The organism is Streptomyces sp. Edi4 (assembly GCF_040253615.1).
In the GTDB taxonomy this organism is placed as follows: Bacteria; Actinomycetota; Actinomycetes; order Streptomycetales; family Streptomycetaceae; genus Streptomyces.
The window spans coordinates 4344778-4402448 of sequence record NZ_JBEJGY010000004.1 but is presented as its reverse complement, the minus strand read 5'-3'; the positions used below and the strand labels follow the sequence as shown (position 1 = coordinate 4402448).

General features: G+C 71.7%; 46 protein-coding genes, 10 tRNA genes, 1 other RNA gene and 2 pseudogenes (2 of these 59 only partly in view). 29 read left to right on the top strand and 30 right to left on the bottom strand.

Translation table 11 applies throughout. The features are described from left to right. The 4 genes from ABR738_RS21980 to ABR738_RS21965 all read left to right on the top strand — a co-directional run. On the top strand, positions 1-93 hold the 3' end of the coding sequence (locus ABR738_RS21980) for an NsdA family TPR-like regulatory protein (protein ID WP_350231689.1). 1323 nt of this gene lie to the left of the window's left edge; 93 of the gene's 1416 nt are visible here — the last part of the coding sequence; the start codon falls outside the window, past its left edge; its stop codon occupies positions 91-93. A gap of 110 nt (positions 94-203) precedes the next feature. After that, positions 204-1409: an L-2-hydroxyglutarate dehydrogenase gene (gene lhgD, locus ABR738_RS21975; RefSeq protein ID WP_350231688.1), complete on the top strand. Its 1206-nt coding sequence runs from the start codon at positions 204-206 to the stop codon at positions 1407-1409. 505 nt (positions 1410-1914) lie between these two features. Then, positions 1915-2688, top strand: a complete 774-nt coding sequence (gene trmB / locus ABR738_RS21970; protein WP_350234680.1) for a tRNA (guanosine(46)-N7)-methyltransferase TrmB — start codon at positions 1915-1917, stop codon at positions 2686-2688. A 137-nt stretch (positions 2689-2825) separates the two neighbouring features. Beyond that, positions 2826-4268, top strand: coding sequence for a PrsW family intramembrane metalloprotease (locus ABR738_RS21965; protein ID WP_350234678.1), 1443 nt, complete (start codon positions 2826-2828; stop codon positions 4266-4268). A 25-nt stretch (positions 4269-4293) separates the two neighbouring features. Here the strand turns inward: ABR738_RS21965 and ABR738_RS21960 are convergent, their stop codons facing one another. The 5 genes and pseudogenes from ABR738_RS21960 to ABR738_RS21940 all read right to left on the bottom strand — a co-directional run bounded on the left by ABR738_RS21960 (position 4294) and on the right by ABR738_RS21940 (position 8420). Beyond that, positions 4294-5238 carry an aldo/keto reductase gene (locus ABR738_RS21960; RefSeq protein ID WP_350231687.1) on the bottom strand — a complete coding sequence of 315 codons (945 nt, stop codon included), beginning with the start codon at positions 5236-5238 and terminating at the stop codon, positions 4294-4296. Between the two features lie 181 nt (positions 5239-5419). After that, positions 5420-6493: a M23 family metallopeptidase gene (locus tag ABR738_RS21955; protein WP_350231686.1), complete on the bottom strand. Its 1074-nt coding sequence runs from the start codon at positions 6491-6493 to the stop codon at positions 5420-5422. 423 nt (positions 6494-6916) lie between these two features. After that, positions 6917-8040, bottom strand: a pseudogene (locus ABR738_RS21950) (PP2C family protein-serine/threonine phosphatase). A gap of 93 nt (positions 8041-8133) precedes the next feature. After that, positions 8134-8265: a hypothetical protein gene (locus tag ABR738_RS21945; RefSeq protein ID WP_502964123.1), complete on the bottom strand. Its 132-nt coding sequence runs from the start codon at positions 8263-8265 to the stop codon at positions 8134-8136. 81 nt (positions 8266-8346) lie between these two features. Beyond that, a tRNA-Met gene (locus ABR738_RS21940) sits at positions 8347-8420 on the bottom strand. Positions 8421-8587: 167 nt separating this feature from the next. On the opposite strand from ABR738_RS21940, the gene ABR738_RS21935 reads away from it, so the two are divergent. From ABR738_RS21935 to ABR738_RS21920, 4 genes are all read left to right on the top strand, one after another. Further along, on the top strand, positions 8588-9094 hold the full coding sequence (locus ABR738_RS21935) for a SigE family RNA polymerase sigma factor (RefSeq protein WP_350231685.1): 507 nt from the start codon (positions 8588-8590) through the stop codon (positions 9092-9094). Between the two features lie 98 nt (positions 9095-9192). Next, the gene (locus ABR738_RS21930; protein ID WP_350231684.1) at positions 9193-10008 is read left to right on the top strand and encodes a hypothetical protein; all 816 of its coding nucleotides are present in this window, start codon (positions 9193-9195) and stop codon (positions 10006-10008) included. A gap of 28 nt (positions 10009-10036) precedes the next feature. Then, positions 10037-10612 (top strand): CYTH domain-containing protein, encoded by a 576-nt coding sequence (locus ABR738_RS21925; RefSeq protein WP_350231683.1) that lies wholly within the window; start codon positions 10037-10039, stop codon positions 10610-10612. Between the two features lie 198 nt (positions 10613-10810). Further along, the gene (locus ABR738_RS21920; protein ID WP_350231682.1) at positions 10811-11101 is read left to right on the top strand and encodes a DUF1330 domain-containing protein; all 291 of its coding nucleotides are present in this window, start codon (positions 10811-10813) and stop codon (positions 11099-11101) included. A gap of 225 nt (positions 11102-11326) precedes the next feature. Here ABR738_RS21920 and ABR738_RS21915 read toward each other — a convergent pair whose 3' ends face one another. From ABR738_RS21915 to ABR738_RS21905, 3 genes are all read right to left on the bottom strand, one after another. Further along, positions 11327-11680, bottom strand: coding sequence for a hypothetical protein (locus ABR738_RS21915; protein ID WP_350231681.1), 354 nt, complete (start codon positions 11678-11680; stop codon positions 11327-11329). Between the two features lie 130 nt (positions 11681-11810). After that, entirely contained in the window at positions 11811-11945 is a 135-nt protein-coding gene (locus ABR738_RS21910) for a hypothetical protein (protein WP_350231680.1), read from the bottom strand. Between the two features lie 31 nt (positions 11946-11976). Further along, positions 11977-12366, bottom strand: coding sequence for an ArsR/SmtB family transcription factor (locus ABR738_RS21905; RefSeq protein ID WP_350231679.1), 390 nt, complete (start codon positions 12364-12366; stop codon positions 11977-11979). A gap of 125 nt (positions 12367-12491) precedes the next feature. Between ABR738_RS21905 and ABR738_RS21900 the strand changes: the two genes are divergently transcribed. Beyond that, positions 12492-13856: an FAD-dependent oxidoreductase gene (locus tag ABR738_RS21900; RefSeq protein WP_350231678.1), complete on the top strand. Its 1365-nt coding sequence runs from the start codon at positions 12492-12494 to the stop codon at positions 13854-13856. A gap of 566 nt (positions 13857-14422) precedes the next feature. On the opposite strand, the gene ABR738_RS21895 is transcribed toward ABR738_RS21900, so the two are convergent. From ABR738_RS21895 to ABR738_RS21880, 4 genes are all read right to left on the bottom strand, one after another. Further along, positions 14423-14495: transfer RNA gene (locus tag ABR738_RS21895), tRNA-Lys, on the bottom strand. Between the two features lie 424 nt (positions 14496-14919). Continuing rightward, positions 14920-16407 (bottom strand): amino acid permease, encoded by a 1488-nt coding sequence (locus ABR738_RS21890; RefSeq protein WP_350231677.1) that lies wholly within the window; start codon positions 16405-16407, stop codon positions 14920-14922. Positions 16408-16621: 214 nt separating this feature from the next. Then, positions 16622-18925, bottom strand: a complete 2304-nt coding sequence (locus ABR738_RS21885; protein WP_350231676.1) for a DEAD/DEAH box helicase — start codon at positions 18923-18925, stop codon at positions 16622-16624. A gap of 198 nt (positions 18926-19123) precedes the next feature. Then, positions 19124-19669, bottom strand: a complete 546-nt coding sequence (locus ABR738_RS21880) for a hypothetical protein (protein ID WP_350231675.1) — start codon at positions 19667-19669, stop codon at positions 19124-19126. A 194-nt stretch (positions 19670-19863) separates the two neighbouring features. On the opposite strand from ABR738_RS21880, the gene ABR738_RS21875 reads away from it, so the two are divergent. The 4 genes from ABR738_RS21875 (at position 19864) to ABR738_RS21860 (ending at position 20851) form a co-directional block, all read left to right on the top strand. Continuing rightward, a complete protein-coding gene (locus tag ABR738_RS21875; protein ID WP_350231674.1) occupies positions 19864-20214 on the top strand; it encodes a metallopeptidase family protein in 351 nt (116 codons plus the stop codon). A gap of 348 nt (positions 20215-20562) precedes the next feature. Further along, positions 20563-20635: transfer RNA gene (locus ABR738_RS21870), tRNA-Glu, on the top strand. 38 nt (positions 20636-20673) lie between these two features. Further along, a tRNA-Asp gene (locus tag ABR738_RS21865) sits at positions 20674-20748 on the top strand. 26 nt (positions 20749-20774) lie between these two features. Beyond that, positions 20775-20851: transfer RNA gene (locus ABR738_RS21860), tRNA-Phe, on the top strand. A gap of 356 nt (positions 20852-21207) precedes the next feature. Here the strand turns inward: ABR738_RS21860 and ABR738_RS21855 are convergent. The 3 genes from ABR738_RS21855 to ABR738_RS21845 form a co-directional block, all read right to left on the bottom strand. Beyond that, positions 21208-22041, bottom strand: a complete 834-nt coding sequence (locus tag ABR738_RS21855) for a cytochrome c biogenesis CcdA family protein (RefSeq protein ID WP_350231673.1) — start codon at positions 22039-22041, stop codon at positions 21208-21210. Further along, complete coding sequence (locus ABR738_RS21850) at positions 22038-22784, bottom strand: DsbA family protein (RefSeq protein ID WP_350231672.1); 747 nt, start codon at positions 22782-22784, stop codon at positions 22038-22040. Before ABR738_RS21850 ends, ABR738_RS21855 begins: the two co-directional genes overlap by 4 nt. 86 nt (positions 22785-22870) lie before the next feature. Next, positions 22871-23272, bottom strand: a complete 402-nt coding sequence (locus ABR738_RS21845; protein WP_350231671.1) for a hypothetical protein — start codon at positions 23270-23272, stop codon at positions 22871-22873. An 84-nt stretch (positions 23273-23356) separates the two neighbouring features. Between ABR738_RS21845 and hrpA the strand changes: the two genes are divergently transcribed. From hrpA to ABR738_RS21830, 3 genes are all read left to right on the top strand, one after another. Then, positions 23357-27277, top strand: coding sequence for an ATP-dependent RNA helicase HrpA (gene hrpA, locus ABR738_RS21840; RefSeq protein ID WP_350231670.1), 3921 nt, complete (start codon positions 23357-23359; stop codon positions 27275-27277). An 89-nt stretch (positions 27278-27366) separates the two neighbouring features. After that, positions 27367-27441, top strand: a tRNA-Asp gene (locus ABR738_RS21835). Positions 27442-27997: 556 nt separating this feature from the next. Beyond that, positions 27998-28192, top strand: a complete 195-nt coding sequence (locus ABR738_RS21830) for a DUF6274 family protein (RefSeq protein ID WP_350231669.1) — start codon at positions 27998-28000, stop codon at positions 28190-28192. 390 nt (positions 28193-28582) lie between these two features. Here the strand turns inward: ABR738_RS21830 and bldC are convergent, their stop codons facing one another. Then, the gene (bldC, locus tag ABR738_RS21825) at positions 28583-28789 is read right to left on the bottom strand and encodes a developmental transcriptional regulator BldC (RefSeq protein ID WP_003949541.1); all 207 of its coding nucleotides are present in this window, start codon (positions 28787-28789) and stop codon (positions 28583-28585) included. A gap of 494 nt (positions 28790-29283) precedes the next feature. Continuing rightward, positions 29284-30126, bottom strand: a complete 843-nt coding sequence (locus ABR738_RS21820; RefSeq protein WP_350231668.1) for a DUF8083 family protein — start codon at positions 30124-30126, stop codon at positions 29284-29286. 165 nt (positions 30127-30291) lie between these two features. Between ABR738_RS21820 and ABR738_RS21815 the strand changes: the two genes are divergently transcribed. Both ABR738_RS21815 and ABR738_RS21810 read left to right on the top strand, forming a co-directional pair. Next, positions 30292-31386, top strand: a complete 1095-nt coding sequence (locus ABR738_RS21815) for a Leu/Phe/Val dehydrogenase (protein ID WP_350231667.1) — start codon at positions 30292-30294, stop codon at positions 31384-31386. Between the two features lie 280 nt (positions 31387-31666). Further along, on the top strand, positions 31667-31930 hold the full coding sequence (locus tag ABR738_RS21810; RefSeq protein WP_350231666.1) for a DUF3073 domain-containing protein: 264 nt from the start codon (positions 31667-31669) through the stop codon (positions 31928-31930). 182 nt (positions 31931-32112) lie between these two features. Here ABR738_RS21810 and purM read toward each other — a convergent pair whose 3' ends face one another. The 4 genes from purM to ABR738_RS21790 all read right to left on the bottom strand — a co-directional run bounded on the left by purM (position 32113) and on the right by ABR738_RS21790 (position 37056). Then, positions 32113-33207 carry a phosphoribosylformylglycinamidine cyclo-ligase gene (gene purM, locus ABR738_RS21805; RefSeq protein ID WP_350231665.1) on the bottom strand — a complete coding sequence of 365 codons (1095 nt, stop codon included), beginning with the start codon at positions 33205-33207 and terminating at the stop codon, positions 32113-32115. 34 nt (positions 33208-33241) lie between these two features. After that, positions 33242-34768: an amidophosphoribosyltransferase gene (gene purF, locus ABR738_RS21800; protein WP_350231664.1), complete on the bottom strand. Its 1527-nt coding sequence runs from the start codon at positions 34766-34768 to the stop codon at positions 33242-33244. A gap of 847 nt (positions 34769-35615) precedes the next feature. Beyond that, a complete protein-coding gene (locus tag ABR738_RS21795; RefSeq protein WP_350231663.1) occupies positions 35616-36407 on the bottom strand; it encodes a maleylpyruvate isomerase family mycothiol-dependent enzyme in 792 nt (263 codons plus the stop codon). Between the two features lie 10 nt (positions 36408-36417). Continuing rightward, on the bottom strand, positions 36418-37056 hold the full coding sequence (locus ABR738_RS21790) for a TetR/AcrR family transcriptional regulator (protein ID WP_350231662.1): 639 nt from the start codon (positions 37054-37056) through the stop codon (positions 36418-36420). A 79-nt stretch (positions 37057-37135) separates the two neighbouring features. Here ABR738_RS21790 and ABR738_RS21785 point away from each other — a divergent pair, with 79 nt between their 5' ends. Continuing rightward, complete coding sequence (locus ABR738_RS21785; protein WP_502964122.1) at positions 37136-38677, top strand: MFS transporter; 1542 nt, start codon at positions 37136-37138, stop codon at positions 38675-38677. Between the two features lie 56 nt (positions 38678-38733). Here the strand turns inward: ABR738_RS21785 and purL are convergent. The 3 genes and pseudogenes from purL to purS all read right to left on the bottom strand — a co-directional run bounded on the left by purL (position 38734) and on the right by purS (position 41981). After that, positions 38734-40996: pseudogene (purL, locus tag ABR738_RS21780) on the bottom strand (phosphoribosylformylglycinamidine synthase subunit PurL). After that, positions 40996-41670, bottom strand: coding sequence for a phosphoribosylformylglycinamidine synthase subunit PurQ (gene purQ, locus ABR738_RS21775; protein ID WP_350234676.1), 675 nt, complete (start codon positions 41668-41670; stop codon positions 40996-40998). Before purQ ends, purL begins: the two are co-directional and overlap by 1 nt. A 56-nt stretch (positions 41671-41726) precedes the next feature. Then, positions 41727-41981: a phosphoribosylformylglycinamidine synthase subunit PurS gene (gene purS, locus ABR738_RS21770; RefSeq protein ID WP_350231661.1), complete on the bottom strand. Its 255-nt coding sequence runs from the start codon at positions 41979-41981 to the stop codon at positions 41727-41729. Between the two features lie 321 nt (positions 41982-42302). Between purS and ABR738_RS21765 the strand changes: the two genes are divergently transcribed. The 8 genes from ABR738_RS21765 (at position 42303) to ABR738_RS21730 (ending at position 46841) form a co-directional block, all read left to right on the top strand. Continuing rightward, positions 42303-42620 (top strand): histone-like nucleoid-structuring protein Lsr2, encoded by a 318-nt coding sequence (locus ABR738_RS21765; RefSeq protein WP_350231660.1) that lies wholly within the window; start codon positions 42303-42305, stop codon positions 42618-42620. 135 nt (positions 42621-42755) lie between these two features. Next, positions 42756-42827, top strand: a tRNA-Gly gene (locus tag ABR738_RS21760). Between the two features lie 78 nt (positions 42828-42905). Further along, a tRNA-Gly gene (locus tag ABR738_RS21755) sits at positions 42906-42978 on the top strand. 140 nt (positions 42979-43118) lie between these two features. Further along, entirely contained in the window at positions 43119-44090 is a 972-nt protein-coding gene (locus ABR738_RS21750; protein ID WP_350231659.1) for an ABC transporter ATP-binding protein, read from the top strand. Continuing rightward, entirely contained in the window at positions 44087-44905 is an 819-nt protein-coding gene (locus tag ABR738_RS21745) for an ABC transporter permease (protein WP_350231658.1), read from the top strand. The genes ABR738_RS21750 and ABR738_RS21745 overlap by 4 nt, the downstream gene beginning before the upstream one ends. Before the next feature lie 15 nt (positions 44906-44920). Further along, positions 44921-46138 carry a sensor histidine kinase gene (locus ABR738_RS21740; RefSeq protein ID WP_350231657.1) on the top strand — a complete coding sequence of 406 codons (1218 nt, stop codon included), beginning with the start codon at positions 44921-44923 and terminating at the stop codon, positions 46136-46138. Next, positions 46135-46746: a response regulator gene (locus tag ABR738_RS21735; RefSeq protein WP_350231656.1), complete on the top strand. Its 612-nt coding sequence runs from the start codon at positions 46135-46137 to the stop codon at positions 46744-46746. The genes ABR738_RS21740 and ABR738_RS21735 overlap by 4 nt, the downstream gene beginning before the upstream one ends. A gap of 22 nt (positions 46747-46768) precedes the next feature. Then, positions 46769-46841: transfer RNA gene (locus tag ABR738_RS21730), tRNA-Gly, on the top strand. 45 nt (positions 46842-46886) lie between these two features. On the opposite strand, the gene ABR738_RS21725 is transcribed toward ABR738_RS21730, so the two are convergent. The 6 genes from ABR738_RS21725 to ffs form a co-directional block, all read right to left on the bottom strand. Beyond that, complete coding sequence (locus ABR738_RS21725) at positions 46887-47786, bottom strand: phosphoribosylaminoimidazolesuccinocarboxamide synthase (RefSeq protein ID WP_350231655.1); 900 nt, start codon at positions 47784-47786, stop codon at positions 46887-46889. 114 nt (positions 47787-47900) lie between these two features. Next, a complete protein-coding gene (locus tag ABR738_RS21720; RefSeq protein ID WP_350231654.1) occupies positions 47901-49424 on the bottom strand; it encodes a N,N-dimethylformamidase beta subunit family domain-containing protein in 1524 nt (507 codons plus the stop codon). 504 nt (positions 49425-49928) lie between these two features. Beyond that, positions 49929-51593, bottom strand: coding sequence for a M48 family metalloprotease (locus ABR738_RS21715; protein WP_502964121.1), 1665 nt, complete (start codon positions 51591-51593; stop codon positions 49929-49931). Positions 51594-51901: 308 nt separating this feature from the next. Then, positions 51902-53158: a phosphoribosylamine--glycine ligase gene (gene purD, locus ABR738_RS21710; RefSeq protein WP_350231653.1), complete on the bottom strand. Its 1257-nt coding sequence runs from the start codon at positions 53156-53158 to the stop codon at positions 51902-51904. Positions 53159-53216: 58 nt separating this feature from the next. Continuing rightward, a complete protein-coding gene (locus ABR738_RS21705) occupies positions 53217-55691 on the bottom strand; it encodes a DNA polymerase III subunit gamma and tau (protein WP_350231652.1) in 2475 nt (824 codons plus the stop codon). 115 nt (positions 55692-55806) lie between these two features. Then, positions 55807-55903, bottom strand: an RNA gene (ffs, locus tag ABR738_RS21700) — signal recognition particle sRNA small type. Positions 55904-55974: 71 nt separating this feature from the next. On the opposite strand from ffs, the gene ABR738_RS21695 reads away from it, so the two are divergent. Both ABR738_RS21695 and ABR738_RS21690 read left to right on the top strand, forming a co-directional pair. After that, a tRNA-Ser gene (locus ABR738_RS21695) sits at positions 55975-56062 on the top strand. A 364-nt stretch (positions 56063-56426) separates the two neighbouring features. After that, positions 56427-57671 carry the 5' portion of a type I restriction-modification system subunit M gene (locus ABR738_RS21690; protein ID WP_350231651.1) on the top strand. Its footprint extends 327 nt past the window's final position, so only the first 1245 of its 1572 coding nucleotides appear in the window; it begins with the start codon at positions 56427-56429; its stop codon lies off the right edge, out of view.

The window sequence follows — 57671 nt, the reverse complement described above, 5'->3', positions numbered from 1 at the left end:
GATCTGCTGCACCGCCTGGAGCCCTATGGGGACGAGCCGAGAGTCGCCGAGCTGCGCGAACGCGCGAGGCCGCTGCTCGTGACCCCGGCGTAGCGGCCGTCCGGGACGTTTACCGGGATTGTCAGTGGGCCAGTGCAGTATGTGGTGAGGGGGTCCGGGGCCGTCCTCCGGGAAAGACGCGAGCCGGGGTGGGAGGTGCCTGGGTGACGACGACGTACGACTGCGACGTGCTGGTGGTCGGCGGCGGGATCGTGGGCCTGTCGACGGCGTACGCGCTCACGCGGGAGGCGCCCGGGACACGCGTGACGGTCCTGGAGAAGGAGCCCGGCCCGGCCCGGCACCAGACGGGCCGCAACAGCGGGGTCATCCACAGCGGCATCTACTACAAGCCCGGCTCCCTCAAGGCGCGCTTCGCGGTGCGGGGCGCGGCCGAGATGGTCGAGTTCTGCGCGCGGTACGGCATCGCGCACGAGGTCACCGGCAAGCTGATCGTGGCCACCGAGCGCGCGGAGCTGCCCCGGCTGCACGCGCTGGTCCAGCGCGGCCGCGAGAACGGCATCCCGGTACGGGAGCTGGGCCCGCCCCAGATAGCGGAGTACGAGCCGGAGGTGACCGGCCTCGCCGCGATCCACGTGGGTACGACGGGGGTGTGCGACTACGGGGCGGTGGCGGCGCGTCTGGCGGAGCTGTCCGGCGCGGAGGTCCGCTACGGCGCGGAGGTCGTCCGCGTCGACCGGCGCGCCCCGCTCGGCGTCGCCGTGCGCACCGCCGACGGTACGGTGCTGCGCGCCCGCGCCCTGGTCAACTGCGCGGGGCTGCACAGCGACCGGGTGGCGCGGCTCGCGGGCGACGAACCGGGCGTACGGATCGTGCCGTTCCGGGGCGAGTACTACGAGCTGACCAGGCCCGGCCTGGTCAAAGGCCTGGTGTACCCGGTGCCCGACCCCGCCTTCCCCTTCCTCGGCGTCCACCTCACCCGGGGTGTGGACGGCTCGGTCCACGTCGGGCCCAACGCGGTGCCTGCGGCGGCCCGCGAGGGGTACGACTGGCGCACGGTGCGGCCGCGCGAGCTGGCCGGCACGCTCGCGTGGCCCGGCTCGTGGCGCATAGCCCGGCGCCACTGGCGTTACGGGGCGGGTGAGCTGCGCCGCTCCTGGTCCAAGCGGGCCTTCACCGATGCGGTGCGGCGGCTGCTGCCCTCGGTGACCGAGGCCGACCTGCGGCCCGCGCCGGCGGGGGTGCGGGCGCAGGCGGTGCTGCGGGACGGCACGCTGGTGGACGACTTCCTGATCCGTCAGGCGCCGCGGACGGTGCACGTCCTGAACGCCCCGAGCCCCGCGGCGACGGCGTCCCTCCCCATCGGCCGCGAGGTCGCGTCGCGCACCCTGACGGTTTTGCGCGACGCGTAGCGGTTTGGGTCAGCGCGCACCCCGTCAGTGCGGCCGCCCCTGACGGTCTCGGCGCGGGCCCGTGTCCGGGGCGGAGCCCCAGGTGCCCCAGGTGCCCCGGCTGCGGACCGTGGGCGCTCCCCGCGCAGTTCCCCGCGCCCCTGGCAGGGCTGGTGCCGGCCCGCACATACAGCCCGCCGCCCCTGGCGGTCTCGGTGCGGGCCCATGGAGGCAAACCCAGCCCGTCATGGGGGTCCCCCCTGGCCCTCAAGGCCTTGGGGGAGATTGAGGACGAGGCCGTTCAGGCCGCACGGGGTCTGGGGCGGAGCCCCAGGGGCGCCGACTGCGGGCCGTGGTCGCTTCTCGCGAAGTTCCCCGCGCCCCCGGCGGGGCTGGTGCCGGCCCGCGTGGGCATCCCCAGCGCGTAGGCCGGGCCGGGTTTGAGGGGGCGGGGTCGTAGGATTGGGGCATTGTGTCTGAGCACCCCCGCACCCCAGAAGCCCCGGCCCCAGCGACCGGCAAGGTCCTGCCGAGGGACAAGGCACCCCGCTTCCCCGGCGGCCCCGCCGCCGACCCCGCCGGCTCGCACCACGAACGCCGCATCCGCAGCTTCCAGCCCCGCCGCAGCCGCGTCACCACCGGCCAGGGCGAGTACCTGGAGCGCCTGTGGCCGGTGTGGGGCTTCGACATCGACGGGCTGCGCAAGATCGACCCGGCGGAGCTGTTCGACGGCCTCCCCGTCGTCCTGGAGATCGGCTTCGGCATGGGCGAGGCCACCGCGCAGATGGCCGCCGACGACCCCGCCACCGGCATCCTCGCCGTCGACGTCCACACCCCCGGCCAGGGCAACCTCCTCGGCCTCGCCGAGCGCGGCGGCCTGACCAACATCCGCGTGGCCAACGGCGACGCGATCATCCTGCTCCGCGAGATGCTGGAACCGGACGCCCTGGACGGCATGCGGGTGTTCTTCCCGGACCCCTGGCCCAAGAAGCGCCACCACAAGCGCCGCCTGATCCAGCCGGAGTTCCTGACCCTCGCCGCGACGCGGCTGAAGCCCGGCGCCGTACTGCACTGCGCGACGGACTGGGAGGACTACGCCGAGCAGATGCTGGAAGTCCTCGAGGCCCACCCCGACTTCGAGAACACCGTGGAGGGCGGCGGCTACGCGCCCCGCCCCCCGTTCCGCCCGCTGACCCGGTTCGAGGGCCAGGGCCTCGACAAGGGCCACGTCGTGCACGATCTGCTGTTCCGCCGGGTCGCCCGCACCGGGCCCGCCACCACCGGCGCCCACAGCGGGTAGTGCGGGCGCCGTCGCGCATTGTCAGTGCGGCTCGTTAGGGTCGTCCCGTGTCCTTCGAGCCGCTTCCGCATCGCCCACACCCCGGGCAGGGCGCCGGTGCGCCCCCGCAGCCCGGCCAGGCCCTCGCGCCCCGGCCGGTGCCGCCGTGCGCGGACGAGCCCCGGTTCGAGACGGTCCCGCCGGACCGGTCGAAGTGGCGCTACCGCCCGCGCCGCGACTTCTGGCGTTCCAAGGCGGTCCGCGCGGGCGCGCTGATCACCCTGCTCGCCCTGTGCGGCCTGGTCATCGTCGCGCTCGTACGGGAACAGACCGGCACCGAGGGGTTCTTGGTGGGCCTGGGCCTCGCGGTGCTCCCGGTGCCGTTGCTGGGCGCGGCGTTCCGCTGGCTCGACCGGGTCGACCCCGGCCCCTGGCGCAACCTGCTGTTCGCCCTCGCCTGGGGCGCCTGCGCCGCCGCCCTGGTGGCGATCATCGCCAACTCGTTCGCGACGCGCTGGATAGCCACCGCCACCGCCGACCCGTCATCCGCCGACCATCTGGGCGCCAGTGTCATAGCCCCGATCGTCGAGGAGAGCGCGAAGGCGGTGGCCGTCCTGCTGCTGTTCCGCTTCCGCAGACGCGACTTCAACGGGATCGTCGACGGTGTGGTCTTCGCCGGTTTCACCGCGACCGGCTTCGCCTTCACCGAGAACATCCTCTACCTGGGCAACGCCTTCGGTGAGGACCAGGCGAGCCACAGCGGCGGCTCGACGACGGCCGCGACGTTCTTCGTACGGGTCGTCATGTCGCCGTTCGCGCACCCCTTGTTCACGGCCCTGACCGGCGTCGGCTTCGGCCTGGCCGCGCTCTCGCCGCCCGGCAGGCGGCTGCGCCGGATCGCTCTGCCGCTGCTCGGCCTGGTCCTCGCGATGGGCATGCACGCCCTGTGGAACAGCTCAGCGCTGTTCGGGGCGTACGGCTTCTTCATCGTGTACGGGGCGGTCATGCTGCCGGTGTTCGGGCTGCTCACCTGGCTCGCGATAGGGAGCCGGCAGCGCGAGCTGCGTACGGTCGCCGCCGAGCTGCCCGCGTACGCGGCGGCCGGCTGGCTCGGGCCGGTGGAACCGCTCGCGCTGTCGTCGATGCGGGCCCGCGCGATGGCCCGCGACTTCGCCCACCACCGCTTCGGCGGCAAGCCGGCGGCGCGGGCGGTCGCCGAGTACGAGGCGTTCGCGACCACGCTCGCCTTCCTGCGCCACCGCGCCTACCGCCGCGCGGGCGCCACCGGCCCGGGCCCCGATTTCGCGGCGCGCGAGCAGGAACTGCTCCACCATCTGTGGGAGCGCAAGCCGGTCGCGGGGCCGGCGCTGCTGTACGCGGCGGGCGCGGCGGGCCGGATCTGGCTGCCCCCGCAGCCGCGCCCTCCGTACCCGGGCTCCCCGTACCCGTACGCGCAGCATCCGCCCGCCCATCATCCGTACGCCCAGCACCCGCACACCCAGCACCCCAACGCGCCCCGTCCCGGGTACGCCCCCCACGGACATCCGGACCCGTTCACGAGCCCCGCGCCGGGCGCCCAGCACAACCCCTACCGGTCCTGAGTCCCCTGAATCCGCCCGGCGCCCGTCACGCGGAGGCGGCCGTCAGCTCCGTGATCTGCGCGTCGGTGAGCTCCAGTTCGGCGACCGCGAGCAGCGCCGGCAGCTGCTCCACGGTGCGGGCTGAGGCGATGGGCGCGGCAACGGTGGGGCGGGCGGCCAGCCACGCGAGCGCCACCGTGGCGATCTCGGCGTCGTGCTCCTGGGCGATCCGGTCGAGCGCGGCCAGCACCTTGCGGCCCCGCTCGGTCTCCAGGTGCTTGCCCGCGCCCGCGGCCCGCGCGCTGTCCACGGACCTGCCCGGGCGGTACTTGCCGGTGAGGAACCCGGCGGCCAGCGCGAAATACGGCACGGCGGCCAGCCCCGCGCGCGACGCGGTGTCCTGGAGGGCGCCCTCGTAGGTGTCGCGCGAGACCAGGTTGTAGTGCGGCTGGAGCGCCACGTACTTGGCCAGGCCCTCGCGGTCGGCGAAGTCCAGGGACTCCTGGAGCCGGGCGGGGGTGATGTTGGAGGCGCCGACCGCGCGGACCTTGCCGTCCCGCACCAGCTGGTCGAGGGCGGTGACGATCTCCTCGACGGGGACGGTGAGGTCGTCGAAGTGCGTGTAGTACAGGTCGATGTAGTCGGTGCCGAGGCGGCGCAGCGACTCCTCGGCACCGGCCTTGATGGTGCTCGCGGCCAGCCCCTCGTACCGGGGGTGCGCGCCGACCTTGGTGGCGATGACGACGTCGGCGCGGTTGCCCCGGCCGGTCAGCCACTTGCCGATGATCGTCTCGGATTCGCCGCCGGAGTTGCCCGGGGCCCACTTGGAGTAGGCGTCGGCGGTGTCGACGAAGTTGCCGCCGCCCTCGGTGTAGGCGTCCAGGACGGCGAAGGACTGGGCCTCGTCGGCGGTCCAGCCGAAGACGTTGGCGCCGAGCGCGAGGGGGTGGACGGAGAGGCCGGAGCTGCCGAGTACACGCAGAGAAGTCATGGCTCCCCCCAACTCCCCGCCGGGCCCGCCTATTCCACCCCCAGCGGATGCGGACGGGGCGAATGGCCCCTGCGGGCCGGGCATGCCCCAACAACCGCGCCGGCACGAGGTGGTCAGCGGCGCGCGGAACCGCGAGGCCGGCCACGCACAGCCGGCGCCAGGGACCGGGACCGGGACCGGCTCAGGGCGTCAGGCCCTTGGACTGGAGCCACGCCATCGGGTCGAGGCCCGTGCCGGACGGCGCGTGCACTTCGAGGTGCAGGTGCGGCCCCGTCACGTTCCCCGTGGCCCCGACCCGTCCCACCACCTCCCCCGTGGACACCGTCTGCCCCACCGTCACCGCGAGCGAGGACTGGTGGCAGTACCAGAGCTCACTGCCGTCATCCAGCGCGATGACCGTGCGGTAGCCGTAAGCACCCGCCCACCCGGCCGACTTGACCGTCCCGGAGTGGATCGCCTTGATCGGCGTGCCCGTGGGCGCTGCGAAGTCGAGGCCGGTGTGGTGGCCCGAGGACCACATCGAGCCGGCCTCCCCGAACGTGGAGGTGATCGTGTAGGAGCCGACCGGCAGGGAGTAGGAGGCGGCCAGCTCGGCCAGCCGCTTCTCCTCGGCCTTCTTCGCCGCCGCCTCGTCCGCCGCCTTCTTCTCGGCGGCGGCCTTCGCCTGGGCCGCGTCCTGCTTGGCCCTGGCCTCTGCGGCCGCCTGCTCGGCCGCCGCCTTCTGCGCCGCGGCCTTCGCCTCGGCGGCCGCCCCGGCCTTCTGCTGTTCGGCCTGGTGCAGGATGCGGGCGCGCAGCGCCTCGCCCGCGTCGGTGACGCCCGCCTCGGCCTCGCTGGTGGAGAGCCCGGCCATGGTCAGCGGCGCCCCGGCGATCTTCTGGTCGGCCCGGGCCGCCGGGCTCTCGGACGCGTCCGCGCCGTCGTCGCCCGGGACGAGCCCGCCCACGCCCGGCAGGGAGCCGAGGCCGGGCAGGTTGTCGGTGAGGGAGTCGGGCAGGGATATGGAGACGGGGGGCCTGGGCTGCGCGGTCGCCATGCCGCCCGCGCCCACGGCGGCGATGACGCCGACGCCGAGGACGGTGGAGCTGCGGGCGAGCCCGCCGCGCTGCTTGGCCACCCGGTGCCGGCCACGGACGGAGCGTACGGACTCCTCGGTGGGGTCCCACTCCTCCCAGCTCTCGTTCTCGCCGGGCGCGTCCCCGTACAGCGGAGCAGAGGGGGCAGAGGTGCCGAAGGCAGGCTCGTTGGACGCCACGAGGGCGCGCTCCTTTCCATCCTTTTCGCCTACCGGGCCGGCGGCGGGCGTCCCCGGGCCGTCCGGGCTCTGGGGAGGGTCCGGAGCAGGAAGGCCTCCCGCGAGCGCCCGTGGCGGACGTCGCGATCGCCCCAAGTCGGTGGTTCCCCGGCTCCCTCGCGGGATTCGGCGCATGCGCACGGTGCCGCCTGTGCGACGGCTGGTACGACCGCGCTGCGTTATCGAACGTTAATAGACGGCGGGGGTTGATTCCAAGCCGTTCCCCACTGATCGTTAACAGCCATGGCCCGGGCTTACCGCCCATTGTCCGGACAAATCAGGCGAGTTGACGACCCCTCAAGGCCACTTCCGTCGCACCCATTTCCTGACAGTGTGTCAGTTGTTATCCGCGCCGGCCCGCGTCGGGACGGGCCCGCCGTGCCCCTACTTCACGATCCTGACCGTGCGTCGCCGCTCGGGCTGACCCTCCATCGGGCGGGCCACCGCGAGCAGCGCCATGTCGTCGCTCGCACCGCCGCCCGTGTAGCGGCGTACATCGTCGACGAGCGCGTCCAGGACCTCGTCGGGCCCCGGGAAGATCGCGCCGCGCAGGCGGGCGCCCGGGTTGTAGAAGATGCCCTGGCTGTCGCGTGCCTCGGAGAGCCCGTCGGTGTAGAGCAGCAGCGTCGTCCCCGGCGGGAAGGGACGCACATCGGCCCGGTCCGGCCACACGCCGAGGTCCGACATGCCGAGCGGCAGCGCGGGCTCCGCCGGCACGACCACGTCGAGGGATCCGTCCGGGTGCAGCAGGAACGGCTCGGGGTGGCCCCGGTTCACCAGGCGTACGGTGCCGTCGCCGTGCGGGATCTCGGCGAGCAGCGCCGTGGTGAACCCTTCGACCGCGTCGAGCCGGTCGCGCCGGGTGCCCTCGCGGGCAAGGGCCCGCTCCAGGCGCTGGGTCACCGCTTCCAGGGAGGACTCGTGCTCGGCCGCCTCACGGAACGCGCCGATCACCACGGCGACGGCCTCCACCGCCTGGAGCCCCTTCCCCGTACGTCACCGACGATGAGCCGGACCCCGTACGGCGTGTCCTGCACGGCGAAGAGGTCCCCGCCGATGAAGGCGTCCGCCTGCGCCGCCTCGTACCGCGCGGCCACGTGCAGGCCGCCGATCCGGGCTGCGGGCGTGGGCAGCACGGCGCGCTGCGCGGTCTCCGAGATGACGCGGGCGGACGCGAGCTGTTCGCCGCTGCGGCGCAGGATGCGGTTGATGACGAGGGCGAGCCCGCTCACCGTGAGCACGGTGAACAGCTCGCTCGCGCCTTCGCCGAGGTTGGGCAGATCGTGTATGAACCAGAGCGCCACGATGGCGACGACCGAGCCGAGCCCCACGGCCGCGGTGCCACGGCCCGAGTAGAACGGGGCGGCGGCGACCGGGGCGCCCGAGAACAGGGCGGCGGCCGTCAGATCGGGCGGGGTCGAGGCGTCGAAGGCGAAGCCGCCGACGACGAGGAGTACGGGGAGCGCCCGTACCAGGCGCTTTTCGCCTTCTGCTCGCTGCCGCACCAGTCCAGCCTTGCCGCTCGCGCGGCGCGGGGCGAATCGGAAGCGTCCAAGCGGGTGGGCACCGGCCTCCGCGCCCCGGCCCGCCCCGCCCGGCGGCTAGGCGGACAGCCGGCGGAGCCATTCCGCCAGAAGACGCTCCTCGGCTTCACTGAGGACGTTCTGGCCGGGCAGCGCGGCCCGCAGGGCGCGGGCGGCGCCGGCCGCGCCCTGCTCCTGGGACGGCGCCACTGGCGGCGGCGCGCCGAGCGCCCGTCCGCCTGAACGCGAAATGGCCCGGCACTGTGAACAGTGCCGGGCCATTTCGTTCAGTAGCGGGGACAGGATTTGAACCTGCGACCTCTGGGTTATGAGCCCAGCGAGCTACCGAGCTGCTCCACCCCGCGTCGGTAAACACAACTGTACGCCATTCAAAGGGGTGCTCCGCACCATTTACCGGCGGGCCGTGAACCCGCGAAGAAACGATGCCGCAAGCGCGCGACATCCTGCCGTCCCACGTAGTCATCAGGGGTATGCACGCGCATCGAGGAACGACCGGACGGGCGGGGACCGAGTGAAGCCAGCACAGGAGGACGCGTATCTGGAGTTCGTGGCCGCGCGGGCCAGGGCGCTGTACCACTCGGCGTACGTGCTCGCGGCCGGCGACAGCCATCTCGCCGAGGACCTGGTCCAGGAAACCCTCAGCCGGGTGTACATCCACTGGAACCGGGTGGCCCGCGCGGACAGCCCCGCCGCCTACGCCCAGACGGTTCTGGTCCGCGCCTTCCTCAGCCTGCGCCGCCGGCGGAGCTCCGGCGAACGCCCCGTCGCGGCCATGCCGGAGAACGCGGCGTGCGGCCCGGACGCCGCGCTGCGCCTGACCCTGCTCGACGCGCTCGGCCAACTCCCGCCCCGCGACCGGGCGGTGCTGCTCCTTCGGTACTGGGAGGACCGCAGCATCGAGGAGACCGGCCGGATGCTCAAGCTGAGCAGCGGCGCCGTCCGCTCCCAGGGCACCCGCGCCCTCGGCAGGCTGCGCGCGCTGCTCGGCGACAGCCTGACCGACCTGGTCCCGCACTGAGCGCCGCGCCCGCCCCCCGCCCACCCCACCCACCTCTCCCTCCCGGCGCCGAACCCACCGGCACCAGGACATCCGCCGCCAGAAAAGGTGACGCCAGCATGCCGTTCGAAGCAGACCTGACCCACGCCCTGCGCCGCACCACCGACTCCCTCGAACCCGACCTCACCGCGCTGGTGAGCGGGGCCGTCGAACGCGGCCGGGCCCGCCGGCGGCGGCGCGGCGCCCGCGCCGTCCTCATCGGAGCGGGCACCTGCGCCGTGCTCACGGCGGCCGCCCTGGCGCTCCCGGGCGAGCTGGCCGCCCTCCACTCACCTCACTTCACGGGTTCCGACATCGAACCGGCCGCGCTCGCGCTGCCACGCTCCGAGATCAAGGACACCGAGATGATCCAGGCCGTGGAGAAGATGTTCCCCGGGGCCCGGTTCAGCGAGGCGACCGGGCAGAGCAACAACCCGTCCGACCCGTCCGCCGGATACGTCGCCAACGGCGAGGTGACCCTCGACGACGGGCACGGCGCCGCGCGGGTCGGCGTCTCGGCCGTACGGCTGAAGCTGCCGCTGAAGGACGGCGACGGGCTGAGCTGCGAGCAGACGCCCGCGCGCGCCAAGGGCGACACGTGCGCGGTGAGCGAGCTGCCGAGCAGCGCCGCGCTTCCCGGCGGCGCCCGGGTGATGACGCAGGTGAACGCGGCCGAGCAGCCGGCACGCGCCGACACCGCCCACCGCTGGACGGTGACGGTGACGCTCAAGTCCACTGGCGCGCAAGTGCAGTTGGTCCAGTGGAACAGCACCGGGGGCGGCGACGGCGCCCACACCCCGAAGCCGACCCGACCCGCTCCCCCGCTCACCGAACAGCAGGCGGTGACCGCGCTCACCGGCGCGATCTGGGCGCCGGTCCTCGGCGCGGTCGCCTGAACCGGCGTCCGGCTGCGAAACTGCCCGGGTGTCAGACACCAACTCCCCCGCGCACCAGGGCGCTTCGGCCATCCACCCCGGTAAGTACGCGCGCGTCGAACGCGAACGACGGTTCCTGATGCCCGGCCCGCCGGACCCGTCGACGGTGACGGCCACCCGGATGATCACCGACCGGTATCTCACGGGTACGCGCCTGCGACTGCGCCGCGTCGAGCTCCCGGACGGCACCCTCGAACGCAAGCTGACGCAGAAGGTGCCTGCGCCACGCCCGGGCGGCACCGGGGGCGTACAAGGCCTGATCACCAACACGTACCTGTCGGCCACCGAGTACGACCTGCTCGCCACACTGCCGGCCGAGGTGCTGACCAAGACGCGTTGCAGCGCGCCTCCCCTGGGCGTGGACGTCTTCGGGGGCCACCTGCGCGGACTGGTCCTGGCCGAGGCCGAGTTCACGACCGACGAGGAGGCGCACGCGTTCGCTTTCCCCGCGGGATGCGTGGCGGAGGTGACGGACGACCTCCGCTTCACGGGCGGCCGACTCGTCGGGGCCACGCGCCGGGACCTGCTCGCCTGGCTGGCGGAACACGGCCTGCACCCGGAGTGACCCCCTACAGATCATCGACGCCCTCGCCGCCCGCCTCACGGGTCCGAACGCCGCGCCGCGTGCGAAGCCGGCCATCGGCGTACCGCTCGGCCTCGGGGCCCTGTACGTAACCGTCCGTCCAGGCCGACCAGCCCACCGGGCGCTGAGCAGCCCGTTCCCGCAATCACCCGTGCACTTTCACGAACACTGGAGTTCCTCATGGCCAAGGGCTACTGGGTCAGCGTCTACCGCGCCATTTCCGACCCCGAGAAGCTGGCTGCCTACAACAAGCTGGCCGCTCCGGCCGTCGCGGCCGGGGGCGGGCGACTGCTCTCCCGCGACGGGCGGGTCGTGGCCCACGAGAAGGGCGTCACCGAGCGCGTCATTCTGATCGAGTTCGACAGCTTCGAACAGGCCGTCGCGGCCCACGCCAGCGAGGCCTACCAGCAGGCGCTGCTCGCCATGTCCGACGGCGTCGAGCGCGATTTCCGCATCATAGAAGGCCTCTAGGCGGAAGGCCTCCTGGCGCCAAAAGCGCGAGGGCGGCCAGCCACATCCGTGCGCACTTGGACGCCGTAGCCGCCGAACTCAACAGCCGACCACGCAAAAAAGCGTTCGGCTGGGACACCCCAGCCGAACGCCTCGCGCAGCTCCTGGAGACAACCAGTTGATCACTGTGACGCGACGACCGCCGGAATGCGCCTCTCGGCGCTGGGAGGGGTCACGCGGGTGGCGTCACCCCCAACAACCCGACGTGCTATAGCCCGCGTAGTTGTTGTTGTAGACGTAGAACCAACCGTTGCCGTTCGATGTCCCGCAAGCGGTGTACCGGCCGCCCAGGATGACGCTGTTCGCACCACAGGCCCACGTCTGCCCCTTCAGGGCAGTGGTCACCAGAGCGGCACTGGTACTGGCACTGGCGCGGATGGCCACGTTTTCCACTGCTGTCGCCTTGCCGTCGCTACAGGCCGTGTTGGACCTGAGCTGGGTGGAGCCATCCGCCGCACCGGCGACTCCCGGAAGGCCAAGGCCGACGACGGCGGCAACCGCCAGCGTCACCGTCAGCCTCGATCGCATGATCTTTCCCATTGAGCCCCCTTTGATCGGCATTTGCGCGGTAGGCACCGACAAGTAGCGCCCCGCCCCCGCACCCGGTCAAGCGCCCTGAATGAGGTTGACCTGTTTTCCACGAGAACTCGTGGTGGAGGAACTGGAGCGCTCACGCATCCGGCCGGAAGGTGACGTTGTCCTCGTCGGTGCCGGCCGGCTGGATCGCCAGAGCCAGAGCCTGATCCGCGTGCCGAGCGGTCAGCGGCACAACCAGCGTGGCCGACGAACCTGCGGGGGTGGACACGTGCAGCAACTCCTCGCGTGCGACGGGCAGATCAGGCCGGGGGCGCGGACGACAGCAACTGCCCCATGGCAGCCAGCACGGCCGGCTCCACCCGGTAGTAGACCCATGTCCCCCGCCGCTCGGACGACAGCAGCCCGGCGTCCTTGAGCCTCTTCAGATGGTGGGAGACGGTCGGCTGGGACACACCGACATCGGAGATGTCGCACACACACGCCTCGCCGCCCTCGTGCGAGGCGACCGCCGAGAACAGCCGCAGTCGGACCGGATCGCCGAGCGCCTTGAACATCTTCGCGGTCCGCTCGGCCTCCTCCGCGCTCAACGGGCGCTCGTTCAGTGGAGGGCAGCAGGGCACCGCCGGTGCGTCGGCCTGGTTCAGGACCGGCAGCTCGACCTCGCCCGAGGCCCCACGTGAATTCGACATACGTCAATATTGACATCTGCCGATCCAGTGCGCCAAGCTCCTCTATATCGAAGAACGTCGAATCAGTTCGGATGATCGACGGAGTCCCTGTCTTGAACCGCCCCACCCTGCCTCAGGAGCATTCGATGAGCGAGAACACCGCCGCGCTGCCCGTCGTGGTCATCGGCGCGGGCCCCATCGGCCTGGCTGCCGCCGCCCACCTGGTCGAGCGCGGCATCGAACCGTTGGTCCTGGAGGCGGGTCCAGCCGCAGGCAGCGCGGTGCGCGACTGGGCGCACGTCCGGCTCTTCTCCACCTGGGCCGAGGTCGTCGACCCGGCCGCCGAGAGGCTGCTCGCCCCCACCGGCTGGGTCAAGCCCGACGGTGCCACGTACCCGACCGGCGGCGACTGGGCCGAGCGCTACCTCCAGCCGCTCGCCGACATCCTCGGCGAACGCGTCCGCTACGGCGCCCGGGTCACCGGCGTCTCCCGCACCGGACGCGACCGCGTAGTGGACGCCGACCGTGACCAGCAGCCCTTCACCGTCCACATCGAGTACGCCGACGGCACCGGGGGCCGCCTGTTCGCCCGCGCTGTCATCGACGCCTCCGGCACGTGGTCGACGCCCGGTCCGCTCGGCGGTGACGGCCTCAGGGCCCTGGGTGAGAAGGCCGCGGCCGCCCATATCTCCTACCGCGTCCCCGACCTCAAGGACCCTTCCGTGCGGGCCCGTTACGCGGGTAGGCGCACCGCCGTCGTCGGCTCGGGTGCCTCCGCCTTCACCGCCCTGGCCGCCCTCGCCGGGCTGGCGAGGGACGAGCCGGGCACGCACGCCGTGTGGATCCTCCGGCGCGGCATCAGCGGCTCGACCTTCGGCGGCGGCGAGGCTGACCAACTTCCCGCCCGTGGCGCCCTGGGCCTGGCCGCCAAGGCCGCCGTCGAAGACGGCCACGCCGACGCGGTGACCGGCTTCCGGACGGAGGCCGTGGAGACGACCGAGGACGGCCGCCTGGTGCTGGTGGGCGAGGACGGCCGCCTCCTCGACCCGGTCGACGAGGTCATCGGACTCACCGGCTTCCGCCCCGACCTGTCCTTCGTCGACGAGCTCCGTCTCTCCCTGGACGAGCGTCTCCGGGCCCCGGTCGATCTGGCCCCGCTGATCGACCCCAACGTGCACTCGTGCGGCACCGTCTACCCGCACGGCGCGGGCGAGCTGTCCCACCCGGAGAAGGACGTCTACCTGGTCGGCATGAAGTCCTACGGCCGCGCACCCACCTTCCTCGCCATGACCGGCTACGAGCAGGTCCGCTCCATCGCCGCCGCCCTCGCGGGCGACCACGAAGCCGCCGGACGCGTCGAACTGACGCTCCCCGAAACCGGAGTGTGCGGCGGCGCCGGCCTGTTCGACGAGCCCGACACCGCCGAGGTCAGTGACGGCGGTGGCTGCTGTGCCGCCCCGGCCGCTCTCCAGATCGGCACCGAAGTTCCGGCACCTTCCGGGGGCTGCTGACCAGAGGCGGATAACCGCCGGGCCCACGAGGACGAGCCCGGGGCCGCGACCGGAACGGGGGGCCGGTCGCGGGCCCCCGTCATGATCCCCCCGGCGCTGTCCGTCAGGGTGTGGAGCGTTCGGCAAGGAGGAGCCCGAGCGGCCCGGCCGGCAACAGGAAGCGCCCTTCTTCGGCCGCTTGAACAGGGGTCGGCATGGGCCACCAGAGGGCTTGAAGTCCCTTTCCGCAGGCTTGTGTTGCCGTGGTCCCAAGGACAGTTCGCGGGCTTCGAAGAGGTGGATGCGTGCGGTCGAGCCGAGAGTCGGAGCGGCGTTGTCGTGGCTGTCGCGGAGCGCGAGCGTGCTGGTGCCCGGCCTGAACACGGGAACGGCGTGCAGCGCGCTCGAACCCGTACATCGCCGCCCGCTGGGGCTGACGGCACACGGGTGGGGACGCGCGGCGGGCAGGGGGCCGGGGGCTTCGCCGAACGCGGCGTGCCCCAAAACAGCGGAGCGCCCCGGCCGATGAACCCCGGCCGGGGCGCTCCCGTGCAGGTCAGAGGGGGTAGCCCCTCCGCCACTCGATGTAGGCCATGTCGGACTCGAACCGACAACCAACGGATTAAAAGTCCGCTGCTCTGCCAATTGAGCTAATGGCCCTTGGCGAGTCACCCCAGAGCATAGCCGGACAGCGCCCGGCAGCCGATCGGGTATCCGTTGTCGGGCTCGTCACGGGTGCGGGACCAGCGTGTCGGGCCCGCCCGTCCGGGCCTCCCGCCAGGGGCCGCCGTCGCCGACCGGGCGCCCGCCGGGGCCCGCCGCACCGGCACCCCCGCGCCACCCCCGCCACCGCCACCGCCACCGCCACCGCCACCGCCAGCCGGGATCGTCGCCCCGCCACCGACCGGGGCCACCCGCCGGGGGCCCGCCGCACCGGCAACCCCGCGCCACCCCCGCCACCGCCGACCGGGATCGTCGCCCCGCCACCGACCGGGGCCGCCCGCCGGGGCCCGCAGCTCCGGCAACCCCGCGCCGCCCCCGTCACCCCGGCGCGCCCCGCGCCGCACGCCGCCCCGCTCCCTCCTCACTCCCCCCGCAGGAACCAGTGCCGGGCCGACGCCAGCCACCACGCGGCGGCGAAGCCCAGGACCGCCAGGACCGCCAGGGGGGCGTAGTTGAAGGTTTCCCAGGTCACGGGGGAGACCTGGGGGAGCATGAACAGGACCGTGATGACCGTCACCCAGGCCACCGCCACGATGCCGACCGGGCGGGACCAGCGGCCCAGGTGCCAGGGGCCCGGGGTGAAGGCGTCGCCGCGCAACAGGCGCAGCAGGGTGGGGATGACGTACGCGATGTAGAGGCCGATCACCGCGATCGAGGTCACCGCCGCGTACGCCGTGACGTTGATCAGGTACGGGAGGCCCAGGACCAGCGCCGCGCCTGCCGCGAGCCAGACCGCCGCGACCGGGGTGCGCGTGCGCGGGCTCACCGTGTGCCACAGCCGCGAGAAGGGCAGCGCGCCGTCGCGTGAAAAGGCGTAGATCATGCGGGAGTTGGCCGTCACCGACGCCATGCCGCAGAAGAGCTGGGCGCCGATCACGACGAGGAGCAGCAGCTTGCCGCCGGTCTCGCCGAGGGAGTCCAGGAGGATCTGGGCGGGGGGCGCGCCCGTGTCGGAGTTGAGCTGGGTGTCGTACGAGCCGATCGCGTACGTGAAGCCGAGCAGGAGGACGAAGCCCGCTATCCAGGACGTCCAGATGGAGCGGACGATGCCGCGCGGGCCGGCCGTCGAGGCGTCGTGGGTCTCCTCCGTCATGTGCGCGGACGCGTCGTACCCGGTGAAGGTGTACTGGGCCATCAACAGGCCGATCAGGACGACGTACACGCTGTTGGTGAAGCCCGTCTCGTTCACGAAGTCGGTGAAGACGAACGACGTCGAGCGGTGCGTGCCCGGCACGAGGGCCAGGGCCGCCACGATCGCCACCACACCCAGTACGTGCCACCACACGCTCACGCCGTTGAGGAACGCCACGATGCGCACGCCGAAGGTGTTCAGGAGCCCGTGCAGCAGCAGGATCGCCGCGAAGAGCCCGATCGTGCGGGCCGGGGTGACCTCGAAGCCGAACTGGAGGTTCAGGTACGCCCCGAGGAACGACGCCGCGCCGAAGTCCACGCCCGCCGTCACAGCGATCTGGCCCAGCACGTTGAACCAGCCCGTGAACCACGCCCAGGCGGCGGCCTGCCGGGGCGGGGCCAGGCGGTGCGCCCAGAAGTAGAGCCCGGCCGAGGTCGGGTAGGCCGAACAGATCTCGGCCATCGCGAGGCCGACGACCAGGGTCATCAGACCCACCGCCACCCAGCCCCAGGTGATGAGGGCGGGGCCGCCGGTCTTCATGCCGTACGCGTACATCGTCAGGCAGCCGGAGAGCACAGAGATGATCGTGAACGAGACGGCGTAGTTGGAGAACGCCGACATGCGGCGGGCGAGCACCTGCTTGTAGCCCAGCTGCGCCAGGCGTTCCTCGTCCGACCCCGGGCTTCCCTCGCTTGTGGTGCCGACGTCATTTGTCATGCCCCCAGCGATTCCCCGCCCCCGGGTACGGCATGCGCCGACGGGTGGCCGGGATCGGACCGGATCGGACCGGATCGGACCGGATCGGACCGGATCGGATCGGATCGGCCGGTCATCGGGGCGGCCGGGCCCGGGGTACGCAAAAGGGCCCGTACGCCACCGAGCAGGCGGGGTACGGGCCCTGATGAACCGTCAGGCGACGGCGGCTGAGCGATCAGCCGTTGCGCTTCCAGCGGGGCTTGTCGTCGCGGCGCCCGAAGGAACCGGTGCTGGTGCCGGTGCCACGGTGCTCGTCACGACGGCCCTGCGGGCGGTCGTGGCCACCGGTGCGGAAGCCGCCGCCGGCGGGACGGTCGTCACGGCGGTCACGGTTGAACGGGCGGTCGCTGCCACCACGGTTGAAGCCACCGGAGGGACGGTCGTCACGACGGTCGCGGTTGAAGCCGCCACGGTCGCCGCGGTCGTCACGGTTGAAACCGCCGGAGGGACGGTCGTCGCGACGGAAGCCGCCTCGGTCGCCACCGCGGTCGTCACGGTTGAAGCCACCCGAGGGACGGTCGTCACGACGGAAACCACCGGAGGGACGGTCGTCACGGCGGAAGCCGCCACGGTCGCCACCGCGGTCGTCACGGTTGAAGCCACCCGAGGGACGGTCGTCACGACGGAAACCACCGGAGGGACGGTCGTCACGGCGGAAGCCGCCACGGTCGCCACCGCGGTCGTCACGGCGCTGGAAACCACCGCGGTCGTCACGGCGGTCACGGTTGAAGCCGCCACGCTCGCCACCACGGCTGTCGCGGTTGTCGCGGTTGAAGCCGCCACGCTCACCCCGGTCGCCACCACGGTTGTCGCGGCGGTCGAAGTTGCCCCGGTCGTCACGGCGCTGGAAGCCGCCTCGGTCCTCACGGACCTCGGCCTGCGCGGGCACGGCAGCGGCGGCGGCGACAGCCGCGACCTCGGCCTCGGCCTCGGCGACGACCTCGGCGACCGCGACCTCCGGGTCCTCACCGCGCTCGCGGGCGGCACGCGCCACCAGGCGGTCGGCCTCCTCGCGCAGCTCGCCGGCCCGGCGCGTCAGGCGCTCCAGCTCCTTGGTGAGCTCGGCGACCTCGCGCTCGGCCTGCTTGGCCGAGTTGTTCGCGGAGTCGGCCTGGACCTCGGTCAGCGAACGGGCGCCGGTGATCTCGGCGACCTCCGGGTCGAACGCGCCGGCGCTCTGGATGATGTGGCGCGAGGCGTCGACGCCCGCGTCCTCCATCAGCCGGAAGATCTGGCGGCGCTGGTGCGGCAGCGAAAGCGAGACGACGACACCGGACTTGCCTGCGCGGGCGGTACGGCCCGAGCGGTGCAGGTAGTCCTTGTGGTCACCGGCCGGGTCCACGTTGAGGACCAGGTCGATGCCGTCGACGTGGATGCCGCGCGCGGCGACGTCGGTGGCGACGAGCGCGTTGACGTAGCCCTTCTTGAAGTCCTCAAGAACGCGGGTACGGGCGCCCTGCGTCATGCCGCCGTGCAGCGCGTCGGCCTTCACGCCCGACTCGCACAGCTGCTCGGCGATGCGGTCCGCGCCCAGCTGGGTGCGGACGAAGATGATCGTGCGGCCCTTGCGGGCGGCGATGGCGGCGGTGACCGGCGCCTTGTCCTTCGGCTTCACCACGAGGACGTGGTGGGTCATCGTCGAGACGTTGCCCTGCGCGCTGTCGACCTCGTGCGTGACGGGGTTGGTCAGGTAGCGCTTGACCAGGGTGGAGATCTCGTTCTCCATGGTGGCGGAGAACAGCATCCGCTGGCCGCCGCCGGGGATCTGGTCGAGCAGTTCGGTGACCTCGGGCAGGAAGCCCAGGTCGGACATCTGGTCGGCCTCGTCGAGGACGGCGACCTGGACGTTGGCGAGCGAGCAGGCGCCACGGTTGATGAGGTCGCGCAGACGGCCCGGGGTGGCGACGAGGACGTCGACGCCGCGCTCCAGGGCGTAGATCTGGTTGCTCATCGACGTACCGCCGCAGACGACCTTCATCTTCAGGCCGAGCACGTCGCCGTAGGGCTGGAGCGCGTCCGCGACCTGCATCGCGAGCTCACGCGTCGGCGTGAGGATGATCGCGCGGGGCTTCTTCTTCTCGGTGTGGCCGCCGGCGAGCTGCGCCAGGGTCGGCAGACCGAAGGAGAGGGTCTTGCCGGAGCCGGTGCGGCCACGGCCGAGGATGTCCTTGCCGGCCAGGGCGTCCGGGATGGTCGCGGCCTGGATCGGGAAGGGGCTGGTCACGCCGTTCTGCGCGAGCTTGCGCACGACGCCGTCGGGCAGACCGAGGTCGCCGAAGGTGACGGTGGGCTCGGTGGGCTCGGTGTTCTCGTCCGCCTCGGACTCGACGATCTCGACGACCTCGATGACGTCGGAAGCCGCTACGGCCTCGACGACGTCGTTCTGGACGGCCTCGACGGAGGCGTTCTCGACGGCCTCGACGGAGTCGATGTTCTCGTTCTCGGGCAGGACGGAGTGGTCAGTGCTGGAAATGGACATGCGAAATGCGAAACCTTCCGGAGTCTCGGCACGCGCCCGTCAACTCCGTGAATTCGCAATTCGACCGCCTCAATGCGGTCAGCCACGGCTAGGGAGAGTACGCGCCACACGGCGCTCTTCTGTGTCGGCGCCGGGCAATGGGATCAAACGATCTACTACCATACGCACCCTCACCCCCCTAAGGCAAACCGAGTCCCCCTAAACCGGTCCGACCTGCGGTGATGCGGTCGGCTCCTGCTCGATCGGAGCCTGGTTCCGGCGCAGCGCGCTGTTGTGCGTGTCGGCCCCCGGCGTCGTGGACGGGGAGGCCGGCGGCGGAGGCGGCGAGACGGGGGGCGGGGGCGGCGAGACCGGCGGCGGCGCGGGGAGCGAACGGGTGGGGGCCGGGGGCGACGGCGTCGGCGCGCCCGGGGATGGCTTGGCCGGGCCCGCGCCGCCGGGCTTCGGGTTGGCGCCCGCCGACGGCACGGCCGGCCCCGGCGCCGGGGCCCCGCCCGGTCTTGCCGCCCCCGAGGGCCCGCCGGCCGCCTTCGGGTCGTGCTTGCCGGGGCGCCCCTTGACCTCGCCCGCGCCGCCCTTGCCCTCCTCGGGCCGCGCCGCCGCCTCGCCGTGCTGCCCGGCCGAGACCGAGGGCTTGGGCCTGCCCTCTTCGTCGCTCACGCTCATGCAGCCAGCCGACGCCACGAGGACCAGGACGGTCATGGCCAGCTCGGCCAGGCGGGCAGGGGTGGTCAACTGGCGCACGGGGGGAACCTCCGGGACACGGGAAGCGGTGGGGTCGTACGTTCCAACTCCCGCGCCCCCACGGGGGACACGCCCGGGCCAGGCCCGGCTTGCGCCCGACATCCGTCCGAGCGCGGCCGCCGAGTGGGGGCGCCCGGACATCACCCCGTTCCCGCGACCACCGGAACGGGCGGGTGTCCCGGACAATGGACCGTGTGCTGGAGATGACGCGTGACGCCTTCGAAGAGCTGGTCAGTGACGCCCTGGACAAGATCCCGCCGGAGCTGACCCGGCTCATGGACAACGTGGCCGTGTTCGTGGAGGACGAGCCCGATCCGTCCGGCCCCGAACTGCTCGGTCTCTACGAGGGGACCCCGCTCACCGACCGGGGCGAGTGGTACGCGGCCGTGCTGCCGGACCGGGTCACGATCTACATGGGCCCGACCCTGCGGCACTGCGAGACGGCCGAGGACGTGGTCCACGAGGTGTCGGTGACCGTGGTGCACGAGATCGCCCACCACTTCGGCATCGGCGACGAACGCCTCCACGAACTGGGCTGGGGCTGACGGCCCCCTTGCGTCCGGCCCGAGTACGGCGCGGTCGGGTGCGCCGGCCCGAGTACGCCGGCCCCAAGTACGACGGTCCGAGTGCGGCGGCCAAGTACGACGGTCCGAGCGCGGCGGCCAAGTACGCGGGCCGGAGTAGGGCGGCCCCGGCAGCCCGGCCCGGAGTAGGGCAGCCCCGGCAGCCCGGCTCGGAGTACGCCCCGGGCCGGGCCCCCGGTGGACCCCCGGCGGGGCGGCCCGGAACGCCCTCCCCAGGGGTCGCGGGAAACCGTTTTGGCGATACCTCCCCGCATCCCATATGCTTCTCACGTCCCCGACGCGCTGCGAAGCGCCCAGGCGGGCCAATTAGCCCTCATCGTCTAGTGGCCCAGGACGCCGCCCTTTCAAGGCGGTAGCACGGGTTCGAATCCCGTTGGGGGCACGCACAATCCTGTGCGAGACTTGGTCTCGCGCAAGCTTGGTCCTGTGGAGCAGTTTGGAGTGCTCGCCACCCTGTCAAGGTGGAGGCCGCGGGTTCAAATCCCGTCAGGACCGCTGTAGTTCACCCCGGTGAACTACGTGGCTGGGTAGCTCAGTTGGTACGAGCGATCGCCTGAAAAGCGATAGGTCGCCGGTTCGACCCCGGCCCCAGCCACCATCCAGAAAGCCCCGGCCTCGTCGCCGGGGCTTTCGTCGTATCCGGCTGTCCACGGCCGCCCCCGGCGAACCTTCGCGTCCGGGTGCGGACCGTGGACGCCTCTCGCGCGGTTCCCCGCGCCCCTCAGCTACTCGGTGCGGGCCGGCATGGGCAACCTCAGCCCGTTGCGCGAACGGGAGCGGAGCCCCAGGGGTTCGGCTTTCACGTGCGGGCTGTGGGCGGCTGGGCGCGCAGTTCCCCGCGCCCCTGGCAGGGCCGGTGCCGGCCCGCACGCATCTCCCTGCCCCCCTGGCGAGCTCGGGCCGGCCGGCACGCACACCCCCGCCCCCGGCAGAGCTCGGGCCGGCCCGCAGGGGCTATCTGGCCCGGGGCGTTCGCCCGCGCCAGCCTCGTACGCCCAGCGTCACCGCCGTCGCCGCGACCAGAGCCGCCAGCAGGGCCCAGTTCGGGACCGCGTCGGCGATGCTCTTCGTCCACTCCTCCACCGCGTACGAGTCGTCCACGTCGAGCAGCCCCGGCAGCGCCGTCGCCCCGTCGTACGCGAGGAACAGCACGCCGAGCCCGATGAAGAACAGGCCCGACAGCAGCGACGTGGTGTGGAGTTCGAAGCGGCCCAGCTTCAGCACCCGGCCGCGCAGCCACCGGCGCCCGCCCAGCTCGAAGCGTTCCCACAGCAGGGCCAGGAGGAAGAGCGGCACCGCCATGCCCAGGGCGTACACCGCGAGCAGCAGGCCGCCGTAGACCGGGCTTCCGCTCACCGCCGCCACCGTCAGGACGCTGCCCAGGATCGGCCCCGCGCAGAACCCGGCGAGGCCGTAGACCGCACCCAGGGCGTACACCGAGAGGGCGGTCGTCGGGCGGATCCGGCCCGACAGCTCCGTCATGCGCCGGCTCGCGAAGCCCATGCCCGCGATCTGCGCGACGCCGAGCGCGATGATCAGCCAGCCGCCGAAGAGCACCAGCTGGTCGCGGTGGCCGTAGAAGAGGCGGCCCGCGTACGAGCCCGCCGCGCCCAACGGCACCAGGGTCGTGGCGAGGCCCGCGTAGAAGATGCCGGTGCGTGCGAGCAGCCGGGTGCGGCTGGAGATCGAGTACGCGAAGAACGCCGGCAGCAGCAGCGCGCTGCACGGGCTGAGGAGTGCGAGCAGGCCGCCGAGGAACGCCGCGAGGTAACCGATGTGGGAGGTCACTTCTTCGCCGCCCGGGCCGCCCGCGCCGCCGCGTCGATGGCCCGCGCGAACTCGTCCATCGGCTGGGCGCCCGCCAGCGGGGTGCCGTTGATGAGGAAGGACGGCGTGGAGCTCGCGCCGAGACCGTACGCCTCGTCCTGGTCCTTCTTCACCGCCGCCTTCGCGGCGTCGCTGTCGAGGTCCGCAGCGAACCGCGCCGCGTCCGGCACGCCCGCCTCGCCGGCGAGCTCCTTGAGCCGGTCCGCGCCGAACCCCTTCTCCTTGGCGCCCTGCGCGTACGCCGCCGCGTGGAACTGCCAGAACCTGCCCTGCCGCCCCGCCGCCCACGCCCCGCGCGCGGCCGCCTCCGACTCCGCGCCGAAGATCGGGAAGTTGCGCCACTCGATGCGCAGGGTGCCGTCGTCGACGTACTTCTTCACGAGGGCGGGCTCGGTGTCGCGGGCGAACTTGCCGCAGTAGGAGCACTTGAAGTCGGCGTACTCGATCATCACGACCGGCGCGTCCGCGCGGCCCTGGGCGAGCGGGTCCCCCGCGTCGCGCCGGGCCAGCTTCATCAGCTCGGGGTAGCCGCTCGCGGCCCCGTCCGGGGACGAGGGGGCGGCGGAGCCGGCGACGGTGGGCCTCGGGTCCGGGGAACTCGCCTGGTAGGAGGCGATGCCGAGGACGGCGGCGGCGGCCACGACGGCCGCCCCGATCATGAACGGCTTGCGGGACTTGGCGGCGGGCCTGGTGTTCTTGGGCATGCGAAAACTCCGGAGGCGTACGCGCACGGCCGGTAAGGGACGCGTACAAGAAGGGGACGGACGGTCGCGGGAGGAGGACCGGCCGTCTAGACCCGGAGCACCGAGAGTTCGACGGGTGTGGGCGCGCTGAGCGTGGGGCCGCGCACCGGCGGGTTGCGGTGGGCCGCGTACAGGGCGCCGAGGACGGCGGGCGGTACGCGGTCCTCCAGGACCGGGGCGTGGTCGTGCGCGGGGCGGACGCGGACCGGCGCGGCCGGGTCTGAGTCCTGGTGGCGGCCGCCCTGGCGGCAGCCGGGCGTACCCGAGCGGTCCCTGAAGACGGGCGCGTCCGCGCGGTCCCCCGTCACCGGCGCCGACACTTGCGCCACCGGCGCGGCGGGCGCGGCCGAAGCGGTGGGGACCGGTCCGCACAGCGCCACCGCGAGCACGCCGAGCACCGTAAGCAGCACCGCGGTGAGGCGGCGGCGACGGGCTCGGGAGCGGACCATGCCCGAAATGGTACGGGGTGGGCGCCCGAGGGCTGCGAAATGCGTTCGCCACTCGTCCTTCGCGGGTGAGATCCTGGATCAGGTATGTCTACTTCCTTCGCCGATCTCCAGACGCTGCTCGACGGGGCCTCGCTGCGCGACGCCCACCGCCTGGGCCGCCGTCTCGAAGGCGCCCGCCGCATCCGTAAGCCCGAGGCCCGGCAGGCCGTGCTCGACGAGATCGCCGCCGAAGCCCAGAAGTCCGCCGAGCGTGTCGCCCGGCGCGCCGCCCGCGCGCCGGAGGTCACCTATCCCGAGCAGCTGCCGGTCAGCCAGAAGAAGGACGAGATCCTTGAGGCGATACGCGACCACCAGGTCGTGATCGTCGCGGGTGAGACCGGGTCGGGCAAGACGACCCAGATCCCCAAGATCTGCATGGAGCTCGGCCGGGGTGTGCGCGGCATGATCGGCCACACCCAGCCCCGCAGGATCGCGGCGCGCACGGTCGCGGACCGCATCGCGGAGGAGCTGAAGACCCCGCTCGGGGAGGCGGTCGGCTGGAAGGTCCGCTTCACCGACCAGGTCGACCAGAACGCGACCTTCGTCAAGCTGATGACCGACGGCATCCTGCTCGCCGAGATCCAGACCGACCGCGAGCTGCGCGCCTACGACACGATCATCATCGACGAGGCCCACGAGCGGTCCCTCAACATCGACTTCCTGCTCGGCTATCTCGCCCAGCTGCTGCCGAAGCGCCCCGATCTGAAGGTCGTCATCACCTCGGCGACCATCGACCCCGAGCGGTTCTCGCGCCACTTCGGCAACGCCCCGATCGTCGAGGTCAGCGGGCGTACGTATCCGGTCGAGGTGCGGTATCGTCCGCTCCTGGAAGAGGACAGCGAAGATTCCGACCGCGACCAGATCACCGCGATCTGCGACGCCGTGGACGAACTCCAGGCCGAGGGCCCCGGCGACGTCCTGGTCTTCCTCTCCGGCGAGCGGGAGATCCGCGACACGGCGGACGCGCTGATCAAGAAGAACCTGCGCTCGACCGAAGTCCTCCCCCTGTACGCGCGCCTGTCCCACGCCGAGCAGCACCGCGTCTTCCAGCAGCACAGCGGCCGCAGGATCGTGCTGGCCACCAACGTCGCCGAGACGTCCCTGACCGTCCCGGGCATCAAGTACGTCATCGACCCCGGCACCGCCCGCATCTCGCGCTACAGCCACCGCACCAAGGTGCAGCGCCTGCCGATCGAGCCGGTCAGCCAGGCCAGCGCCAACCAGCGCAAGGGCCGCTGCGGCCGTACGAGCGACGGCATCTGCATCCGGTTGTACTCCGAGGACGACTTCCTCACCCGGCCCGAGTTCACCGACGCCGAGATCCTGCGGACCAACCTCGCGTCCGTCATCCTCCAGATGACCGCGGCCGGCCTCGGTGACATCGAGAAGTTCCCCTTCATCGACCCGCCGGACCACCGCAACATCCGCGACGGCGTCCAACTCCTCCAGGAACTGGGCGCGTTGGACCCTTCGGAGAAGGATCCGAAGAAGCGCCTCACCGAACAGGGCCGCAAGCTCAGCCAGCTCCCCGTGGACCCGCGCCTGGCCCGCATGGTCCTGGAGGCCGACAAGAACGGCTGCGTACGCGAGGTCATGGTCATCGCGGCCGCGCTCTCCATCCAGGACCCGCGCGAGCGGCCGAGCGAGAAGCAGGCCCAGGCCGACCAGCAGCACGCCCGCTTCAAGGACGAGACCAGCGACTTCCTGGCCTACCTCAACCTGTGGCGCTACGTGCGCGAGCAGCAGAAGGAGCGCGGATCCTCCAGCTTCCGCCGGATGTGCAAGCAGGAGTACCTGAACTTCCTGCGCATCCGCGAGTGGCAGGACATCTACTCCCAGCTGCGTACGGTCGCCAAGACCATGGGCATCCACCTCAACGAGCAGGACGCGCCCGAGCAGTCTGTGCACACCTCGCTGCTGGCGGGCCTGCTCTCGCACATCGGGCTCAAGGACACCGAGAAGAACGAGTACCTGGGCGCCCGCAGCGCCAAGTTCGCGATCTTCCCGGGTTCGGCGCTGTTCAAGAAGCAGCCCAAACTCGTGATGTCGGCGGAGCTGGTGGAGACCTCGCGCCTGTGGGCCCGGGTGAACGCGAAGATCGAACCGGAGTGGATCGAACCGCTCGCCCAGCATCTGCTCAAGCGCACCTACAGCGAGCCGCACTGGGAGAAGGACCAGGCCGCGGTGATGGCGTACGAGCGGGTCACGCTCTACGGCGTGCCGATCGTGGCCAACCGGAAGGTCAACTACGGCCGGATCGACGCCGAGGCCTCGCGCGACCTGTTCATCCGCAACGCGCTGGTCGAGGGCGACTGGCGCACCCACCACAAGTTCTTCGCGGACAACCGCAAGCTGCTCACCGAGGTCGAGGAGCTTGAGCACCGCGCCCGGCGCCGCGACATCCTGGTGGACGACGAGACGCTGTTCGACTTCTACGACCGCCGGGTGCCCGACCACGTCGTGTCGGGCGCGCACTTCGACTCGTGGTGGAAGCACAAGAAGCGCGAGGAGCCCGAACTCCTCGACTTCGAGCGCGAAATGCTCATCAACGAGAAGGCCGGGGCCGTCACCAAGGACGACTATCCGGACTCCTGGCGCCAGGGCCCGCTGAAGTTCCGCGTGACCTACCAGTTCGAGCCGGGCGCGGACGCGGACGGCGTGACCGTGCACGTGCCGCTCCAGGTCCTCAACCAGGTCACGGACGAGGGCTTCGACTGGCAGATTCCGGGCCTGCGCGAGGAGGTCGTCACGGAGCTGATCCGCTCCCTGCCGAAGCCGATCCGGCGCCATTACGTGCCGGCGCCGAATTACGCGGCGAAGTTCCTGGACCGCGCGGTTCCGCTGCAAGAGCCCCTGCCGGTGACGCTGGCCCGGGAACTCCAGCGGATGGTGGGCGTCCCGGTCACGGCCGACGACTTCGACCTCATGCGCGTACCGGACCACCTCAAGATCACGTTCCGGATCGTCGACGAGCGACGCCGCAAGCTGGCCGAGGACAAGGACCTGGAAGCGCTCAAGCTCCAGCTGCGCCCCAAGGCACGCCAGGCCCTCTCCAAGGCCGCCGCGGCGACCGCGGGCCCCACGGGCGAGTCCATCGAGCGCTCGGGCCTCACCACGTGGACGATCGGCACCCTGACGAAGGTCTTCGAGACGCGGCGGGCCGGTCAGCCGGTGAAGGCGTTCCCCGCGCTGGTGGACGCGGGCGATTCCGTCTCCGTACGCCTCTTCGACACCGAGGCCGAGCAGCGGCAGGCGATGTGGCGCGGCACCCGGAAGCTGATCCTGCTGGGCATCGCGGTGAACCCCGCCAAGTTCGCCTCGGACAAGCTCACCAACCAGCAGAAGCTGGCGCTGTCCCGCAATCCGCACGGCTCGATCCAGGCCCTGTTCGACGACTGCGCCATGGCGGCGGCGGACAAGCTGATCGCGGACCACGGGGGCCCGGCGTGGGACGAGGAATCGTTCCGCGCGCTGCACGACAAGGTCCGCGCGGACCTGGTGGACACGACGGTGCGCACGGTCGGCCAGGTCGAGCAGATCCTGGCCGCCTGGCAGGCCTGTGAGCGCCGTCTGAAGGCCACGAACAGCCTGACCCTGGTCGCCAACGTGGCGGACGTACGCACGCAGCTGGCGGCGCTGGTGCCGTCGGGCTTCGTCACGCTCACCGGCCTCAAGCGGCTGCCCGACCTGATGCGCTACCTGGTGGCGGTGGACCGCAGGCTCCAGCAGATGCCGACGGCGGTGCAGCGCGACACCACGCGCATGGAGAAGGTCCACGAGATGCAGGACGAGTACGCCTGGCTGCTGGAGCAGTTGCCGGCGGGCCGGCCCGTTCCGCAGCAGGTCCTGGACATCCGCTGGATGATCGAGGAGCTACGGGTGAGCTACTTCGCGCACGCCCTTGGCACGGCGTTCCCGGTCTCCGACAAGCGCATCGTGAAGGCGATCGACGCGGCGGCGCCGTAGCCGGCGCATCGCTGAGAGTGAGTTCGACCTGACCAGCGCACCTGCTGTACAGTCTCACTCGCAGCCAAGCACAACGGGCTGCGGAGCAAGGTCCTGTGGAGCAGTTTGGAGTGCTCGCCACCCTGTCAAGGTGGAGGCCGCGGGTTCAAATCCCGTCAGGACCGCGTAAATCGGAGCCCGCATCCCATCCGGATGCGGGCTCCGGCGTTTGCCGGCACACCCGGCGGGCCGCGACCTGCGGCGAAGCCGCGCACAGACACAGCAAATCCCGTCAGGACCGCGCGAATCGGAGCCCGCATCCCATCCGGATGCGGGCTCCGGCGTTTGCCGGCACACCCGGCGGGCCGCGACCCGCGGCGAAGCCGCGCACAGACACAGCAAATCCCGTCAGGACCGCGTAAATCGGAGCCCGCATCCCATCCGGATGCGGGCTCCGGCGTTTGCCGACACACCCCGCAGGCCGCGACCCGCGGCGAAGCCGCGCACAGACACAGCAAATCCCGTCAGGACCGCGCGAATCGGAGCCCGCATCCCATCCGGATGCGGGCTCCGGCGTTTGCCGGCACACCTCGAAGGCCGTACCCACCGGGTGCGGTCTTCGTCGTTGTCCGCCAGCATGTCCGCCACCCCGGCCGGTGCCCTGTCCGCGCTCTTGACGGGCGCGGCCGACGCCGGTACCCCTGCAAGGAAGGAGAGCGGGGGCTGCCCAGGAGGTGGCGCATGGCGGCGTCGGCATCGCAATCGGTGAGGCACGAGACGCGTGCGCTGCTGCGCGCCCACCTGTCGGCCGCTCTGGGCTATCGCCACCTCACCCGGCACTGCGCGGTCTGCCATCGCCTCCTGCGGCTCGCCATGGAGGTTTCCGTCCCCACTGACTCCGCGGACCCCGAGGACGAAAGTCCTTCCACCCGGTGACCAATGGCGCGGTCCCGGCCGCCCGCGCGGTGAAAGGCTCTGCCTGAACGGGACTTGACGGTGTGACCGGAGTCACGGAACGAGTTTTCGGAGTGGGCGAACTTACACCTCCCCTACAACGTCCCGATTTAATATGTGCAATTGCACCCCTCCCGTAGGCGCAGTCCGGGAGGTATCGGAACGCCCCGTCACGGACACTTCACGGGCCGGCCGGGGGAAGTGCCGGATGTGCCGGACAAGGCCGGACATAAAAAAATCGCGCTGGACCCGGCGGAGTCCAGCGCGATCGACGACGCACCACCCGTTGGGGCGGGCAGGGCGCCGTGTGGAGCTATAGGCGGGCTCGGCCGGGGTGGGGGCCCCGGAACGCCCGGATTACTGGGGTGTTGTTCAGGCCTCGCTGCGCTGCTGCGGAATACCCGCCAGCAGTGCGCGGACCTCTGCCTCGCGGTACCGGCGATGTCCACCCAGCGTGCGGATGGACGTGAGCTTGCCAGCCTTGGCCCAGCGGGTCACCGTCTTCGGGTCCACGCGGAACATCGTGGCGACCTCAGCCGGGGTCAGCAGCGGCTCGGCATCAGGGGTGCGAGCGGTCATGAGCGGCCTCCTCGGGAGAACCGAACCTTCTCGGTTCTTTCCTCTAAATTCTGCACCTTGACCCGCGTTGCCCGAAATGGCGGACGCGAGCCGAGTCGGTTATAGGACGAACGGCTTGTCCTCGGCACTACAACTACACCATCCGTCCAGCCACGTCGGCCAAACCGATGGAATTGCCCTCCCAGGTGTTCATCAGCGACGGAAGCCGATGGACCATGCCATAGCGGACAGTCACGCCACCGTGACGATCAGTCACAGAGCGATCAGGAGTCGTCAGACCCCCCATAGCGAGCAATACCGAGCAATCCACCCTTACTTGGGCGGAAGGGATCCTCCCCGGACCCCTTGTCCTATTTTGGCACGAGGGTGGGGTCTGGGCGCAAGGGCGAGGTAAGTGCGTTCCATCACGCTTGAGGCAAAGGCCCGGATCAGGACCTACGTCCTGGGGCGGGCGCCGACGCACCGGAAAACCCGTCAGAAGCCGCCGTCCGGCCTCAGTTGGCCATCCGGCGCTCCTTGACGGGCCGCCAGCGCTCCGTGAAGCGGCTGTACGCCTCACGCGCCACGCTCTCGTCCCCCGCCCGCAGCGCGGCGATCCCCTCGGCCACGTCGGCCGCCGAACGGTCGGCCTCCAGGCTCCTGGGCGCCACCGCGTGCACGAGGCCGCCGTAGTCCAGCTCGACCAGCGAACGCGGATGGAACTCCTCCAGCCACCGCCCGACGTCCACCAGGCCCTCGGTCAGCGGCCCCTCGCCGATGTGCTCCCGCAGCGTCCGCAGGGCCCGCGCCAGGCGCCGCCGCGCCTGGACCATCGGGGTGCGGTAGCGCAGCACGGGCGCGCTCGCGCCCTTACTCGGTGCATACTCGCGCTCTTCGTCCGAAAAGACCGTGAACCAGGTCACAGGGATGTGCCAAACACTGGTCAAGATCCAGGGCCGGGCATCGGGGTTGCGCTCCCGCCAGCGCGCGTAGTCCGCCTCCGCCTCCCGGCGCACCACCGCGGGCAGCAGCGCGTCCAGGACGGGCTCGGGGAACTGGCCCGCGAGGCCTTCGAGCGCCTGCCACCCGCGCAGCCGGGTCCGCCAGGGGCAGACGCACACCACGCCGTCCGCCTCCGCCACGAACGCCTCGCCGCTCTCGTGCACCGGCACCGCGACCGGCGGGACGGCCACCAAGTCGGCCAGCGCGCGCCGGAGTTCGTCCTGGGCGTCGGGAGTTCGTCCGCTCTCCGCGTAGCGCGTCCAGTGGCCGCGTTCGGGCTCGGGAAAGGCGGCAAGGGGCTCGTACACCCGCAGGTAGGACGCGTACGGAACGATCACAGAGGACACCACCGCCATGACCCGCATCGTCCCACGGGCGCCCGCCCGGGTCGTCCTCGCGGGGGTGATCCTCGGCACTGGGCCTGATCTACGGGCGCGTAGGACTTACCCTGCTCCCGAACCAGGCCCGCCCCACCCTCAGGCGGGCCGCCAACCGCCGCTTCGTACTTGGGAGTCACCACCGTGACCGATGTGACCGGAGCCGATGACGTACTGCACACCCTCTTCCGCTCCGACCAGGGCGGACATGAGCAGGTCGTGCTCTGCCAGGACCGAGCCACCGGGCTCAGGGCCGTCATCGCCATCCACTCCACCGCCCTGGGCCCCGCCCTGGGCGGAACGCGCTTCTACCCGTACGCCACCGAGGCCGAGGCCGTCGCCGACGCCCTCAACCTGTCGCGCGGCATGTCGTACAAGAACGCCATGGCCGGGCTCGACCACGGCGGCGGCAAGGCCGTGATCATCGGTGACCCCGAGACGATCAAGACGGAAGAGCTCCTGCTCGCCTACGGCCGGTGCGTGGCCTCGCTCGGCGGGCGCTACGTGACGGCCTGCGACGTCGGCACGTACGTCGCCGACATGGACGTCGTGGCGCGCACCTGCCAGTGGACCACCGGCCGCTCCCCCGAGAACGGCGGCGCGGGCGACTCGTCCGTGCTGACCGCCTACGGCGTCTTCCAGGGCATGCGGGCCTCGGCCCAGCACCTGTGGGGCGACCCGTCGCTGCGCGACCGCAAGGTCGGCGTCGCGGGCGTGGGCAAGGTCGGCCGGCACCTCGTCGGGCACCTGCTCGCGGACGGCGCCGAGGTCGTGATCACGGACGTGCGCGAGGAGTCGGTGCGCGCCCTCACCGAGCTGCACTCCGAGGTGGCGTTGGCGGTCGCCGCCGACACAGACGCGCTGATCCGTACCGCAGGGCTCGACATCTACGCGCCCTGCGCCCTCGGCGGCGCGCTCAGCGACGAGACCGTGCCGGTGCTCACCGCGAAGGTGGTGTGCGGCGCGGCCAACAACCAGCTCGCGCACCCCGGCGTGGAGAAGGACCTCGCGGACCGCTCGGTCCTGTACGCGCCCGACTACGTGGTGAACGCCGGCGGCGTGATCCAGGTCGCCGACGAGCTCCACGGCTTCGACTTCGACCGGTGCAAGGCCAAGGCGTCGAAGATCTTCGACACCACGCTGGCCATATTCGCTCGTGCGAAGGAAGACGGTATTCCGCCGGCTGCCGCGGCCGACCGGATCGCCGAGCAGCGCATGGCGGAGGCACGTCAACACTGAGCCTTCCCCGTGCCCGCCGGCCGCGCTGAGAGACAAGACTCACGCCGGTCGGCGGGTCGGGCGCCGAGAAGAGGTTAAAATCGCGGTTGACCAGCGAGGACAGCGTGCTTTGTTGGTTCTGCCAAGTGGCGCTTCATGCGGGCGGCGTACCGTATGGCCACGGAAGCAGGTACCGTTGAAGCTCTACGGACGCGGTCTCTCCACGGAGAGCCCGTTCCGGATCATGAACGCGTGTCAAGACTCTGGGGCCGTCGAGCCCCGTCACCGAGGGGGTCGAGCCATGGGGCGCGGCCGGGCAAAGGCCAAGCAGACGAAGGTCGCCCGCCAGCTGAAGTACAGCAGCGGCGGGACTGACCTGTCGCGTCTGGCCAACGAGCTGGGCGCATCTACTCCTCGCCCGACAGTGAGCCAACCGCCGAACGCGGAGCCACTGGAGGACGAGGAGGACGACGACCCGTACGCCCGCTATGCGGAGCTGTACGGGAATGACGACGAGGACGAGGACGAAGAGTCCGGCCCGTCGTCGCAGCGCCGCGGCGCTTGACTTCGCTGATCCCGCTTTCGCAGCACCGTAGGTTGTCGCTGCTCTGAGCACACCGACCCGGTCCGGGGCCTTCGCCCCTGACCGGGTTTCGTGCTGCCGTCGTATGCGTGCTGCCGTCGTGACGGTGGACAGAACCCGTCCGGGCCGCGCCCGGGAACCCCGGCGCGGCCCGGCATGTGCTGCTACTTGGCGTAGTCGCCGGTCAGCTCGGCGCCGTCGCGGTGGTCGCCCCGAGCCAGGATCTCGCCCGCGACCCAGGCGTCCACGCCCCGGTCGGCGAGGGTCTGGAGCGCCACGTCGACCGAGTCGGCCGGCACGACCGCCATCATGCCGACGCCCATGTTGAGCGTCTTCTCCAGTTCGAGCCGCGCCACGTCGCCCGCCTTGCCGACGAGGTCGAAGACCGCGCCCGGCGTCCAGGTCGAGCGGTCGACCGTGGCGTGCAGGTGGTCCGGGATGACCCGGGCCAGGTTGTTGGCAAGACCGCCGCCGGTGATGTGGCTGAAACCGTGCACCTCGGTGGTGCGGGTCAGGGCCAGGCAGTCCAGCGAGTAGATCTTGGTGGGCTCCAGCAGCTCCTCGCCGAGCGTGCGGCCGAACTCCTCGACGTGGCTTTCCAGGGTCATCCCGGCCCGGTCGAAGACCACGTGCCGGACGAGTGAGTACCCGTTCGAGTGAAGACCGGAGGACGCCATGGCGATGACCGCGTCGCCCTCGCGGATCCGGTCGGCGCCGAGCAGCTGGTCGTACTCGACGACACCCGTACCGGCGCCGGCGACATCGAAGTCGTCGGGGCCGAGCAGGCCCGGGTGCTCCGCCGTCTCGCCGCCGACCAGGGCGCAGCCGGCGAGCACACAGCCCTCGGCGATGCCCTTGACGATGGCCGCGACCCGCTCGGGATGGACCTTGCCCACACAGATGTAGTCGGTCATGAACAGCGGTTCGGCGCCGCAGACGACCAGGTCGTCGACGACCATGCCGACGAGGTCGTGGCCGATGGTGTCGTACACGCCCATCCTGCGGGCGAGGTCCACCTTCGTACCGACGCCGTCGGTGGCGGACGCGAGCAGCGGGCGCTCGTACCTCTTGAGGGCCGAGGCGTCGAAGAGTCCGGCGAATCCGCCGAGGCCGCCCAGGACCTCGGGGCGCTTGGTCTTCTTCACCCACTCCTTCATCAGCTCGACGGCGCGGTCGCCGGCCTCGATGTCGACGCCCGCGGCTGCGTAGCTGGCGCCAGTGCCCGTGTGCGGAGCACGCTGATCAAATTCGGCAGGCATGTGACGGGGAACCTTCGTGTCGTACTGCGGGGTTTTACGGGCGGCGCAGGGCGTCGGCGGCCGCGGTGGCGGCGGGGCCGGAGGCCAGCTCGGACTCCAGGAGCTGCTTGCCGAGCAGCTCGGGGTCGGGGAGCTCCATCGGGTACACGCCGTCGAAGCAGGCGCGGCACAGGTTGTCCTTGGGGATCGTCGTCGCTTCGATCATCGCGTCGGTCGAGATGTACGAGAGCGAGTCGGCGCCCAGGGACGTGCCGATCTCCTCGATGGTCATGCCGTTGGCGATCAGCTCCGCGCGGGTGGCGAAGTCGATGCCGAAGAAGCAGGGCCACTTCACCGGCGGCGACGAGATCCGGATGTGGACCTCGGCGGCGCCCGCCTCGCGGAGCATCTTGACCAGGGCGCGCTGGGTGTTGCCGCGGACGATCGAGTCGTCCACGACCACCAGGCGCTTGCCCCGGATGACCTCCTTCAGCGGGTTCAGCTTGAGCCGGATGCCGAGCTGGCGGATGGTCTGCGAGGGCTGGATGAACGTACGGCCGACGTAGGCGTTCTTGACCAGGCCCGAGCCGTACGGGATGCCACTGGCTTCGGCGTATCCGATCGCGGCGGGGGTGCCGGACTCCGGAGTCGCTATCACCAGGTCGGCCTCGACCGGCGCTTCCTTGGCGAGTTTGCGTCCCATCTCCACCCGGGAGAGGTAGACGTTGCGGCCCGCGATGTCGGTGTCGGGGCGCGCCAGGTAGACGTACTCGAAGACACAGCCCTTGGGCTTCGCATCTGCGAATCGAGAGGTACGCAGGCCGTTCTCGTCGATGGCGACGAGCTCGCCCGGCTCGATCTCGCGGACGAAGCTGGCGCCGCAGATGTCGAGAGCGGCGCTCTCGGACGCGACGACCCAGCCGCGCTCCAGGCGGCCGAGCACCAGCGGGCGGATGCCCTGCGGGTCACGGGCGCAGTACAGCGTCTGCTCGTCCATGAAGACCAGCGAGAAGGCGCCCTGGACCTGGGGGAGGACCTTGGCGGCCGCCTCCTCGACGGTCAGCGGCTTGCCGTCGTCGTCCGTCTGGCCCGCGAGCAGCGCGGTGACCAGGTCGGTGTCGTTGGTGGCGGCGACCTGGGTGGCCCGGCCGTTCTCCTTGGGCAGCTCGGCGACCATCTCCGCGAGCTGCGCGGTGTTCACCAGGTTGCCGTTGTGGCCGAGCGCGATCGAGCCGTGGGCGGTCGCCCGGAACGTCGGCTGCGCGTTCTCCCACACGGAGGCACCGGTGGTCGAGTAGCGGGCGTGACCGACCGCGATATGACCTTGCAGGGAACCGAGTGAGGTCTCGTCGAAGACCTGGGAGACAAGTCCCATGTCCTTGAAGACGAGGATCTGGGAGCCGTTGCTGACCGCGATGCCCGCGGATTCCTGGCCCCGATGTTGGAGGGCGTAGAGCCCGAAGTAAGTGAGCTTCGCGACCTCTTCACCCGGAGCCCAGACACCGAAGACGCCGCAAGCGTCCTGGGGGCCCTTCTCACCGGGGAGCAGGTCGTGGTTGAGTCGTCCGTCACCACGTGGCACGCCACCGAGTGTAGGCGAGATCGACCACTGGTCCGAATTGGGGATACGGACGAGTGCGGGTGGTGGCCCGATTCGTAGGATTCGCGCCTCCGGGCCCGGGGGTGGCCCTGGGTCGGCGCGCCGAGGTGTCCGCGCAGGTGGGCGCCGGTGCGGGTCCGGGGTGCGCGGGGTGCGGGCGGCCGTGCGGGTGGGGCCTCGGGGGTTCCGGGAGTGTGACGGAGTTCGCTCCGCACGCCGGGGTACGTGTGCGCTGCGTGAGCACGCCGGTGCGTTTGGGGGGTGCGGGCCGATCTTCGAGTGCGGGCCGCACGTGGCTGCTCGCGCAGTTCCCCGCGCCCCTGACTACTCGGCGCTGGCCCACACCGGCACCCTCAGCCCGTCATGGGGGTCCCCCCTGGCCTTTAAGGCCTTGGGGGAGTTTGAGGACGAGCGCGTTCAGCGCGAACGGGGTCTGGGGCGGAGCCCCAGGGGGCCCGGCTGCGCGCAGTTCCCCGCGCCCCTGGCGGGGTCGGTGCCGGCCCGCGTCAGCGGCCTCAGCCTGTCATGGGGGTCCCCCCTGGCCTTTAAGGCCTTGGGGGAGTTTGAGTACGAGCGCGTTCAGCGCGAACGGGGTCTGGGGCGGAGCCCCAGGGGGCCCGGCTGCGCGCAGTTCCCCGCGCCCCCGGCGGGGTCGGCGCCGGCCCGCATCAGCGGCCTCAGCCCGTCATGGGGGTCCCCCTGGCCCTTAAGGCCTTGGGGGAGTTTGAGGACGAGCGCGTTCAGCGCGAACGGGGTCTGGGGCGGAGCCCCAGGGGGCCCGGCTGCGCGCGAGTTTCCCGCAGCCCCGGTGGGCTCGTGCCGGCCCGGGTCACGCGAGGACCGGGAGGAACGGGGCCAGGTTCGCTCGTTCGCCGCTCGCGGCGACCCGGTCCCGCGCCTCCCCCCACGCCACCCGCCCCGCCGCGAGGCGGACCCACGTGAGCGGGTCGGTCTCGACGACGTTGGGCGGGGTGCCCCGGGTGTGCCGGGGCCCGGCCACGCACTGCACCACCGCGTACGGCGGGACCCGCACCTCGACCGACCCCCCCGGCGCCGCCACGGCCAGCGCGTCGGCCAGCAGACGGGTGCACGCCGCGAGCGCCTGGCGGTCGTAGGGGACGCCGAGTTGAGGCAGCGCGTCGTTCAAGTCGTCGGTGTGGACGACGAGTTCGACGACCCGGGTGATCAGGGCGTCACCGAAGCTCATCGCGCCGAACCGCGTCGACACGAGCCGCCCGTCCTCCGTGGCGGCGAAGAGCTCGGCGGCCCGGACGGCCCGCTCCTCGAAGAGCGCGTCGAGGTCGGCGACGGAGGCCGCCAACTCCCGTGTACCGTCGGCGATTTGAGCCGCCGCGCCCCGCGTGGCCGACGGCCAGTCGAGCAGCGCGAGCTCCTGCTTGAGCGGCGCGGGCCCGGCCAGACCCCGCTCAAGCGCGCCGAGCGCCATCGTGTGGTGGACGGCGAGCTCACGCACCGTCCAGTCGCCGAGCCGGGTCGGCCGGGCCAGCTGCTCGGGCGTGAGGGTCCGTACGGCGTCGCGTACGTGGGCGAACTGGGCGAGGACGGCGGCCCGGGTCTTCGCCGGGTCGTACCTGCGGGTGCGCTTCTTGGCCGGGGGCATGCGGGCGAGCCTACGCCGGACCCGGGTACCCCTTCAGGCCGTGCTCGACCTGCGCGAACGCCTGCTCGGTCCGCTCGACGGCATCGGCGGCGACCGAGAGCGCGGACTCCCCGGCGAGGATGCGCCGGTGGTGCTCGTTGATCAGCGCGTGGCGGGCCCCGGTGAGCTGGGCCGCGGCCACGGCGGCGAGCATCGCGTCCCCGCCCTCCTCCGCCAGGGCCTGGGCCAGCTCGCGCTCGGCGGCGAGGAAGGCGACCGAGGCGCGCTGGAACAGAACCGGCGTACTCACGACGAGATGGCGGGCCTGGAGCGCGCGGGGGTCGTCGTTCAGTCCGACGGAGGGGTCGCGCGCCTCGATCATCGCGAGGAACTGGCGGCGTACCGCGGCCACCGCCGACTCCCCCGGGGCGCGCTCGCGCACGGCCCGTACGACGTCGCCGACGTGGTTCATCATCGGCGCGATGACCAGGTCTTCCTTGGTGCCGAAGTAGTTGAAGACGGTCATCTTCGACACGTCGGCGGCGGCCGCGATCTCCGCCACCGAGACGTGGTCGAAACCGCGCTCGGTGAACAGATCCAGCGCGGTGCGCCAGATCCGCGTCCCGGTCTCCCGCTTCTTGCGTTCGCGCAGCCCCTCACCGTCCGTCATGGACATCACTGTACCAGGATGAAAATTGTTCCCGGATGAAAGATTGACTCGGTATATAAACTGCTTCATGGTGGTGCCCATGACCACCACCGAAGCCACCACCAAGACCACCCCGTCCCCCGCCGCCGCCCCGCGGATGACCCGGGCCCAGACCCTCATCGGCTTCATCGTCTGCGTCACCACGATCCTGCTGGCCGTGCTCGACATGAACATCGTCTCGGCGGCCACCGTCCCCATCGCCCGCGATCTGGACCCCGCCCACGGCGTCGACAAGATCCCCTGGCTGATCAGCGCCTTCGCACTCGCATCGGCCGCCGCGCTCCCCCTGTACGGCAAGCTCTGCGACAGCCTCGGCGCCAAGAAGGTCCTCGTCGCCTCCCTCGCCGTCTTCCTGCTCGGCTCCGCCCTGTGCGGCGCCGCCCAGTCCATGCCCGAACTGATCGCGGCCCGCGCCCTCCAGGGCCTCGGCGGCGGCGGGCTCATGAGCGTCACGATGGTGGTGCTCGCCCAGCTCGCACCCGTCGGCGGCAGCGGGGCGAGCGGGGCGGGCGGCATCGTCGGTGGGGTCGGCATGGCCGTCGGCCCCTGGATCGGCGGCACCCTCGCCGACCACGCGAACTGGCGCTGGATCTTCTACATCAACCTGCCGCTCGGCCTGGCCGCCCTGGTCGGCGCCGTCCTCGTACTGAAGCTCCCGGTCTCCCCCGTCCGCCACCGCGTCGACTACCTCGGCGCCGCACTCGCCGCCGCCTTCACCAGCACACTGCTCCTGGCGACCAGCTGGGGCGGCAAGCAGCACGCCTGGGACTCGCCGGAGATCATCGGCCTGCTCGTGGCCTGCGTCCTTGCGCTCGCCCTGTTCCTGCGCCGCCAGACCCGCGCCGCGGAGCCCGTCCTGCCGCTCTCGATGTTCAAGGTGCCCCAGCTGCGGTACGGCTTCGCGATCCAGGGCCTGGTCGGCGCCGCCATGATGGGCGCGCTCGTCTACGTCATGGTCTACCTCCAGACCGTGCGCGGCATCGAGCCCGCGGCGGCCGGGCTCTACCTGATCCCCATGGCTCTCGGCATGACCGCCGTCGGCCTGGGCGCCGGGCGGCTGGCCGAGCGGGGCCGGCGTACGAAGACCTTCGTGCTGACCGGCACGATCGCCTCCGCGCTTGGCCTCGCGACGCTCGCCACCCTGGACGCGTCCAGTTCGCTCTGGCTGGTCCGCGCCGCCCTGCTCCTCATGGGCTGCGGGTTCGGCCTGCTCATAGGCCAGCTCATCCCGTACGTCCAAGGGGCCGCCCCCGTCGGCCAGTTGGGCGTCGCCACCACCAGCATCCGGTTCTTCCAGACCCTGGGCAACGCGCTCGGCGCCGCCGTCTTCGGCACGCTGCTCAGCCGGGTCTACGAAGCGAAGGTGCCGGGCGGCTCGACCAGCGCCATCGCCCGGCTGACCGGCGCCGCCCGGGAGCGCGCGACCCACGGCTTCACCGGCGCGATGGACGTGGTCTTCCTCGTGGCGGCCGGCGTCATGGTGGCGGCCGCCGTGCTCGCCGCCCGGCTGCCCGACGACGTCCGGCCCGCCCCCGCCCCCGCCGACGAAGCCGCCGACGAGGCCGAACTGGTCGCCGCCTGAACGCACGTCGGCCCCGCCCCCTCAGCAGGGGTACGGGGCCGACGCGTTGACGCGTACTAGGCCAGGAGCGCCGGGATCGTCGCCTCGTGGGCCGCGCGCAGCTCATCGAGGCCGAGACCGAACTCGCCCTGCACCTCGACACTGTCGCCGTCCACGACACCGATCCGGGTGGCCGGGAGGCCGCGCGCGCCGCACATGTCGGTGAAGCGCAGCTCCTCCGAGCGCGGCACGGACACGACCGCGCGGCCGGCCGACTCGCTGAACAGGAACGTGAAGGCGTCGAGACCGTCCGGCACGACCAGACGCGCACCCTTGCCGCCCTTGAGGCAGGACTCGGTCACCGCCTGGATCAGACCGCCGTCGGACAGATCGTGCGCGGCGTCGATCATGCCGTCGCGCGACCCCGAGATGAGGATCTCGCCCAGCAGCTTCTCGCGGTCCAGGTCCACCTTGGGCGGCAGACCGCCGAGGTGGCCGTGGACGACCTCGGACCACGCCGAGCCGCCGAACTCCTCGCGGGTGTCACCGAGGAGGTAGAGCGGCTGGCCCTCCTCGGTGAAGGCCATCGGGGTGCGCCGGTTCACGTCGTCGATCACGCCGAGCACCGCGACGACGGGGGTCGGGTGGATGGCCGTCTCGCCGGTCTGGTTGTAGAGCGAGACGTTGCCGCCGGTCACCGGGGTGCCGAGCTGGAGGCAGCCGTCCGCGAGGCCGCGGGTTGCCTCGGCGAACTGCCACATCACGTCCGGGTCCTCGGGGGAGCCGAAGTTGAGGCAGTCCGAGATGGCGAGGGGCTTCGCGCCGGTGGCCGCCACGTTGCGGTAGGCCTCGGCGAGCGCGAGCTGGGCGCCGGTGTAGGGGTCGAGCTTGGCGTACCGGCCATTGCCGTCGGTCGCCATGGCCACGCCGAGGTTGGACTCCTCGTCGATGCGGACCATGCCGGCGTCCTCGGGCATCGCGAGCACCGTGTTGCCCTGCACGAAACGGTCGTACTGGTCGGTGATCCACGCCTTGGAGGCCTGGTTCGGGGAGGCCACCAGCTTCAGGAACCTGGTCCTTCAGCTCGGCACCGGAGCGCGGACGGGCCAGCTTGCCCGCGTCGTCGGCCTGGAGCGCGTCCTGCCAGGAGGGACGGGCGAAGGGCCGGTGGTAGACCGGGCCCTCGTGGGCCACCGTGCGCGGCGGCACGTCCACGATTCTCTCGCCGTGCCAGAAGATCTCCAGCTGGGAGCCCTCGGTCACCTCACCGATGACGGTGGCGATGACGTCCCACTTCTCGCAGATCTCCATGAAGCGCTCGACGTGCTGCGGCTCGACGACCGCGCACATGCGTTCCTGCGACTCGCTCATGAGGATTTCCTCGGGCGAGAGGGAGGAGTCGCGCAGCGGTACGGTGTCCAGCTCGACGCGCATGCCGCCGGAACCGGCGCTCGCCAGCTCCGAGGTCGCGCAGGACAGGCCCGCGCCACCGAGGTCCTGGATGCCCGCGACCAGCTTCTCCTTGAAGATCTCCAGGGTGCACTCGATGAGCAGCTTCTCCTGGAAGGGGTCGCCGACCTGGACGGCGGGGCGATTGGCTTGCGCCCCGCCGGGATGGGCAGCCTCGAAGGTCTCCGACGCGAGGACCGAAACGCCGCCGATGCCGTCGCCGCCCGTGCGGGCGCCGTACAGGATGACCTTGTTGCCGGGGCCCGAAGCCTGCGCCAGGTGGATGTCCTCGTGCTTCATCACGCCGATGCAGCCGGCGTTGACCAGCGGGTTGCCCTGGTAGCAGGCGTCGAAGACGACCTCGCCGCCGATGTTGGGCAGACCCAGGCAGTTGCCGTAGCCGCCGATGCCCGCGACGACGCCGGGCAGCACGCGCCGGGTGTCGGGGTGGTCGGCGGCGCCGAAGCGCAGCGGGTCCACGACCGCGACCGGGCGGGCGCCCATGGCGAGGATGTCGCGGACGATGCCGCCGACGCCGGTGGCCGCGCCCTGGTAGGGCTCGATATAGCTGGGGTGGTTGTGCGACTCGACCTTGAAGGTGACCGCGTACCCCTGGCCGACGTCGACGACGCCCGCGTTCTCGCCGATGCCGACCAGCATCGCGTCGTTGGCGGGGACCTTCTCGCCGAACTGCTTCAGGTGGACCTTGCTGCTCTTGTACGAGCAGTGCTCGGACCACATGACGGAGTACATGGCGAGCTCGGCGCCGGTCGGGCGGCGGCCCAGGATCTCCCGGATGCGGGCGTACTCGTCCTCCTTGAGGCCGAGCTCCTTCCAGGGCTGCTCGACGTCCGGGGTCTCGGCGGCGTGCAGAACAGTGTCGAGAGTCATCAGGCGTTGACCAGCTTCTTCAGGATCGAGGTGAAGAATCCGAGGCCGTCGGTACGGCCCGTACCGATCAGCGGCTCCACGGCGTGCTCGGGGTGCGGCATCAGGCCGACGACGTTGCCGGCGGCGTTGGTGATGCCGGCGATGTCACGCAGCGAGCCGTTCGGGTTGGTGTCCAGGTAGCGGAACGCGACCCGGCCCTCGGCCTCCAGCTCGTCGAGCGTGCGCTCGTCCGCGACGTACCGGCCGTCCATGTTCTTGAGCGGGACCTGGATCTCCTGCCCCGCCGTGTAGTCGGCGGTCCAGGCGGTCTCCGCGTTCTCCACCCGCAGCTTCTGCTCGCGGCAGATGAAGTGCAGGTGGTTGTTGCGGAGCATGGCGCCGGGCAGCAGGTGCGACTCGGTGAGGATCTGGAAACCGTTGCAGATGCCGAGGACCGGGAGGCCGGCCTTCGCCTGCTCGATGACCGTCTCCATCACCGGCGAGAACCGGGAGATGGCCCCGGCCCGCAGATAGTCCCCGTAACTGAACCCGCCGGCCAGGACGACCGCGTCGACCTGCTTGAGGTCCTTGTCGCGGTGCCAGAGCGAGACCGGCTCGGCGCCCGCGACGCGCACGGCCCGCAGACTGTCCCGGTCGTCCAGCGTGCCGGGGAAGGTGACGACGCCGATTCGAATGTTACGCAGGCCCGAAGGGCCTTCCGGCAGGGCGGCGGTGGGAGACGGGAGGGCGGTCACTCGGACTGCTCCTCGACCTTGACGGTGAAGTCCTCGATGACGGTGTTGGCGAGGAAGGTCTCGGCCATCTCGTGGATGCGGGCGAGGGCGGCCTCGTCGACCGGCCCCTCGACCTCGAGCTCGAAACGCTTTCCCTGACGTACGTCGCCGATCCCCTCGAAGCCGAGACGGGGCAGTGCGCGCTGCACCGCCTGTCCCTGCGGGTCGAGGATTTCCGGCTTGAGCATGACGTCGACTACGACGCGTGCCACTGGCACTCCCGGTGTGGTGTGGTGCGAAGGCGGTTCCCTCAGAGTACCCGTCCAGAAAATCTACGCGGGTAGATATGATCGGACCCCGATCACGTTCCGGTTTCGGCGACGACAACACGTGGGAAAAATCCCGAGAAAAAGTCTCCGAAGTCATTGCGTGGAGACACGCTGATGCAATTGGCTGGGCTTCACCTTGCAATGGGTGTCGCTGTACAAAGGAATCCCAGCGAAAACGACATTGCTCCATAACAGCCGGAAGGCCGGTATCGCCGCACGTCAGGTACGTGCGAGCGGCGAGACCGTAGGAAGGATCCGATATCCGTGGCTCAGCGCGTAGTGGTCACACTCTCCGATGACATGGACGGCGGAGAAGCGGCGGAAACAGTCACGTTCGGCCTGGACGGAAAGGTCTACGAGATCGATCTCAATCCCGCCAATGCAAAGAAACTGCGCAAGGCGCTCGCGCCTTACGTACTGGCGGGCCGCAAGCAGTCGAAGTCCGGGAAGACCTACCGGCACACCGCGGTCGCCCCCGACCCGGCGGCGGTCCGCGCCTGGGCGCGCTCGCACAAGATGGACGTCCCGGCCAGGGGCCGGATCCCGAAGAAGGTCTACGAGGCGTTCGCCGAGGCGAGCTGACACAGGCTGACACCCCCTGTCCGGGGTGGCCCTGCGGCCGCCCCGGACACCGGAGTTGCACACTCCCCCTGCTGATCAGCTAGAGTCTGGAACACGCCGAGGGGCAAGGCCGAAAGGCCCGGTCCACCGGAGCGTGCGGGTGTAGTTCAGTAGTAGAACACCCCCCTTCCAGGGGGGAGGCGCAGTGTGCAATTCCTGTCACCCGCTCTGCATTGCCTGCCGACGGCCCTTGTGGATCAGGTAGAGTAGTGCTCGCGCCGCCCAGTGAAAGCTGGTCGGAGGCATGCGGACGTGGCTCAGTTGGTAGAGCATCACCTTGCCAAGGTGAGGGTCGCGAGTTCGAATCTCGTCGTCCGCTCAGGAAGCACGTGAGGCCCCGGTTCAATGAACCGGGGCCTTCGTCGTGTGCGTCGCGCGCGCGGACGACGCTGACATTTGTCATGCGCGGCGATGACAGCGCGCACTGCCGCGGCCCCGCCGGCGCGGAACGCTGAACTCATGGCAGGCAGAGCAGGTACAGCAAGTACAGCAGACGCAGCAGATGTGATCGAGGTCGAGGAGCTGCGGCGCACCTACGCCGGCGGTTTCGAGGCCGTCGCCGGGATCTCCTTCTCCGTGGCGCGCGGTGAACTCTTCGCGCTGCTCGGCACCAACGGCGCGGGCAAGACCTCCACCGTCGAACTCCTCGAAGGCCTCGCCCCGCCGAGCGGCGGCCGCGTGCGGGTGCTCGGCCACGACCCGTACACCGAACGGGCCGCCGTGCGCCCCCGTACCGGTGTGATGCTCCAGGAGGGCGGCTTCCCCGCCGAACTCACCGTCGCCGAGACCCTGCGCATGTGGGCGGGGTGCACCAGCGGCGCCCGGCCGGTCGCCGACGCGCTCGAACTCGTGGGCCTCGGCGGGCGCTCGGGCGTCCGGGTCAAACAGCTCTCCGGAGGCGAGAAGCGCCGGCTCGATCTGGCGCTCGCGCTGCTCGCACGGCCCGAAGTGCTCTTCCTGGACGAGCCGACCACCGGTCTCGACGTCGAAGGGCGGCGCGCCACCTGGGAGTTGGTACGGGCGCTGCGCGACGGCGGCACCACCGTGCTCCTGACCACCCACTACCTGGAGGAGGCCGAGGCGCTTGCCGACCGCCTCGCGATCCTGCACGAGGGGCACATCGCGGCGAGCGGGCGGGGCGGGGACGTGGTCGCGGCCCAGCCCTCGCACCTCTCCTTCGACCTGCCCGACGGCTACCACCTGGGCGACCTGCCGCCGCTCGGCCGGCTCGGCGTCACCAGCCACGAGACGGCGGGCCGCACCGTGCGGCTGAAGACCCAGACCCTCCAACTCGCGGCCACCGAGCTGCTGGTGTGGGCCCGGGACAGCGGCGTCGAGCTGCGGGGGCTCGATGTGCGCTCGGCCTCGCTCGAAGAGGCGTTCTTGAAGATCGCGCAGGACCGGCGCGGAGCGAAGGAGACCGTTCGATGAGCACGATCCTTAACGCGGTGGGCAGCCCGGCACGGGCGAAGGAGCGGACGTTTCTCACCACGGCGGACCGCATGAAGGCGCTGGGGCGCGCCGAACTCACCCTGCTCCGCCGCAACAAGGCCGCCCTGTTCACCGTCCTCGTCCTGCCCGCCATGCTCACGTACACGATGCGCTGGACCGTGGCGGGCATCGACCTGAAGCGGACCGGCCTCACCGTGGGCACCGTGCTGCTGCCGGGCTCGGTCGGCTATGTGCTGCTGTTCGCGGTGTATTCGACGCTGGTCGGCGTCTATGTCGTACGGCGTGAAGAGCTCGTCCTGAAGCGGCTGCGGACCGGGGAGCTGCGGGACTGGGAGATCCTGGCCGGCGCGGCGCTGCCCTCGGTGCTCATCGGGCTCGCCCAGTCCGTACTGCTCGCGGCGGGCTGTGCGGCGCTGCTGCACGTGTCCGTGTCCGGCACGGCGTGGCTCGCGGTCGTCGGGCTGCTGCTCGGCATGGGTCTGATGGGCGCGCTCGCCGCGGCGACCGCCGCGTTCACCAGGACCGCCGAGGGCGCGCAGATCGCGGTCATGCCGCTGATGTTCCTGTCGATCGGGGGCTCCGGCATGATCGTGCCGCTGGACGTCCTGCCCGACCGGATCGCCGCCGTGTGCCAGATGCTGCCGCTGTCCCCGGTCATGGGTCTGATCAGGGGCGGCCTGACCGGCGGGGCGGGGGTGGGCGAGGTACTGCGAGACCTGCTCCTCATGGTTGTGTGGACGCTCATAGCGGTGCTGGTCGCGCGGGGGCGCTTCCGCTGGGAGCCGCGGCGCTGAGAAGGGGGGACCGGAGTGTTCGGCCGGATACGGGGATGGCACCAGCGGCACTGGGGGGACCGCAGCCGGGTGGAGCGGGTCGAGTTCCAGAGCCGGCTGCTCTGGTCGGGCGCGACGTGGATCTTCTACCTCAGCTGGGAGGTGCCGTTCGTGCTCCATGGCCTGCGGCACGGGCCCCTGCCGCTCACCCTGGGGGTCGCGGCGCTCGCCCTCGGCGCGGTCCAGGCCCACCAGGGCATCCGGGCCCAGCGCGGCGCACTCGACCATTACCTGGGGCGTGGGGCCGCACCACACCGCCCCCTACGGGTCTCCCTCGCGCTGTGTCTGGCCTCGCTCGCCCTGGCCGCCGGGCTGTACGCGGCGCACGGCCTCCAGGACACCGACGTCGTCCTGGTCGTGGTCTACCTCGTGCTGCCGTTCGGGATGACATACAGCCTGCTCACCAGCCCGCGGGCGTTCCTCGGCCGGTTCGCGCTGCTCACCGCTCCGGCCGTGGGGGTGTTCGCGGTGGCCGGGGTGACGGGCGCACGCCTGCTCGCCCTCGCCCTCGCCGTCGCCCTGTCCGGCCCGTGGATCCTGCTGATGGCACGCTGCGGGGCCTGGACGCTGTCGGTGATGTGGGAGTCCGACCGGGCCCGCGAGACCGAGGCGCGACTCGCCGTCGCCGAGGAGCGGCTGCGGTTCGGGCGCGACCTGCACGACGTGCTGGGCCGCAACCTCGCCGTCATCGCGCTCAAGGCCGAGCTGGCCGTCCAGCTCGCCCAGCGCGGCAGGCCCGAGGCGGTGGCGCAGATGGTGGAGGTGCAGCGCATCGCCCAGGAATCGCAGAGAGAGGTACGGGAAGTGGTACGCGGCTATCGCGAGGCGGACCTGGGCGTGGAGATCGAGGGGGCGCGTGGTGTCCTCGCGGCGGCCGGGATCGGCTGCCGGTACAGCGGGCCCGCCGACGGCCTGGCCGTCGAGGCGCAGTCGGCGCTCGGCTGGGTGGTGCGCGAGGCCACCACCAATGTGCTGCGCCACGGGGACGCGCGCAGCGTGGCCATCACCCTCGCGCTCGCCGAGCACACCGCGACGCTGGTCGTCGAGAACGACGGCGTGCCCGAGCGGCCGGCCGGGACGCCCGGCTCGGGCCTCGCGGGACTCCGCGAGCGGCTGGCCGCGCTCGGCGGCACCCTGGAGGCCGGACCGGCAGGCCAGGGCATGTTCCGGCTGACCGCGGAGGTGCCGCGATGAGCCGCGTGCGGGTGCTGCTCGCCGACGACGAGCATCTGATCCGGGGCGCGCTCGCCGCGCTGCTCGGCCTCGAGGACGACCTGGAGGTGATCGCCGAGGCCGCGTCGGGGCCCGAGGCCCTGGCGATGGCCCGCGCCCACCGGCCCGATGTGGCCGTCCTGGATCTGGAGATGCCGGGCGCGGACGGTGTGACAGTGGCCACAAACCTGCGCGCCGAACTGCCGTCCTGCCGGACCATGATCGTGACCAGTCACGGCCGCCCCGGCCACCTCAAACGGGCCCTGTCGGCGGGGGTGCGGGGGTTTGTGCCGAAGACGGTGAGCGCCCAGCGCCTGGCCGAGATCATCCGGTCCGTCCACGCCGGAAACCGTTATGTGGACCCGGAGTTGGCGGCCGACGCGATCTCCGCCGGGGACTCCCCGCTGACCGCGCGGGAGGCCGAGGTGCTGGGTCTCGCGGCCGACGGGGCGCCCGTCGCGGAGATCGCCCGGCGGGCCGCGCTGTCGCAGGGAACCGTGCGCAACTACCTCTCGTCGGCCGCCGCGAAGCTGGGCGCCGAGAACCGTCATGCGGCGGTGCGTCTCGCCCGCGAGCGCGGTTGGGTATAGTGGTCTCCGCGCCACGGCGCATGCGAACGTAGCTCAGCTGGTAGAGCACCACCTTGCCAAGGTGGATGTCGCGAGTTCGAACCTCGTCGTTCGCTCAGGAAAAGAAGCCCCCGGCCCAGCGGCCGGGGGCTTCTTCGTGCTCACGCCCAGCTGGTGCCGGTGAGCTGCTCGTACGCCTCGACGTACTTGGCGCGCGTCGCGTCCACGACCTCCTGGGGCAGCGGGGGCGGCGGCTGCTCGCTCGCGCGGTCCCAGCCGGAGGCCGGCGAGGTCAGCCAGTCGCGGACGTACTGCTTGTCGTACGAGGGCTGGTCGCGGCCCGGCTGCCAGGTGGCGGCGGGCCAGAAGCGCGAGGAGTCCGGGGTGAGGACTTCGTCGGCGATGACGAGTTCGTCGCCCGCGAAGCCGAACTCGAACTTGGTGTCCGCGAGGATGATGCCCCGCTCACGCGCGACGTCGCGCGCCCGGCTGTAGACGGCGAGGGTGGTCTGGCGCAGCTGAGCGGCGGTCTCCGCGCCGACCTGGCGGGCCACCTCCTCGTAGCTGACGTTCTCGTCGTGGTCCCCGACGGCCGCCTTGGTGGCCGGGGTGAAGATCGGCGCGGGCAGCTCGGAGCCGTTGTCCAGGCCCTCGGGCAGCGCGAGGCCGCACACCGTACGGGCGGCGCGGTACTCGACGAGGCCCGACCCCGCGAGATAGCCACGGGCCACGCACTCCACCGGGACCATCGCCAGCGACTTGCACACCAGGGTGCGGCCCGCCCAGTCGGCGGGGGCGCCGGCCGGGACCTCGCTGGAGATCACATGGTGCGGGACGAGGTCGGCGATCAGGTCGAACCACCACAGCGAGAGCCGGGTCAGCACCCGGCCCTTGTCGGGGATCTCGGTGGGCAGCACCCAGTCGTACGCGGACATCCGGTCGCTGGCGACCATGACCAGGTCGCCGGCCTCGTTCTGATAGAGGTCACGCACCTTGCCCGTGTGCAGGTGGGTGAGGCCCGGAACCTGAAGCGGCTCGGGCTTTTCTACGAATCCGGACACGGTTCCTCCGCGTAGGTTGATCCAGGAACGGTCCGATTCTCTCCCATGAGGGCGGGTCGCCTGGTCACCGGGTCGGGGAGCGCGGCGGGGGGCGACCGTGCGGGGGCGCCCGGCTCAGTCCCGCTTGCAGATGCGGTCGAGCAGGTTGGCCGTGGCGCGCTGGATACGGGGGTCCACATGTCCGGGCCGGTCGAGCGCGGGCGACCAGGCGAAGGTGCCCGAGGCGAAGACGAGCGCGCCCGAGGGCGCCCGGTACAGGGACGTCTCCTGGTGGCGGGTGTGCTGCTCGCTGTCCTGGTAGGGGGAGTGGGCGAGCAGGATGCGGTCCTGGTGCTCGGGCAGGGCGGTGCGCGGATAGTAGCGGTCCGCCTCGCCCGCGACCAGGCCCTCGATCTCGTCGCCGTCACCCGCGCCGGTCGCCTCCCACAGCCAGTGACGCGCGTTGCGTACGACCAGGGGGTGCGGCTCGGGGACGCGGCCGGCGTACTGGATGCCGAGCAGCTGCTGCTCGGGCCTCGCGACCTCGCGCCACAGGGCGGGGCGGCCGGGCCCGCGCCGTTTTCGGCAGGTCAGCAGGCGGTCCGGCACGCCGGACGGCGAAGGGCCCAACTCCACTTGCCAGTAGAGGGTGTTGGCGGAGAGGAAGACGAGCGAGGTGCCGCCGTCGCGGGCCAGCTCGACGGCGCGGCGCATGGGGGCCGACCAGTACTCGTCGTGGCCCGGGAAGACCAGGCCCCGGTAGCGGGTGGTGTCGACCCGGCCCGCGTGCAGGTCGCGGGCGTCGGCGTAGGCGAGGTCGTAGCCGTAGCGCTCGGCCCAGCGGATGAAGTCGTAGGCGTGGCCGACGTGCAGGGGCAGACCCGCGCCCGCGTACGGCCGGTCGAAGGAGACGGTGATCGCCGCGTCCTCCTCGCCGAGCAGCCGGCCCTCCTCGTCCCAGGCGTGGTAGAGGCTGGCGCCGGTGCGGCCGTCCTCGGGATAGAGGTTGTACGCCTGCCAGGTGATGTCGGGCAGCAGCAGGAGCAGATCGGCGGGGTGGTCGTCGCGGACGGTGAACGGGATGTGCGAGCGGTAGCCGTCGGCGGTGGTCAGCACGGCGACGTGGGCGCCGATCGAGGCGTGCGCGGGGACCTGGTAGCGCCAGGACTGCCACCAGTGGTGGCACGAGACGGTCCGGTCGGCGGTCAGCGGGGGCGGCTGGACGATGCCGGAGAGGCGGGGGCTGGTGGCGATCTTGGCCGCGCCGTCGCCGCCGTAGTGGCCGATCCGGTAGACGTCGACGGTGAACTGCTGGGGCGGGTCCACCGTGATGTGGAAGTCGATGGCCTCGCCGGGCGCGACGGCCCCGCTGGAGGCGAACCCCTTGATCTGCCGGCGTACGTCGTCGGCGGTGCGGGGGCCGGGGACGCGGGGGGCGCGTTTGGTTTGACTGGTGCCGCTGGTGCCGCTGGTGCCGCTGGTGCCGTGCTGGACCGCGGCGTGGTCGACGTACCAGGGCACCACGTGTCCGGTGTCGTCGAAGTACGTCTCGCTGCCGCGCAACCAGGGCAGCGGGCCCTGCCCGAAGGGGTCCGAGACGGCGTGTGCGAGGGCACCCGATTCCCAGCGCCGGATGTGCTCCGACCGTTCCACCCCCATGCCGCTTCCCTCCCTCGTTCCCGCGACCTCGTTCCCGCGACGCCGGTGATGCGGGCGTGGTGTGCCGCCGTCTGTCAGCTATCGGTCCCCAGCACATCACATAACGCACGCGGTCCGTCACCGTTCGTCGCGAATTGACGTGAAGGGGAACGTTGCATTCCGGGTACCCCCGGACGAACCCGACGCCGGGGGCCCGGCGTTGAGGCCCGGGTTATGCCGTCCCGGGGCGCCTTCCGGGTGCGGGGCGGTGGAGGTGGGTGCGGTTCGGATGTGGCGTAGGTGCGGCCCGGATGTGGCTGGGCGCGCAGTTCCCCGCGCCCCTGGCAGGGTCGGCGCGGGCTCACGTGGGCAACCCGGGGCAGGGCTCATGCCGGCCCAGCCAGGCAACCTCAGCCCGTCATGGGGGTCCCCTGGCCCTTAAAGGCCTTGGGGGAGATTGAGGACGAGCGCGTTTAGCGCGAACGGGGGCTGGGGCGGAGCCCCGGGGGTTGGGGGGTGGCCGGGTCAGACCAGGCGGATCGGTTTTTCGGGGCGGATACCCAGCGCGGCCAACCAGCCCCGCAGGGCCCCCGCATCGCCGTCCTCGATCAACGTCAGAACCGGCGCGGCCAGATCCGAACGGCGCACCTCGTCGACAAGGAGGGACGGCCCATCGAGCCAGTCCAGCCCCGGCACCGCACCCCCCGTGTCGATCGCCGCACAGCACACCATCGCCGTGACATGGTCGGCCAGCAACTCCCGCCCCGTGCGCGGCGGTTGGAGCGGAAAGAGCGGCACCTCGTCGCAGGACCGGGCCTCGGGGCCCGGCGCGGGCGGCACGATCGCGGCCTCCTCGCCGGCCACCTCCGCCGCGATACCCGCCGCCAGCCGGTCGGCGGCCTCGTCCCCCGGCGTGGCCAGGTGGTCGATGACACGGGCGAGCGTGGGCGCCCCGGGCCGCGTGCCGTGCCGCTCGCCGAACCCGTCGAGCACCCGGTGCAGCCGGGCCGCCTCGGTACGCCACTTGCGGTCGACGACCTCCTCCGGATACGCCGCCCAGTCCACCGGCGCCCAGTCGGGACCGGTCTCGGCGGGACCGCCGTGGAACAGCCGGGCGGCGAGCAGCGAGGCCGCCTCGTCGGCGATGCCCGGCTCCTCCAGGAGGTCACAGGCCGGCCGCTCGCCGAGCCGGGAGGCGAACCCCTCGGCCAGCCGGTCGCGCCGGGACAGCTCGGTCAGCGCCGAGACCACCCCCGCGTCGAGCCGCGAGGGCCAGCGGCCCATCCGCCAGGCGGGCAGCGCGACCCGGGTCAGCAGCCGGTCCCAGCCCGCGTAGGCGAGACCGACCTGCTCCTGGGCGACGATCCGTACCCCGTAGTCCACCGCCTGCGCGCGCTCGGACGCCGCAGCGGCGACCCCGCGCTCCATCTCCCCGGCGTGCGCCCGGCACCCGCGCAGGAGCACCCGGGCGATCCGGCCGGTGCAGCCGAGCGCGAACCGCCGCACCGGGCCGAGGCCGGGCTTGGTGGCGACACCGACCGCCGCGTCCAGACCCCGTACGAAGCGCCGCGCCGCGGCTATGTCGGGCTGCGCGGACGGCCCCGTACCGGCGACGACGGGCGCGAGGATGGCGCGCAGCTCGCCTACCCGCATCCACCACATGAAGGGCGAGCCGATGACCAGGACCGGCGCGACGGACGCCCGCCGGGCGCGGGCCTCGGCGCCGCCCCGTATGAGGCGGGCGGACAGCGCCTCGCGCCCGGCCGCGCGGTGCGCCGGATGCGTACGGTCCTCGAGCCAGCTGTCGCAGTCCGGGGTGAGGGCTATCGCGGAGGGCGGGGGCACATCGAGCCGTTCCGCCAGGTCTCTGACCAGGCGGTACAGATCCGGGGCGGCCGATTCCGCGAGGTCGACCGTCGGCGACAGGGCCGGCCTCGCCCGTACGACCACGGCCGCCACGGCCGCCGCGATCAGCAGCGCGGTCAGCGCGACGGCGATGACCGCCCAGCGCGCGGTTTCCCAGCCAGGCCCGTCGACACGGCCCTGCGCGACGGCCACGGACAGCACGACGGCGACGGCCGCCGGCACCAGGGCCACGGCCAGCGCCCTGCTGCGGACCCGCAGCACGGCGAGAGCCCGCGAACGCGCGTGCTGCGCGCCCGCCTCACCACTCATCCCGGTACCGGACACGACCGGACTTCACCCCCTCTGCCCTGCGGCGGCGTTGCTCATGCCCCCACTGTGGCACCCGCCACTGACATCGCAATGCCGGTGGGCCAAGTGCCGGAACGCCTGCGCCGCACCCTAGTTGGGCCTTCCACAGGAGTCATCCGGATGGGCCACCCGTCACTCGATGGAATGGCTTTGGGCAAAGGTGCGGTTGTTCCGGGCCGGGCCGTCCAGGCGTCCGGGGGCGCCGCCGCCCCACGCCGCGGGGCCCCGGCGCGATACCGGGGCCCCACGCATGTGGCGCGTACGTGGCGCTGAGATGGCGAAGTTCAGCCGTGTGCGCCGGCCGCCTTGCGGGCGATGTCGGTGCGGTGCTGCGAGCCGTCGAGCCGGATCCGGCCGACCGCCGCGTACGCCCGCTCCCGGGCCTGCGTCAGGTCCGCGCCGGTCGCGGTGACCGACAGGACCCGGCCGCCCGCGCTCACGACCGCGTCGCCGTCCCGCCGGGTCCCGGCATGCAGAACGTACGCCGTGGGCTCATCCTGCGCGGCGACCTCGGCAAGCCCCTCGATGGGGTCACCGGTGCGGGGCGCGGCGGGGTAGTCGCGCGCGGCGATGACCACGGTCACCGCCGCGTCGTCGCGCCAGGCCAGCGGGGGCTGCGCGTCGAGGGTGCCGTTGGCCGAGTGGAGCAGGACACCCGCGAGCGGCGTCCTGAGACGGGCGAGCACGACCTGCGTCTCGGGGTCGCCGAAGCGCGCGTTGAACTCGATGACCCGTACCCCGCGCGACGTGATCGCCAGGCCCGCGTACAGCAGACCGGAGAACGGCGTGCCGCGACGGCGCAGTTCGTCGACGGTCGGCTGGAGCACGCTCGCCATGACCTCGTCGACGAGCTTGGGGTCGGCCCAAGGAAGCGGTGAATAGGCGCCCATGCCACCGGTGTTGGGGCCCTCGTCGCCGTCGAGCGCGCGCTTGAAGTCCTGCGCGGGCTGGAGCGGCAGGACGGTGACGCCGTCGGTGATCGCGAAGAGCGAGACCTCGGGGCCGTCGAGGAATTCCTCGATGACGACGCGCTCGCAGGCCAGCGCGTGCTCGCGGGCGGCGGCGAGGTCGTCGGTCACCACGACGCCCTTGCCGGCGGCGAGGCCGTCGTCCTTCACCACGTACGGAGCGCCGAACGCGTCGAGCGCGTGGTCGATCTCCTCGGGAGTGGTGCAGAGGTAGGAGCGGGCGGTCGGCACGTTGGCGGCCGCCATGACGTCCTTGGCGAAGGCCTTGGAGCCCTCAAGCCGCGCGGCCTCACGCGAGGGACCGAAGCAGGGGATGCCCTCGGCCCGTACGGCGTCGGCGACCCCGGCGACGAGCGGGGCCTCGGGCCCGACCACGACCAGCTCGCTGCCGAGCGCGACGGCGAGGCGGGCGACCGCGTCCCCGTCCAGCTGGTCCACGGGGTGGAGTTCGGCGACCTCCGCGATCCCGGCGTTGCCGGGGGCGCAGTGCAGCGCCGTCACGTCGGGGTCGAGGGACAGGGAACGGCACAGGGCGTGCTCGCGGGCACCGCCGCCGATGACAAGGACCTTCACGGCAGTCAGCCTAGCCGTCGGGCCGGCGTGGTCTTTGTGCGGGCCGCCGAGCGGACGCCTACCCCTCGTTCGTATATTCCTCCACCACGGTGGCCCCGAGCTCGCGCACGATCAGGTCGTGGCCGGAGAGCGCGGTGTCCACCAGATCCGGATCGTCGTCCTCCGGAACGTCGTCCTCCAGCCGGACCGGGGGTGGCGGGGGCTCCTCGTGGCCGCCGGGAGCGGAGGCGTGCGCCTGCTGCTGCCGCCCGTGCGGGGACGGCGCCTGGGCCTGCCGGTCCTGCGGGGACGACGCCGACCGTGCCCCGGCGCCGGCGGCGTCCGGACCCTGGGATCCCGGGGAGCCCTGGGGCCGGGTGGGCTGGGCGGAGGGCTGGGCCGGCTGATACTGCGGGGGCGCGGGCGGGGCCGGGGGCCGAGGTCCGCCGCCCCCGAAGTTGGGCGCGGCAGCCGGGGGCTGGGTGCCGCCCGAGGGGTCGATGATCGCCTCGACCTTCCACTGCACCCCGAACCGCTCGGAGAGCACACTGCGCAGCACGTCCTCGCTGCCGCTGCTCGCGAAGTTGTCCCGGGCGCCGGCGTTGATGAAGCCGAGCTGGACGGTGGTGCCGTCGAACCCCGCCACCTGCGCGTTCTGACTGAGCAGGATCCAGGTGAAGCGCCGCTTGTTCTTGACGGCCTCCAGGATGTCCGGCCACATGGCGCGCACCTGCTGGGCGTTGCCCTGACCGGTGGCGGTGGGGGCGGAGGGGGCGGGCCCGGGGGCGGGGGGTGCGGAGGGTGCGGCGCCGGACGGGGCCGAGGGCCAGGCACCGGAACCCGCACCGGAACCCGCGCCGGGGCCGGAGCTCGTGCCGGGGGCGGTCGCACCCGGCCAGGCGCCGGGACGCTGGCCGCCGCTGCCCTGCCCGGGCGCCGCGGCGGAGGGCCAGGCACCGGCGGCGGGCCCGGCCGGGGGCTGAGCGGGCTGGGCAGCCGGGGGCTGAGCGGGTTGGGGTCGGCCGGACGACTGCGGAGACGTCTGAGACGTCTGAGACGTCTGAGGTGACTGAGGTGACTGAGGTGCCGGCGGAGGCGTCTGGGGCGCGGGCGGAACCGGGGAAGCGGCCTGGGCGGGTCCGCCCGGCGCCGAGGCGCTTCCCGCACCCGTGCCCGTGCCCGCTCCCGCACCCCGCACCGCGGCCCGGGCGGCCTCGGGCCCGCCGATCCCATCCGGCGCACCCGTTCCGGCGGGGCCGGTGGGACCGGTGGGTCCGGTGGGTCCGGTGGGTCCGGTGGGTCCGGTGGGACCAACCTGGTGCTGCGGCGCGTGCGCCTCGGGCCCCGGCACGTACCCCAGAGCGGGGCCGCCGCCGGGCACCGCCTGGAACTGGACGGCACCCCGCTCGAGGCGATCGAGCCGGGCCTGGAGCGAGCGCTCGTCGTCGTAGGCGGCGGGCAGCAGCACCCGCGCGCAGATCAATTCGAGCTGGAGCCGGGGCGAGGTGGCACCACGCATCTCGGTGAGCCCGGTGTTGACGAGGTCGGCGGCCCGGCTCAGCTCGGCCGCGCCGAACACGGAGGCCTGCGCCGTCATCCGCTCGACGACGTCGGCCGGAGCGTCGATGAGCCCCTTCTCCCCCGCGTCCGGGACGGCGGCGAGGATCACCAGGTCCCGCAGCCGCTCCAGAAGGTCGGCGACGAAGCGGCGCGGATCGTTGCCGCCCTCGATGACGCGGTCGACGATCTCGAAGGCGGCGGCGCCGTCGCCCGCCGCGAAGGCGTCGACCACCGAGTCGAGCAGGGAGGTGTCGGTGTAGCCGAGCAGGGCGGTGGCCATGGCGTACGTCACACCATCGTCGGCGGCTCCCGCGAGCAGCTGGTCCATGACGGACATCGAGTCACGCACGGATCCGGCGCCGGCGCGCACCACGAGCGGCAGCACGCCGTCCTCGACGGGGATGCCCTCGCGCCCGCAGACCTCCCCCAGGTACTCCCGCAGGGTGCCGGGCGGCACCAGACGGAAGGGGTAGTGGTGCGTGCGCGACCGGATCGTCCCGATGACCTTCTCGGGCTCGGTGGTGGCGAAGATGAACTTCAGGTGCTCCGGCGGCTCCTCGACGACCTTCAGCAGGGCGTTGAAGCCGGCCGAGGTCACCATGTGGGCCTCGTCGATGATGTAGATCTTGTACCGGCTCGACGCGGGCCCGAAGAAGGCCTTCTCGCGCAGCTCACGGGCGTCGTCCACGCCACCGTGCGAAGCCGCGTCGATCTCGATCACGTCGATGGACCCGGGCCCGGTGCGCGCGAGGTCCTGGCAGGACTGGCACTCCCCGCAGGGCGTGGGCGTGGGCCCCTGCTCGCAGTTCAGACAGCGGGCCAGGATGCGGGCGCTGGTCGTCTTGCCACAGCCCCGCGGCCCGCTGAACAGGTACGCGTGGTTGACCCGGTTGTTCCGCAGCGCCTGCTGCAACGGGTCAGTGACATGCTCCTGCCCGATGACCTCGGCGAACGACTCGGGGCGGTAGCGGCGGTACAGCGCAAGGGACGACACGCATACGAGGTTATCGGGGCCCACTGACAACCGGACCCGCCGACGGATCCTCCGCGGCCCGAGGCCGGACGAAAGGGCGCCCACGCAGGGGGATCGAACCGCACCCCACGGAAAAATCAGGCGCCCCCCACGCACCCGCCAGAGCCAACCTACCCTTGCTGCCTTCCGGCCCTGGGGGAGTTCAGTCAGATAGCGCCACGTGAGGGGCTGCGCACAGAGTACCCGATCCCCGAGGAGGGAACGAGTTCGCGAGCACCCCTCAACGTCTTGTATTGTTTGCGGCGGAGGATTCGCCTAGTGGCCTAGGGCGCACGCTTGGAAAGCGTGTTGGGGGCAACCCCTCACGAGTTCGAATCTCGTATCCTCCGCCAGTGCCTCACCGGGCACGATGTCGAAGGGCCCCACCGCTTGCGGTGGGGCCCTTCGACGTTCGTGGTCTCAGTTTTGGTCTCAGTTGTGCGGGAGCGGACAGCCGCGTACCTCCACAGGCATCGGCTTCCCTCTGCCGCGGCCCGGTCACGAGGTCGTCGATCGCACCAGGACCGAGACCTCCTGCGCGGCCAGCTCGAGACTCTGCGGCCCCCTGTATGGCCTCACCGGCCCAGTCAGCTCCTTGAACCGGCCAGGAGAAGGGTGGACCGCGGCCTCAGTGTCAGCGGGACAAAATAGGATGCCCAGCGGAAGCTCCACGGCCCTGAGATCGCAACCGGACACGAGCAAGGACACCCCCAACTGATGGCAGTGACCCAGCAGGAGATCGAGAACCGACTGTGGGACGCCGCCGATGAGCTGCGCGTGGCGATGCCCGAAGCGCAATACTCCTCGGTCGTCTTCCCACTGATGTTCTGGAAGTACCTGTCGGACACCTGGGAGCACACCCACCAGACGTTCCTCAAGGAGAACGAGGACCTCGACCTCTCAGCCGAGGAAGCCGACGAGGTCGAGTACAGCAACTACCAGACGTTCAAGATCCCCCTCATCTTCCCTGGCACCGTCGCCGAGAGCCGCGCGTCTTGGTCATCTATCCTCGCCACTGTCGCCCAGCACGGCCTCGGCCAGCGTGTTCGCACTTCCCTCCAGGCCATCGAATCGGCCAACCCTGACAAGTTCTCCCGCCTGTTCGGATCCATGACCTGGACCTCCGAATCGGTACTTCCAGGGGAGGTGCTGGCGTCGGTCATGCGGGCGATGAACCGCGTGCCCAAGATGCACGAGGGCAATATGTCCCACGACGTGCTCGGCGGGGCATACGAGTACCTGTTGAAGCGCTTCTCTGACGGTTCCGGCACTCGCGCTGGCCAGTTCTTCACCCCCCGCGAGGTCGTTGAGCTGATCATCGAACTGCTGGCCCCCAAGAATCACGAGTCGGTTTACGACCCGACCTGCGGGTCAGGCGGCATGCTCATTGCCGCCGCGAGCCTGCTGAAGTCCCACGGGGGGCGGGGGTACACACTCAGCCTGAACGGGCAAGAGGCGGTGACGGACACCGCAGGCGTGGCTCGCATGAACCTCTTCATGCACAATCTGACCGAGTTCAAGGTCGAGGTCGGCGACACCCTGAGGGATCCGCGCTTCACGAAACCGGACGGATCCGTCAAGCAATTCGACGTGATTGTCGCCAATCCTCCCTACAGCCTGAAGTGGAAGCCCTGGACCAACGACCCGCGAGCCATCGGCGGGGTCGCCCCACAGTCGTCGGCGGACTGGGCATTCGTGCAGCACATGATCGCCAGCATGGATCCGAAGAAGGGCCGCGCCGGCGTCGTCCTCCCGCACGGCGTCCTCTTCCGTGGCGGCCAGGAAGCAGCTATCCGCCAGCGCGTCCTAGCCAACGATCTCCTCGAGGCCGTGATTGGGCTGCCCGCCAACCTCTTCTACAACACCGGCATCCCGACCTGCATCTTGGTCTTTCGTGCCCCTGGTACCAAGACCCCTGAGCGGCAGAGCGGCGTGCTGTTCATCGACGCCTCCAAGCGGTTC

Bases quoted from the DNA above. Each gene is read 5' to 3' on its own strand.
- ABR738_RS21890 (WP_350231677.1), bottom strand. From the start codon at position 16,407: ATGACAAATGACGTCGGCACCACAAGCGAGGGAAGCCCGGGGTCGGAC.
- ABR738_RS21820 (WP_350231668.1), bottom strand. From the start codon at position 30,126: ATGGCGGTGGTGTCCTCTGTGATCGTTCCGTACGCGTCCTACCTGCGG.
- hrpA (WP_350231670.1), top strand. From the start codon at position 23,357: ATGTCTACTTCCTTCGCCGATCTCCAGACGCTGCTCGACGGGGCCTCG.
- ABR738_RS21960 (WP_350231687.1), bottom strand. From the start codon at position 5,238: ATGACTTCTCTGCGTGTACTCGGCAGCTCCGGCCTCTCCGTCCACCCC.
- ABR738_RS21900 (WP_350231678.1), top strand. From the start codon at position 12,492: ATGAGCGAGAACACCGCCGCGCTGCCCGTCGTGGTCATCGGCGCGGGC.
- ABR738_RS21845 (WP_350231671.1), bottom strand. From the start codon at position 23,272: ATGGTCCGCTCCCGAGCCCGTCGCCGCCGCCTCACCGCGGTGCTGCTT.
- ABR738_RS21750 (WP_350231659.1), top strand. From the start codon at position 43,119: ATGGCAGGCAGAGCAGGTACAGCAAGTACAGCAGACGCAGCAGATGTG.
- ABR738_RS21905 (WP_350231679.1), bottom strand. From the start codon at position 12,366: ATGTCGAATTCACGTGGGGCCTCGGGCGAGGTCGAGCTGCCGGTCCTG.
- ABR738_RS21720 (WP_350231654.1), bottom strand. From the start codon at position 49,424: ATGGGGGTGGAACGGTCGGAGCACATCCGGCGCTGGGAATCGGGTGCC.
- ABR738_RS21795 (WP_350231663.1), bottom strand. From the start codon at position 36,407: ATGCCCCCGGCCAAGAAGCGCACCCGCAGGTACGACCCGGCGAAGACC.
- ABR738_RS21785 (WP_502964122.1), top strand. From the start codon at position 37,136: ATGACCACCACCGAAGCCACCACCAAGACCACCCCGTCCCCCGCCGCC.
- ABR738_RS21830 (WP_350231669.1), top strand. From the start codon at position 27,998: ATGGCGGCGTCGGCATCGCAATCGGTGAGGCACGAGACGCGTGCGCTG.
- ABR738_RS21735 (WP_350231656.1), top strand. From the start codon at position 46,135: ATGAGCCGCGTGCGGGTGCTGCTCGCCGACGACGAGCATCTGATCCGG.
- purM (WP_350231665.1), bottom strand. From the start codon at position 33,207: ATGCCTGCCGAATTTGATCAGCGTGCTCCGCACACGGGCACTGGCGCC.
- ABR738_RS21920 (WP_350231682.1), top strand. From the start codon at position 10,811: ATGGCCAAGGGCTACTGGGTCAGCGTCTACCGCGCCATTTCCGACCCC.
- ABR738_RS21745 (WP_350231658.1), top strand. From the start codon at position 44,087: ATGAGCACGATCCTTAACGCGGTGGGCAGCCCGGCACGGGCGAAGGAG.
- ABR738_RS21810 (WP_350231666.1), top strand. From the start codon at position 31,667: ATGGGGCGCGGCCGGGCAAAGGCCAAGCAGACGAAGGTCGCCCGCCAG.
- ABR738_RS21885 (WP_350231676.1), bottom strand. From the start codon at position 18,925: ATGTCCATTTCCAGCACTGACCACTCCGTCCTGCCCGAGAACGAGAAC.
- ABR738_RS21850 (WP_350231672.1), bottom strand. From the start codon at position 22,784: ATGCCCAAGAACACCAGGCCCGCCGCCAAGTCCCGCAAGCCGTTCATG.
- ABR738_RS21790 (WP_350231662.1), bottom strand. From the start codon at position 37,056: ATGACGGACGGTGAGGGGCTGCGCGAACGCAAGAAGCGGGAGACCGGG.
- bldC (WP_003949541.1), bottom strand. From the start codon at position 28,789: ATGACCGCTCGCACCCCTGATGCCGAGCCGCTGCTGACCCCGGCTGAG.
- ABR738_RS21915 (WP_350231681.1), bottom strand. From the start codon at position 11,680: ATGGGAAAGATCATGCGATCGAGGCTGACGGTGACGCTGGCGGTTGCC.
- ABR738_RS21930 (WP_350231684.1), top strand. From the start codon at position 9,193: ATGCCGTTCGAAGCAGACCTGACCCACGCCCTGCGCCGCACCACCGAC.